The sequence below is a fragment of the Streptomyces sp. NPDC048352 genome (assembly GCF_040651895.1).
Lineage (GTDB): Bacteria > Actinomycetota > Actinomycetes > Streptomycetales > Streptomycetaceae > Streptomyces.
Window position 1 is genome coordinate 141731 of record NZ_JBEZKZ010000001.1, and the last position, 56679, is coordinate 198409.

Annotated in this window: 52 protein-coding genes and 4 pseudogenes (2 of these 56 only partly in view); 33 read left to right on the forward strand and 23 right to left on the reverse strand. The window is 71.6% G+C overall.

The window, feature by feature from the left end:
- From AB0D45_RS00670 to AB0D45_RS00680, 3 genes are all read left to right on the forward strand, one after another.
- On the forward strand, positions 1–469 hold the final stretch of the coding sequence (locus tag AB0D45_RS00670) for an MFS transporter (RefSeq protein WP_362454589.1). 722 nt of this gene lie to the left of the window's left edge; 469 of the gene's 1191 nt are visible here — the last part of the coding sequence; its start codon lies off the left edge, out of view; the stop codon is at positions 467–469.
- A gap of 70 nt (positions 470–539) precedes the next feature.
- Positions 540–1739: a low specificity L-threonine aldolase gene (locus tag AB0D45_RS00675; protein ID WP_362454591.1), complete on the forward strand. Its 1200-nt coding sequence runs from the start codon at positions 540–542 to the stop codon at positions 1737–1739.
- A gap of 148 nt (positions 1740–1887) precedes the next feature.
- Positions 1888–2169: a hypothetical protein gene (locus tag AB0D45_RS00680; protein WP_362454593.1), complete on the forward strand. Its 282-nt coding sequence runs from the start codon at positions 1888–1890 to the stop codon at positions 2167–2169.
- Positions 2170–2285: 116 nt separating this feature from the next.
- Here AB0D45_RS00680 and AB0D45_RS00685 read toward each other — a convergent pair.
- Both AB0D45_RS00685 and AB0D45_RS00690 read right to left on the reverse strand, forming a co-directional pair.
- Positions 2286–2968 (reverse strand): annotated as a pseudogene (locus tag AB0D45_RS00685) (aminoglycoside phosphotransferase family protein).
- A 191-nt stretch (positions 2969–3159) separates the two neighbouring features.
- Complete coding sequence (locus AB0D45_RS00690) at positions 3160–3753, reverse strand: MBL fold metallo-hydrolase (RefSeq protein ID WP_362454595.1); 594 nt, start codon at positions 3751–3753, stop codon at positions 3160–3162.
- A 93-nt stretch (positions 3754–3846) separates the two neighbouring features.
- On the opposite strand from AB0D45_RS00690, the gene AB0D45_RS00695 reads away from it, so the two are divergent.
- From AB0D45_RS00695 to AB0D45_RS00720, 6 genes are all read left to right on the forward strand, one after another.
- Positions 3847–4791 carry a helix-turn-helix domain-containing protein gene (locus AB0D45_RS00695; protein WP_362454749.1) on the forward strand — a complete coding sequence of 315 codons (945 nt, stop codon included), beginning with the start codon at positions 3847–3849 and terminating at the stop codon, positions 4789–4791.
- Positions 4792–4961: 170 nt separating this feature from the next.
- Positions 4962–5495 carry a hypothetical protein gene (locus tag AB0D45_RS00700; protein WP_362454597.1) on the forward strand — a complete coding sequence of 178 codons (534 nt, stop codon included), beginning with the start codon at positions 4962–4964 and terminating at the stop codon, positions 5493–5495.
- Positions 5496–5607: 112 nt separating this feature from the next.
- Complete coding sequence (locus tag AB0D45_RS00705) at positions 5608–6003, forward strand: hypothetical protein (protein WP_362454599.1); 396 nt, start codon at positions 5608–5610, stop codon at positions 6001–6003.
- 164 nt (positions 6004–6167) lie between these two features.
- Entirely contained in the window at positions 6168–6632 is a 465-nt protein-coding gene (locus AB0D45_RS00710; protein ID WP_362454601.1) for a DUF2199 domain-containing protein, read from the forward strand.
- Positions 6632–7294 (forward strand): hypothetical protein, encoded by a 663-nt coding sequence (locus AB0D45_RS00715; RefSeq protein ID WP_362454603.1) that lies wholly within the window; start codon positions 6632–6634, stop codon positions 7292–7294. The genes AB0D45_RS00710 and AB0D45_RS00715 overlap by 1 nt, the downstream gene beginning before the upstream one ends.
- 614 nt (positions 7295–7908) lie before the next feature.
- Positions 7909–9744 carry a hypothetical protein gene (locus AB0D45_RS00720; protein WP_362454605.1) on the forward strand — a complete coding sequence of 612 codons (1836 nt, stop codon included), beginning with the start codon at positions 7909–7911 and terminating at the stop codon, positions 9742–9744.
- 181 nt (positions 9745–9925) lie between these two features.
- Here the strand turns inward: AB0D45_RS00720 and AB0D45_RS00725 are convergent, their stop codons facing one another.
- On the reverse strand, positions 9926–10231 hold the full coding sequence (locus tag AB0D45_RS00725; protein ID WP_362454606.1) for a hypothetical protein: 306 nt from the start codon (positions 10229–10231) through the stop codon (positions 9926–9928).
- A 175-nt stretch (positions 10232–10406) separates the two neighbouring features.
- Complete coding sequence (rph, locus tag AB0D45_RS00730) at positions 10407–13031, reverse strand: rifamycin-inactivating phosphotransferase (protein ID WP_362454608.1); 2625 nt, start codon at positions 13029–13031, stop codon at positions 10407–10409.
- 546 nt (positions 13032–13577) lie between these two features.
- Between rph and AB0D45_RS00735 the strand changes: the two genes are divergently transcribed.
- Complete coding sequence (locus AB0D45_RS00735; RefSeq protein ID WP_362454610.1) at positions 13578–13835, forward strand: hypothetical protein; 258 nt, start codon at positions 13578–13580, stop codon at positions 13833–13835.
- A gap of 66 nt (positions 13836–13901) precedes the next feature.
- Here the strand turns inward: AB0D45_RS00735 and AB0D45_RS00740 are convergent, their stop codons facing one another.
- Positions 13902–14339: a hypothetical protein gene (locus AB0D45_RS00740; RefSeq protein WP_362454612.1), complete on the reverse strand. Its 438-nt coding sequence runs from the start codon at positions 14337–14339 to the stop codon at positions 13902–13904.
- A gap of 178 nt (positions 14340–14517) precedes the next feature.
- A complete protein-coding gene (locus AB0D45_RS00745) occupies positions 14518–15129 on the reverse strand; it encodes an ABATE domain-containing protein (RefSeq protein ID WP_362454614.1) in 612 nt (203 codons plus the stop codon).
- 104 nt (positions 15130–15233) lie between these two features.
- Between AB0D45_RS00745 and AB0D45_RS00750 the strand changes: the two genes are divergently transcribed.
- The gene (locus AB0D45_RS00750) at positions 15234–16082 is read left to right on the forward strand and encodes an SDR family NAD(P)-dependent oxidoreductase (RefSeq protein ID WP_362454616.1); all 849 of its coding nucleotides are present in this window, start codon (positions 15234–15236) and stop codon (positions 16080–16082) included.
- A 35-nt stretch (positions 16083–16117) separates the two neighbouring features.
- Here AB0D45_RS00750 and AB0D45_RS00755 read toward each other — a convergent pair whose 3' ends face one another.
- The 5 genes and pseudogenes from AB0D45_RS00755 to AB0D45_RS00775 form a co-directional block, all read right to left on the reverse strand.
- Positions 16118–16582 carry a hypothetical protein gene (locus tag AB0D45_RS00755; RefSeq protein ID WP_361606520.1) on the reverse strand — a complete coding sequence of 155 codons (465 nt, stop codon included), beginning with the start codon at positions 16580–16582 and terminating at the stop codon, positions 16118–16120.
- A gap of 150 nt (positions 16583–16732) precedes the next feature.
- Positions 16733–17242, reverse strand: a complete 510-nt coding sequence (locus tag AB0D45_RS00760) for a hypothetical protein (protein WP_362454617.1) — start codon at positions 17240–17242, stop codon at positions 16733–16735.
- A gap of 174 nt (positions 17243–17416) precedes the next feature.
- Complete coding sequence (locus tag AB0D45_RS00765; protein WP_362454751.1) at positions 17417–18328, reverse strand: endonuclease/exonuclease/phosphatase family protein; 912 nt, start codon at positions 18326–18328, stop codon at positions 17417–17419.
- A 167-nt stretch (positions 18329–18495) separates the two neighbouring features.
- Positions 18496–18858, reverse strand: a pseudogene (locus AB0D45_RS00770) (ATP-binding protein); the annotation flags it as partial.
- A 1-nt stretch (position 18859) separates the two neighbouring features.
- Positions 18860–19373: pseudogene (locus tag AB0D45_RS00775) on the reverse strand (response regulator transcription factor); the annotation flags it as partial.
- A 606-nt stretch (positions 19374–19979) separates the two neighbouring features.
- On the opposite strand from AB0D45_RS00775, the gene AB0D45_RS00780 reads away from it, so the two are divergent.
- The 5 genes from AB0D45_RS00780 to AB0D45_RS00800 are packed head-to-tail and all read left to right on the forward strand — an operon-like array spanning position 19980 to position 24217.
- Positions 19980–21470 carry an ATP-binding protein gene (locus AB0D45_RS00780; RefSeq protein WP_362454619.1) on the forward strand — a complete coding sequence of 497 codons (1491 nt, stop codon included), beginning with the start codon at positions 19980–19982 and terminating at the stop codon, positions 21468–21470.
- 3 nt (positions 21471–21473) lie between these two features.
- Positions 21474–21881 (forward strand): roadblock/LC7 domain-containing protein, encoded by a 408-nt coding sequence (locus AB0D45_RS00785; RefSeq protein ID WP_361606490.1) that lies wholly within the window; start codon positions 21474–21476, stop codon positions 21879–21881.
- Positions 21878–22237 carry a DUF742 domain-containing protein gene (locus AB0D45_RS00790; protein ID WP_361606487.1) on the forward strand — a complete coding sequence of 120 codons (360 nt, stop codon included), beginning with the start codon at positions 21878–21880 and terminating at the stop codon, positions 22235–22237. The genes AB0D45_RS00785 and AB0D45_RS00790 overlap by 4 nt, the downstream gene beginning before the upstream one ends.
- Positions 22218–22838, forward strand: coding sequence for an ATP/GTP-binding protein (locus AB0D45_RS00795; protein WP_361606484.1), 621 nt, complete (start codon positions 22218–22220; stop codon positions 22836–22838). The genes AB0D45_RS00790 and AB0D45_RS00795 overlap by 20 nt, the downstream gene beginning before the upstream one ends.
- A complete protein-coding gene (locus AB0D45_RS00800; RefSeq protein ID WP_362454621.1) occupies positions 22835–24217 on the forward strand; it encodes a cytochrome P450 in 1383 nt (460 codons plus the stop codon). Before AB0D45_RS00795 ends, AB0D45_RS00800 begins: the two co-directional genes overlap by 4 nt.
- Before the next feature lie 57 nt (positions 24218–24274).
- On the opposite strand, the gene AB0D45_RS00805 is transcribed toward AB0D45_RS00800, so the two are convergent.
- From AB0D45_RS00805 to AB0D45_RS00815, 3 genes are all read right to left on the reverse strand, one after another.
- On the reverse strand, positions 24275–25372 hold the full coding sequence (locus tag AB0D45_RS00805; RefSeq protein ID WP_362454623.1) for a hypothetical protein: 1098 nt from the start codon (positions 25370–25372) through the stop codon (positions 24275–24277).
- Positions 25369–26220: a methyltransferase domain-containing protein gene (locus AB0D45_RS00810; RefSeq protein WP_362454625.1), complete on the reverse strand. Its 852-nt coding sequence runs from the start codon at positions 26218–26220 to the stop codon at positions 25369–25371. The genes AB0D45_RS00805 and AB0D45_RS00810 overlap by 4 nt, the downstream gene beginning before the upstream one ends.
- 552 nt (positions 26221–26772) lie before the next feature.
- A complete protein-coding gene (locus AB0D45_RS00815; RefSeq protein WP_362454626.1) occupies positions 26773–27642 on the reverse strand; it encodes an MBL fold metallo-hydrolase in 870 nt (289 codons plus the stop codon).
- Between the two features lie 275 nt (positions 27643–27917).
- On the opposite strand from AB0D45_RS00815, the gene AB0D45_RS00820 reads away from it, so the two are divergent.
- The 7 genes from AB0D45_RS00820 (at position 27918) to AB0D45_RS00850 (ending at position 38276) form a co-directional block, all read left to right on the forward strand.
- Positions 27918–28205 (forward strand): hypothetical protein, encoded by a 288-nt coding sequence (locus tag AB0D45_RS00820; RefSeq protein ID WP_362454628.1) that lies wholly within the window; start codon positions 27918–27920, stop codon positions 28203–28205.
- A 147-nt stretch (positions 28206–28352) separates the two neighbouring features.
- Positions 28353–28580: a DUF5133 domain-containing protein gene (locus AB0D45_RS00825; protein WP_361611663.1), complete on the forward strand. Its 228-nt coding sequence runs from the start codon at positions 28353–28355 to the stop codon at positions 28578–28580.
- 689 nt (positions 28581–29269) lie between these two features.
- On the forward strand, positions 29270–29923 hold the full coding sequence (locus tag AB0D45_RS00830; RefSeq protein WP_362454630.1) for a hypothetical protein: 654 nt from the start codon (positions 29270–29272) through the stop codon (positions 29921–29923).
- Between the two features lie 221 nt (positions 29924–30144).
- The gene (locus AB0D45_RS00835; RefSeq protein ID WP_362454753.1) at positions 30145–32328 is read left to right on the forward strand and encodes a discoidin domain-containing protein; all 2184 of its coding nucleotides are present in this window, start codon (positions 30145–30147) and stop codon (positions 32326–32328) included.
- A gap of 72 nt (positions 32329–32400) precedes the next feature.
- The gene (locus AB0D45_RS00840) at positions 32401–34569 is read left to right on the forward strand and encodes a discoidin domain-containing protein (RefSeq protein ID WP_362454632.1); all 2169 of its coding nucleotides are present in this window, start codon (positions 32401–32403) and stop codon (positions 34567–34569) included.
- Positions 34570–34626: 57 nt separating this feature from the next.
- A complete protein-coding gene (locus AB0D45_RS00845) occupies positions 34627–35709 on the forward strand; it encodes a DUF1996 domain-containing protein (protein WP_362454634.1) in 1083 nt (360 codons plus the stop codon).
- A 134-nt stretch (positions 35710–35843) separates the two neighbouring features.
- Complete coding sequence (locus AB0D45_RS00850; protein ID WP_362454635.1) at positions 35844–38276, forward strand: glycoside hydrolase family 3 C-terminal domain-containing protein; 2433 nt, start codon at positions 35844–35846, stop codon at positions 38274–38276.
- A 51-nt stretch (positions 38277–38327) separates the two neighbouring features.
- On the opposite strand, the gene AB0D45_RS00855 is transcribed toward AB0D45_RS00850, so the two are convergent.
- Entirely contained in the window at positions 38328–39635 is a 1308-nt protein-coding gene (locus AB0D45_RS00855; RefSeq protein WP_362454637.1) for an ROK family protein, read from the reverse strand.
- Between the two features lie 186 nt (positions 39636–39821).
- Between AB0D45_RS00855 and AB0D45_RS00860 the strand changes: the two genes are divergently transcribed.
- From AB0D45_RS00860 to AB0D45_RS00875, 4 genes are read left to right on the forward strand one after another with little or no spacing between them, the layout of a single operon-like run.
- Complete coding sequence (locus AB0D45_RS00860; protein ID WP_362454639.1) at positions 39822–41138, forward strand: sugar ABC transporter substrate-binding protein; 1317 nt, start codon at positions 39822–39824, stop codon at positions 41136–41138.
- 14 nt (positions 41139–41152) lie between these two features.
- Entirely contained in the window at positions 41153–42148 is a 996-nt protein-coding gene (locus AB0D45_RS00865; protein ID WP_362454641.1) for a sugar ABC transporter permease, read from the forward strand.
- Positions 42149–42176: 28 nt separating this feature from the next.
- Positions 42177–43016, forward strand: a complete 840-nt coding sequence (locus AB0D45_RS00870; protein ID WP_362454643.1) for a carbohydrate ABC transporter permease — start codon at positions 42177–42179, stop codon at positions 43014–43016.
- Positions 43017–43068: 52 nt separating this feature from the next.
- Entirely contained in the window at positions 43069–44424 is a 1356-nt protein-coding gene (locus AB0D45_RS00875; protein WP_362454645.1) for a GH1 family beta-glucosidase, read from the forward strand.
- 66 nt (positions 44425–44490) lie between these two features.
- On the opposite strand, the gene AB0D45_RS00880 is transcribed toward AB0D45_RS00875, so the two are convergent.
- Entirely contained in the window at positions 44491–45513 is a 1023-nt protein-coding gene (locus AB0D45_RS00880) for a LacI family DNA-binding transcriptional regulator (protein WP_362454647.1), read from the reverse strand.
- 234 nt (positions 45514–45747) lie between these two features.
- Here AB0D45_RS00880 and AB0D45_RS00885 point away from each other — a divergent pair.
- Positions 45748–46361 (forward strand): annotated as a pseudogene (locus tag AB0D45_RS00885) (RDD family protein).
- Positions 46362–46397: 36 nt separating this feature from the next.
- On the opposite strand, the gene AB0D45_RS00890 reads toward AB0D45_RS00885, so the two are convergent.
- Entirely contained in the window at positions 46398–47006 is a 609-nt protein-coding gene (locus AB0D45_RS00890; RefSeq protein ID WP_362454649.1) for a flavin reductase family protein, read from the reverse strand.
- A 76-nt stretch (positions 47007–47082) separates the two neighbouring features.
- On the opposite strand from AB0D45_RS00890, the gene AB0D45_RS00895 reads away from it, so the two are divergent.
- Positions 47083–47379: a DUF3253 domain-containing protein gene (locus AB0D45_RS00895; RefSeq protein WP_361609604.1), complete on the forward strand. Its 297-nt coding sequence runs from the start codon at positions 47083–47085 to the stop codon at positions 47377–47379.
- Between the two features lie 34 nt (positions 47380–47413).
- Here AB0D45_RS00895 and AB0D45_RS00900 read toward each other — a convergent pair whose 3' ends face one another.
- The 5 genes from AB0D45_RS00900 to AB0D45_RS00920 form a co-directional block, all read right to left on the reverse strand.
- The gene (locus AB0D45_RS00900) at positions 47414–47824 is read right to left on the reverse strand and encodes a TraR/DksA C4-type zinc finger protein (protein WP_362454650.1); all 411 of its coding nucleotides are present in this window, start codon (positions 47822–47824) and stop codon (positions 47414–47416) included.
- 153 nt (positions 47825–47977) lie between these two features.
- On the reverse strand, positions 47978–49720 hold the full coding sequence (locus tag AB0D45_RS00905) for a bifunctional metallophosphatase/5'-nucleotidase (protein WP_362454652.1): 1743 nt from the start codon (positions 49718–49720) through the stop codon (positions 47978–47980).
- Positions 49721–49954: 234 nt separating this feature from the next.
- Complete coding sequence (locus AB0D45_RS00910; protein ID WP_362454654.1) at positions 49955–50806, reverse strand: alpha/beta hydrolase; 852 nt, start codon at positions 50804–50806, stop codon at positions 49955–49957.
- Positions 50803–51315 carry a MarR family transcriptional regulator gene (locus tag AB0D45_RS00915; RefSeq protein WP_362454656.1) on the reverse strand — a complete coding sequence of 171 codons (513 nt, stop codon included), beginning with the start codon at positions 51313–51315 and terminating at the stop codon, positions 50803–50805. Before AB0D45_RS00915 ends, AB0D45_RS00910 begins: the two co-directional genes overlap by 4 nt.
- A gap of 255 nt (positions 51316–51570) precedes the next feature.
- Positions 51571–52185 (reverse strand): TetR/AcrR family transcriptional regulator, encoded by a 615-nt coding sequence (locus AB0D45_RS00920; protein WP_362454658.1) that lies wholly within the window; start codon positions 52183–52185, stop codon positions 51571–51573.
- A gap of 153 nt (positions 52186–52338) precedes the next feature.
- Here AB0D45_RS00920 and AB0D45_RS00925 point away from each other — a divergent pair, with 153 nt between their 5' ends.
- The 3 genes from AB0D45_RS00925 (at position 52339) to AB0D45_RS00935 (ending at position 54488) form a co-directional block, all read left to right on the forward strand.
- A complete protein-coding gene (locus AB0D45_RS00925; protein WP_362454660.1) occupies positions 52339–53307 on the forward strand; it encodes an oxidoreductase in 969 nt (322 codons plus the stop codon).
- 132 nt (positions 53308–53439) lie between these two features.
- Positions 53440–54084, forward strand: a complete 645-nt coding sequence (locus AB0D45_RS00930) for a dihydrofolate reductase family protein (protein WP_362454662.1) — start codon at positions 53440–53442, stop codon at positions 54082–54084.
- 107 nt (positions 54085–54191) lie between these two features.
- Positions 54192–54488 (forward strand): hypothetical protein, encoded by a 297-nt coding sequence (locus AB0D45_RS00935; protein WP_362454664.1) that lies wholly within the window; start codon positions 54192–54194, stop codon positions 54486–54488.
- 133 nt (positions 54489–54621) lie between these two features.
- Here AB0D45_RS00935 and AB0D45_RS00940 read toward each other — a convergent pair whose 3' ends face one another.
- Positions 54622–54843 carry a chaplin gene (locus AB0D45_RS00940; protein ID WP_361605847.1) on the reverse strand — a complete coding sequence of 74 codons (222 nt, stop codon included), beginning with the start codon at positions 54841–54843 and terminating at the stop codon, positions 54622–54624.
- 510 nt (positions 54844–55353) lie between these two features.
- Here AB0D45_RS00940 and AB0D45_RS00945 point away from each other — a divergent pair.
- Positions 55354–56679: the 5' portion of a histidine kinase gene (locus AB0D45_RS00945; protein ID WP_362454666.1), read on the forward strand. Its footprint extends 255 nt past the window's final position; only the first 1326 of its 1581 coding nucleotides appear in the window; the start codon lies at positions 55354–55356; its stop codon lies off the right edge, out of view.

The following is a 56679-nucleotide window of genomic DNA, read 5'->3' on the forward strand; positions in this document are numbered from 1 at the left end:
GATCCTGGACACCGTGCTGGTGCTGTTGTTCCAGGTCACGGTGAGCAGGGGCGCGGCGACCCCGGCGGGAGCGGCACGTATGCTGCGCTGGGCGGGGTGGGCGCTGGGGGCGTCCTGCCTGGTCTTCGCGGTGAGCGGGGGGCACGGCGCGCTCCTGGACAGTGCGGCCCTGCTGGGCGGCGCGCTGGTGCTCGTCCTCGGCGAGCTGTACCAGGCGTCGGCGAGCAGGGGCCTGTCCTTCGGGCTCGCCCCGGCGGCCCGGCAGGGGGAGTACCAGGCGGTGTTCTCCCTGGGGCGGGGGCTCCAGCAGTTCGCCGGGCCGTGGTTGATGACCTCGCTGGTCGTCGGCGCGGCGGCGACCGGCTGGCTGGTCCTCGCGGCGCTCTTCGTCTTGCTCGGGTTCGCCGCGCCTCCCTTGGTGCGCGGCCTGGAGAAGGCCCGCACCCGGACGGAGCCCGCGCCGGCCTGAGCGGGCCGGCCCGCGTCCGTCCGGACCAGATGTGTCACACCCCTACGACCGAGACAAGTAAGCGAGCACCATGACCGTTCAGCGACGACACGACCCGGACGAGCGCGGCTTCGCCAGCGACAACTACGCGGGCGCGCACCCCGAGATCCTCGCGGCGATAGCCCTGGCCAACGGCGGCCACCAAGTCAGCTACGGCGCCGACGTCTACACCGAGCGCCTCCAGGAAGTGGTGCGCGGCCACTTCGGCCCCACCGCGCGCACGTACCCGGTCTTCAACGGCACCGGCGCGAACGTGGTCGCGCTCCAGACCATGCTCGACCGCTGGGACGCCGTGGTCTGCGCCGAGTCGGCCCACATCAACGTCGACGAGGGCGGGGCGCCCGAGAAGGTCGCCGGGATCAAGCTCCTGACGGTGCCGGCCTGGGACGGCAAGCTCACCCCCGAGCTGATCGACCGTCAGGCGTGGGGCTTCGAGGACGAGCACCGGGCCCGGCCCAAGGTCGTCTCGATCGCCCAGTCCACCGAGCTCGGCACCTGCTACACGCCGGACGAGATCCGTGCGATCTGCGACCACGCGCACGACCTCGGCATGCTCGTCTACCTGGACGGCGCCCGGCTCGCCAATGCCGCCGCCACCCTCGGCGTGTCCCTGCGCGAGATGACCACCGACGCCGGTGTTGACGTCCTCTCGCTCGGCGGCACCAAGAACGGGCTGCTCTTCGGCGAGGCGGTGATCGTGCTCAACGAGGACGCGGTGCGCGGTATGGCCCACCTGCGCAAGACGAGCATGCAGCTGGGCTCCAAGATGCGTTTCATGTCGGTGCAGTTCGAGGCGCTGCTCGGCGGCGACCTCTGGCTGCGCTCGGCGGCCCGCTCCAACGCGATGACCCAGCGGCTGTACGAGGCGGTGCGCGGACTGCCGGGCCTGGAGATCTCCCGCCCGGTGCAGGCCAACCAGATCTTCGCCGTCCTGCCGGCGGCCGTCACCGAGCGCCTCCAGAAGCGTTTCCGCTTCTACACCTGGGACGAGCAGGCCGGCGAGGTCCGCTGGATGACGTCCTTCGACACCACCGAGGACGACGTGGACGCGTTCGCGGCGGCGATCGCGGAGGAGCTGGCGGCGGAGCGGGGCGAGGAGCCGGCGGGCGCGCTGACCACGGCCGAGCGTGAGGAACTGGTGCAACTGCGCCGCAGGGTCCGTGAGATGGAAGAGACGATCGAAGTGCTGGGGAGAGCGCCCGCCTTCTCCGCGAACCGCACGACGAAGTAGCCGACGGCGAAGCCCGGGGGCGGGCGAGCGCCCTGGCCCCCGGGCAGGAGAAGCGAAAGCCAGGCCCCCCGCGGACCTGGACCGTGACGGTGCTGGTCGCCGCGGTAAACGAGTGGCTTTGAGACACCCTGGCTGCGACCATGCAGCAGTGAACGCAGAGCTCCCGGACGGATGGACGATCGAGCGGGTCCGTTCGGTGTCGGGCGATGGTCAGGCGGAGTTGCTGTCGCTGGAACGGCTCGTCGTTGTCGAACAGGTCGGCTCCGCCGACTACGACGTCCTCCAGCCTGACGTCATCCTGTCCTTTCATGGCCTGTGCCTCGCCCGAGCTGATGGCGAATGGTTCATGGGGGAGCTCGACGCCGACGGCTCACTCGTCTGCTGGGCATCCTATGGCTCTGAACTGGGCGAAGCCATCCGCGGGTTGTGAGCTGCGCGTGGCGTCCTGATCGCTTACACCGCAGGCCGTAGTGCCCTGGAGGTGGCACTGATCAGGTGCCTGCCCTGGTGCGGGCCGGCCGGTCCAGTGGCCCGAGGGCGCAGTCGTCAGGAGTCGAGTAGTGCTCGGGCGATCGCTGTCTGCTCGGGCTGCAGTGTGACGGCGCCGTCCTCGATGTCCCAGAGGCAGTTCTGCAGCACGCGGCCGAGCGTCCATCCGGCGGCGCGCTCTCGGTCCAGTCCGATCACTTCTGTCATGAGGTGGAAGCGATGGCGTATGGCCCGTGACACGTCCGCGGCGGTGATGACGTCGTCCCACCGGTTGCGCAACGCGGGCAGCAGTTCGAAGGCCGGGTCGCCGGCGAGGGGTTTGGGGTCGATGGCGAGCCACGGAGCCCGTCCCGCGACCTGCGAGGACGGAAGAGGCGCGAGGACGTTGCCGTAGTGCAGATCCCAGTGCAGCAGCCGGTCCCCGGGCTCGTCCAGCAGCTCCCGCACCGCAGCCGCACACGTCGCCAGCAGCCGGCGCTCGGAGGGGTCCGCCAGAGAGCGGGAGTAGGTGGGAACCCGGTCGATCATGGCGCGGGCGATGTCGGACAGCAGCCGCAGGCCGGCGGGAGCCGGAAGGCCCCGTGCGCGGGCGGTCCGTCCAGTCGCAGGCTCCAACGGTCCAAGAACTCCTCGGCCAAAGCCGGCAGGGCAGCAGTCCATGCCCGCCAAGCCTCGCCGTCCTGCGAGGCGGCCAGGGCTGCCGGCACCTGGACCCGGGACTGAGACCGGCTGAAGGACACGACGCTCCTGAAGGGCAACGGTGCGGGGATACCAGCCTGCCTGACCGTCCTCGTCGTGACCGTCGGCCCGCCGCCATGCGATCGTACGGCGTCCTCCGCCCCGCCCGCTCTGCGTCTCACCGAGGAACAGCCCGCCGCCGCGCGACAGCGCGGCGGGCGGAAGTCCGCGGCTCGCAGGGTGGGCAGTGCGCCTAGCGGGGCGCGGTGTCGTCGGCCCTGAACGGGGCGCCGTGGCCGGGCACGATCAGGTCCGCGGCGGCCAGCACCCGGAGCCGGGAGGTACGCAGCACCTCACGGTCAGGGGCTACCGGGTCGTCCGCCGGACCCTGCGCGTGCCACCACAGGTCACCGGCGAAGGCCACGACGCCGGAGTCCGTGCCGGCGAGCAGTGTGATGTCCTCGGCGCTGTGCCCCGGGGTGCGGATCAGCCGGAGCGACGGGGTGAGTTCGTAGCCCTCCGCGTCCCGGTTCTTCCACTGGTCGCCCAGGTACTCCACCTTGTGGTCGTGCACCCGGGCCCGTCGGAACAGGCCCACGTTCATGGTGTTGTCGGGGTGGTGGTGACTGAGCACCACGTCGGTGATGTCCTCGGGACCCAGCCCCAACTCCGCGAGCGGGAAAAGGATGTCGTCGTGGCTCGCCACCATGCCGGGGTCGAAGATCACGTGCCGTCCCGCGTCGTGCACGTAGGAGACGGTGGCGGCGACTCCGGGGCCGGTGGAGCCGACGTATCCGGTGGTCAGGACCTTGTATGCGGCGCTGCGGCCGATCGGTGCGTCTGTCATGCCCCCATCCTCGCCGAGCAGTCGATCATCCACGAGTGGCACAGCTGCCGCTGATCGCAGGATTGCTGCCACACTGTACGCGTGCCTCCCTTCATGACCGTCGCCGCTTACACCCCGCCCGGAGTCGGCATGCTCGCCGTCGGCATCGTCACCGAGGTCTTCGGCCCGCACGGGGAGGCACTGGACGGGTTCGACTTCGCGCTGTGCACCGACCGGCCCGGGCCGGTCCCCACCGACCTCGGCGTGCCGCTCACCATCACGCACGGTCTGGAGCGGCTCGCCTCGGCCGATCTGGTGATCGCCCTGCCGTGGGCCGGCTTCCGCACACCACCCGCCCCCGCCGTGCTCGGTGCGCTGTCGGCGGCGCACGAGCGCGGTGCGCTGGTCGCGGCCCACTGCGTCGGCGCCTTCGCGCTCGCCGCCGCCGGACTGCTCGACGGGCGGCGGGCCACGACCCACTGGCGGTTCGCCGAACTGCTCGCCCAGCGCCACCCCGAGGTCACCGTCGAATCCGACGCCCTCTACATCGACGAAGGACGCATCATCACGGGCGCGGGAGCCGCCGCGGGCTTCGACCTCTGCCTGCACCTGCTGCGGCGGGAACACGGAGCCGCGATGGCCAACGCCGTGGCCCGGGACGTCGTACTGCCCTCCCACCGCGATGGCGGGCAGGCTCAGTACCTGGCCGCCCCCGTCCCCGAGGACTGCCGCGACGAGCGTCTCGCCGAGGTGCTCGCGTGGGCCCGCGGGAACCTCCATCAGCCGCTTCCCGTCGCAGAACTGGCCCGGCGGGCCATGATGAGCAAACGCACCTTCGCCCGCCGCTTCACCGCGGCGACCGGCACCACGCCCCACGCCTGGCTGCGCAGCCTGCGTCTGGGCACCGCCGAGGAACTCCTGGAGACCACGGACCTGCCAGTGGAAGAGATCGCCCGTCGCGTCGGATACGGAAGCGCGGCCGTGTTGCGCGATCAGTTCGTACGCCGCCGGGGAGTGCCGCCCCGCTCGTACCGCCGCTCCTTCACGAACACGCCATGACGGACCCAGCCCGGTCAGGCCCTTGGCGTCATGGTGCGCGTAGGTGGTGGTCGATCCGGTGATGGCGATGAGCGCCGTCACCGGGACTTTTGGCGCACCACCCTTGCCGGCGCGCTTCCTCGTCCGCGCCGCCTCGTTGTCCTGGGCACGCGACCAACGGAGGCACACTCATGCTCAGTACATCGCCCGCCCGTCGGCTCGTGGCGGTACTGGTGGCTGCCTTCGTCACCGCGGCTGCCACGGGGATGAGCCCCGCACACGCGGCGGAGCGCTGCAAGGTGTCGTCCAAGACCGTCGACAACCCTGCCTACAGCGGGCCTTGGCCCGACAACTGGAGCTTCACCGTCAAGGCCTGCGTCTCGGAATCCGGGGCGAACGTCCGGCACTGGGCGACGATCAGCTGGGACCTGCCGGCAGCCTCTACCCAACCCGGCCTCATCTTCCACCCCACCGGCACGAACGCCGAAGTCACCGCGATGGTCACCGGTGGCGGCCTCGCCGTCACCAGGCGCACCGATCTGGCCGAGCGGCTGAACAAGGCGAAGGACGGATCCATCACGCCGGCCTCCTACTCCTCCCACTGGCCCGGGCGGTACCGCGTCTACACCGACGTGATTCTCTTCCTCGACTGGAACGGTGACGGGAAGGGCCCCCAAAAGCTCCACTTCGCCCCCTCCCCCGCCCTTCCCGGCTCGGCGCGATAACCGGGACCCACATCAGCTCGGGCCACGCGCTTCGACTCCGCTGGAGCAGCATCCCGGCTGATTGCGGTGGTCTTATTCGCCGGCAGTGGGCGTCGGACCGCTCCGGTTCGGTATGACCGTCGACGAAGTGGTCGAGGCGGCAGAGATGTACGGACGGACGCAGGTCAGCGATTGTGCACGGGGCTACCCGCTCTTCTCGCCGACTTGGAGGATCGAAGTCCACCGTCGTGAGGTGGCTTCCTCTGCGCATGCTGTCGCGGCCTACGTGAGCCAATTCGACGGATTGCCGCTGGTCGGGAGGGACCTGTCGGACCTGGAAAAGGACCTGATCGCGTATGCGGAGGCGATGGACGTGCACCTTCGCTACACGCCGGAGGGCTACGCAGGACCGAATGACCCCGGGGTCCTCTTGCGCGGGCAACTGGTAGGGCAGGTCCTCCGCTCGCGTCCGCTGTTCATGGTGACTCGCGACGGCGCGAATACTGAATGGGATTCGATCCCCCTCTGACGAGCACTAAGTCAAGGGCAGGTCTCCATGCCCTGACGGGATGTGGCGGAGAGCGGGTGGCCCACCCGAGGGTGGTACCGGAGCCCGTCACTAGGCTTCGGCCCATGACCAGTGATCTCGGGTTCGCCTGCACGTGTTGCGGTGCCCACCACTCCGAGCTGCCGATGAATTACACGGCCGAGGCCCCGGCCGGGTGGGATTCGGCCTTCGCCGACGCCGACGACTGCTTGCTCTCGTCGGACCAGTGTGTGGTCCGCGGGCAGCACTATTTCGTGAAGGGCCTGATCGAGATACCGGTCATCGGCAGCCGCGAGGTGTTCTCCTGGGGTGTCTGGGTCTCACTCAGCCGCGAGCGCTTCTCGAGGGCCGTGGACCTGTGGGACAGCGTCGGCCGCGAGGCCGAGGAGCCGTACTTCGGGTGGCTCACCACCGACCTGCCGGTGTACGAGGCCACGACCCTGAACCTGAAGACTCGTGTCCACACCCGCCCGGTCGGTGAGCGTCCCTTCGTGGAGCTCGAGCCCACCGACCACCCTCTCGCCGTCGAACAGCGCACGGGGATCAGCCTGGACCGCGTACGGGAGATCGCGGCCGCCGTGCTCCACGCCGGCGACGGCGAGCAGGAGTGATGGCTGACAGCCCGGTGTCGTCCATCCCGGTCGGACCCGCCGGTCTGAGTCGCAGAGCCCAGCGGTTTGTCGAGGTAGAGGGCATCCGCGTCCACCGGCAGGACATCCTGCGACACCGCGAGGCGTGGATCGGGCAGGGGATCCCCGCCGCGGAGATCAACCGGGTAGCCGCCTTCCAGGGCCGCTGGGGCGGTCTCGTCCTGCCGCCGGCCCCGTTCTACCAGGGCGGTCCGCGCATCCTGAGCGCCGACTGCCCGAAGCTGATGTCCCCCGAAGGCTGGTCGTTCCCGGCAGGGGACTGCCGGGTGTCGATGGCCTACGGATTTGCGATCGGTCCCGACGGGGCGTTCGGGATCGATGCCCACCGCTATACGCCCCTGCATGCCGGCACGGACGGATGGGTGGAATCCCTGGCGTTGGCCGCCCATGCCCGTCGCTGGGCCAGGACCGTCACGAGGATCACGGGCGAAGCCGTCGAGTCACTGGATCTCGGCGGATTCGAGCCGGTTCCCGAAGTGCTGGGCGTGACCGACACCTGGTGGCGGGGCAAGGACTCGCTCATCGCCCTGTACCGGGGCGAGGCCGTGGGTCTTGATGCCCCGCAGTGCCTCGAAGCACACGTCTACGGCGGCCTGGACGAGTGGGGCCTCCAGGGCGGCTGACTCGTGGGAGCCGGACCTGAGCGTGGTACGGGTGGACGACTTGATGCTCAGGGAAGGCGCTGCGGCGGGTGCGGAGCCAGGAGCATGTGACGACCACCAGCGGGGACCCGCGCGGTCCGCACGACCCCATGGGAACCATGCGCACCGACGACTGCCCCTGCTGGAGCCCCAGCCATCGGCACTTCCGTCGCGCACCCTGAACTCGGCCATCCGCCGGCCCGGCGTCGCGGTCCTCGACGAAACGCAGCACCTCGGCCGCGGCCGGCCCCTCCCCCATCGCGACGCTGGAGCGGCGGATAGCCGGCGTGCCGATCGTGGTCATCTGCCTCGACGAACGCCAGGCCACCCGGCCCGACGCAGGTTGCACCACCGCGGACATCCGCCGAATCGAGATCGAGTACAGCGACCCTGCCACGCTACCCGGATGTTTCACGTGCATCCGACGAGCCGAGGAATGCGCAACCGTCCAGGCACCCGGCGCATTCGGGCTGGCCTGAATCCGTGCGTGATGCACCGCACAGCGGTTCTCCTCGCCCCAACGCTTAGCCTGAGCGCGTTCAAAACATGTCGGGGTGGGCCGGGCGAGATGCGCCCGGGAACATGAGGGGAAATCCGTGAAGTTCAAGCGCATGGCCGTTGTGGCCGCCGCTGCGGTGGTCGGCCCGACCGTACTGGCCGCCACGCCCGCAATGGCGCAGGAAAAGGCCGCCGTCACCGTGCCGGACGCTGCACCCAAGGACGAGGCAGCGGGCACGGGGGCGCCCGACCAGTCGAAGCCGTCAGCAGACCGGCAGGCCGCTCCGAAGGCCCCCGCGGCGAACACCGGACAAACGAACGCCGCTGGCACCCGCGCCGTCACGGCGGGGCCCAAGGTCTCGACGCAGAACGTTCCGAAGAGCTTCGCGCCCGGCGGAAGCCCGACGCAGCTCACGGTGACCGTCGACAACCGGGGCGGCACCGCCCTCGCCTCCTACGTACCGGCCGTCGGTATCTCGCAGTACGACGGGATCGTGAAGCCCGAGCACATCAAGGCCGAGCGCCGCCTGGCGAACGGGACCTGGCAGCCCGTCGCCCTTCGCCTCGACCGCGGCCAGACCGTGTACGAGGTCGAACTGGGAGAGCGCACCGTCGCCCAGGACGAGGTGTACACGGTCGACGTGCGCATCGCGTTCACGGTGAACACCCCGGCCGCCCCACTCGAGCTCTACGTGGGTGGTGAGGGTCGCGGCCAGGACGGCAACTCCGTGACCTCGCGCTACACGTGGTTCGACAGCGTGGTCGGGAAGGCCGGCGAAACGGGCGGCGGCGAGGAGACCCCCGCCTTCACCGGCCCGAAGCTCGGCCTGCAGGGACTCCCGCGGGACGGCTTCCAGGCGGGGTCGGACTGGCGCGAGTTCTCGATGCGCGTCGACAACACCGGCCACGAGGCCATCGACGACTACCAGCTGGACCTGACCCTCTGGGTGGAGAACGGATTCCTCAAGCAGGGCGACACCGAGCTGGAGGTGTACGCCCCCGACCGCACCGGCAGCTGGAGCTGGCAGCCGGTCCTCTCGGACGGTTCGGAGGAGGTGTGGACCCACGAGGTGGCCTCCGTCGACATCAAGAAGAACGAGGCCTTCGACCTCAAGCTCCGCATGAGGTTCGACAGGAACACCCAGCCGCACGAGATCTCCCTGCGCACCTCGGGCCAGAACGGCTGGGGTGAGGGATCGGTCCACTCGCAGGACGCCAGCCACAGCTCGTTCATCGCACACGGCCACCCGGATCACGTGTTCACGGAAGGCCCTCAGCTCAGCGTCGCCGGTTTCCCGCAGGACGGCTTCACGGCCGGCGGCGGCTGGCACACGCTGACCGCCCGGGTCGACAACACGGGCAAGAAGGCCCTGAGGCAGTTCGACGCCAGCCTGCGCATGTACCGCCCTGACGCGGCCCGGTGGACTCCCTCCCAGGTCACGGCCGAGGTCTACGCCAAGGACGCGAACGGCACATGGAGCTGGCAGCCGCTGAAGACGGGGGACGGTGGGGAAACCCTGCTCGGCATCGGGTTCGGCAGCCGGCCCGTGGCCGCCGGTGAGGTCTACGAGGTCCAGTTCCGCCTCCGCTTCGCCGCCGACACCCCGTCGGGCGAGATCGTCTTCCAGATGGGCGGCTCCGAGCCAGAGGGTTCTCCGGACGAAACCATCGAGTCCGAATCCCCCGAGTACCGGACGAAGATCAGCTCGAAGACCGGCACCGGCACCGGCACGGGCACGGAAGGCAACACCCCGAAGCCAAACGGCGGCTCCACGCCGGCAGACGGCAGCAACGGCACCGGAACGGGCGGCGAGCTCGCCGAGACCGGCGCCGATGCCGCCACCGCCTGGGCACTCGGCGGCGGGGGCGCGGTCCTCGCGCTCGGCGCAGCCCTCGTCGCGGGTACCGGTCGCCACCGCCGCAGGACCGTGTAGTCAGCGCACCGTGCCGCCGGGCCTGGAGTCGTCCTGCGAACCCCTTTGCCGTCAACGCCCGCGAAAGCAGCATGGGACGGGCGTGGTCTAAAGGCGCCAGCGGTTCGGTCACCGCGGGACGAACGACCGGCCTGTCAGCAGGCCGCGCCGGGCACCGTTCGTCCTTCGGCGCGGGGCGGGCTCAGGGGGTGGTGTTGCGGTTTTCGCGGGCGGTGAGTTGGCCTTGGACGTACGCGTCGCTGTCCGGGGTGTAGGGGCCGCCGTGGTCGTAGAGGAGGTCCGTGATGCGCTGCCACTCCGCCACCTCCGCGCGGGTGCCCGCGTCGGCGGCCGACGGGTCGTCGCCCGCGGTCTCCTCCAGGGCTTCCAGCGCTTCGGCGGCCTGGTGGTGCGTCATCCCCGTGGCCCGGCGGCGCACGCGGTCGACGGCGGCGTGCTCCTCGGGGGTCGGCTCGTGCGCTTCGCCCAGCGTGGTGTCCTGCGTCATCGGTGGTGCGCCTTCCGTTCTCGGTCCGGCCGGGCCGGTCCGCCCCGGCCCGCTTGCCCCTCTCCCCGGTACCCCGTGACGCTCCTTTCATTTCCGGGCCTGGGGCTGCCGACCGGAGCCCCCGCCGTCGCGGGATGGGCACCGGCACCGGGTGGCGTGGCGCGGGGGCCGAGGGTCAGTCCAGGATCTCGACGTACCCGTCGGTTCCGTGGACGCGGATCCGCTGTCCGTCCCGGATCAGGCGGGTGGCCCGTTCGACGCCCACGACAGCCGGCAGGCCGTACTCCCGCGCGATCACCGCGCCATGCGTCATCAGGCCGCCCACCTCCGTCACCATGCCCGCGATGCCGACGAACAGAGGTGACCAGCTGGGGTCCGTGAAGACCGTGACCAGGATGTCGCCGGCCTCGAGATCGGCCTCGGACATGTCGAGGATGACCCGGGCCCGTCCCTCGACGGTCCCTGCGGAAACGGGCAGGCCTACGAGGGCTCCGGCCGGCACGTCGTCGCGCCGGTACGCCCCGGTGAGGGCCTCACCGTCCGATGTGAGGACGCGGGGCGGTGTGAGCGCCTGGTACGACCGGAACGCGTCCTTGCGCTGCCGGATGAGCCGCTCGTCCGCCCGGTGCGAGCGTACGACGTCGTGCAGCTCCTGGAACGTGAGGTAGAAGGCGTCCTCCCTCTCGGGGAGCACGCCGGCCTGCACGAGCCGCTCGGCCTCCTCCATCAGCGCCTGCTTGTAGACGAAGGAGCGGCTGACGATGGCGTACTTCGGGTACTCCCGGTAGCCGATGAAGGTTCTGACCCGGTCGATCATCCGCTTGGTCTCGTCAGCCTTCCGGTCCCCGTCCGGCAGTGCCCGCAGGCGCGACAGGACTTCCTGTTCCTTCTCCTGTGCCCTCCGCAGCCCTTGCTCGAAGCGCCGTGCGGCGGCGCCCGGCTCGAAGTTCCTGACGTTGTCGAGGATCACGGGCAGGAGCGTGGCGGGGCGCTCGCGCCAACGCGGTCGCGTGATGTCGATCTCGCCGACGCAGCGCATGCCGTACCGGGTGAGGTAGCCCTCGATGGCGTCACGTGCTTCGGACCCGCCCGCGAGCTTCGCCAGCTCGTCCAGGAAGCCGTCGTCGTCGTCCTCGACGCCCTGCAGGAACGCCACCACCTCCGGTCGCGGGCGGACCACGTCCGCGACGTCGAGCAGTGCCAGTCCCATCTCCGACGTGACGTTGCCGGGGGCGGACAGCGTCAGCGTGTCGGCCGCGTTCTTCTCGCCGAGCCACTCCAGCAGGTTGTCGTTCAGCCACCAGGTGGCTTCCATGCCCGCCATGATGGCCTGGAGGCTCTGGGGATCGCTGAGAAGCCGCTTGTGCTCCTGGAAGGCCTCCAGCAGGAAGTCGAACAACGCCGGTCCGCTCTTCGTGCGGATGTCCCGCTCCAGGGCGGCGAGGGACTGCCGGCTGCGCTCGACCAGCTCGGTGACGACGGCCGGATCGGTCTCGAGCGGGGCGGGCGCACCACCGGCCGGCGGGCCGCCGGGAGCCGCATCGGGGAGCTCGGGCAGCGGCGGGAGGAAGCCGTCGCGGTCGAGGACGGTCTCCAGGGCATCCCTGACCAGCGGATCGCCTCTGCCGATGATGTCCAGGAGGCCGGCGCGGCTCGCGGGCGAGGCCAGGCGCGGGGTGACGTCGACGAACAGCCTCCCGCCGGCCTCGTGCATCGGCGCCATGGCGGTCAGCTGCCACATGGAGAGCCCCAGGGGCTTCATGGGGTCGGTCATCATCTGCTGGTGGCCGACGGAGACGTAGACGCGGTTCTCCTGGTCGCCGCTCCCGGGATCGGGGACGGGGACGGGGAAGAGGGTCGTGATCGGCCGGCTCTGGACGATCTGGAAGTCGTCGTCGACCAGGCACCATTCGATGTCCTGCGGGCGGCCGAAGTGCGCTTCGATCCGCCGCCCGAGCCGGACGAGCCGCACGACCTGTGCGTCCGTCAACGCCGGCTGCTCCTGCCGCTGTGCGTCGATCGCCACCTCCTGCGTACCGCCGGCCGGCAGGGCGTGGACGGCACGCTGCTTGGCGGCGATCGTCTTGGCGACGACGTGGCCGTCCCGCACCCTGAAGACGTCGGGGTTCACCAGGCCGGACACCAGGGCCTCGCCGAGGCCGAAGCCGGCGTCCACGGTGGCGACCTTCCTGTCGCCCGTGACGGGGTCGGCCGTGAACAGGACACCGGCCGCGTGCGGGAAGACCATCCGCTGTACGACCACGGCCATCCGGACGGAGCGGTGGTCGATGCCGTTGCTCTGGCGATACGTCACGGCCCGCTCGGTGAACAGCGAGGCCCAGCACCGGCTGACGTGCCGCAGGACTGCCGTCGGCCCCACGACGTTCAGGTACGTGTCCTGCTGGCCGGCGAAGGAGGCGGTCGGCAGGTCCTCCGCCGTCGCGCTGGACCGGACGGCGTAGGCGGCGCCCTCGCCGAACCGGGTGAGTGCGTCGGTGATCGACGCGGCGACATCGTCCGGTACGGGGATCCCCTCGATGGCCCGGCGAACCTCCCCGCTGAGGGTGCGGACGGCCTCCCGGTCGCCCGGATCCACGCGCGACAACCGGTCGATCCCGTCCTCGACCGCCGGTGCTCCTGCCAGGACCCGCCGGAAGGCGTCCGTGGTCACGCAGAAGCCCTCCGGTACGCGGATGCCGTCGATCCGCGACAGCCCGCCCAGGTGGGCGGCCTTGCCTCCGACGACGGCTACCTGCGTCGCCTCGGCCTCTTGCAGATCCAGCACGTACTGTTCGATCATCGCGATCCCTCCGAGACTGCTGTGCTCGTGCGGTGCACCGACGTGCGGCCGGGCTGCTGTGCTCCGAGCGCCTGTGGTCGCACGTCCCCGGCCGGCCCTCTCACTGGCCCGGCAAGGCCGTTCACCCCGTACATCGACAACGACAAAACGCGCACTCCAGGCCTCATTCTTCGCAGTTCATGGCTTCGGCCGATGATTCTGCGCTGTGACGGGGGTCTTGCGGCAAGCCCCCCAGTGCGCTATAGCTTGAGAGTGGCAAGGAGAGTGCTCTCCTTGCCCTTGTTTTTTGCGGGCCTGTTTCCCCGGCGAATTCGACGCCTCACCGCGCCGCGTCATCCGACCCCGCACGAAGTCCTGCCCTGCTCTGGCCGGCTTCCAGGCGCGAGCGCTGCACGCACATGGCACCGCCGACATAGGTGCTCCGCGGCGCTGCTGGTGGGAATCGGCTCGCCCTGGCGAAGTGCCCACAGGCCGGGCGCGGTTGCGACCCGGGCGATTGTAGGCTTGTGATCATGCCCAGGCCGGCGAAGTGGAGGACCAGCCGTGATGCCCCCATGCTGTGCGATCTGCGGCGCCTCCCTCAGGGACCACGACTACACGGCCTTCACGCTCGTGCACTTCCGTGCGATAGAGCCCCCGCTCGACCGTGAGGGGCATCCCGAGAACGCCCGCTGGTTCTGCCAGGACCACGTCCGGTACACCACGGGCAAGACCCACATGAGCGCCATCCTGGCCATGGTCCACATACGGGCGGCGATCCGACGCAACGCCCAGAACCCCTGGCCGCTCACCAGCATGCCCTGAGGGGAGTGGTTGACCGTCGGGGGCCGGGATGGCCGGCTGCTGGACGGGGCGTCGTGCGGAACGTGGTCAGGGCTCCGGGGTGAACAGGGCGGTCAGTGCGTCTGCGGCGCGGATTCGGTCGGCTTCCGCTGCGGCCACGCGGCGGCGGACGGCGTCGGCGGCCCGGGGGTCTTCGGCGATGTCGGGTTCGACCACCGCCCAGCCGGGCTGTCCGTCCGGGGACGGCACCTTGATGATCTTCAAGTCCGTTCGGCCGGTCATCAGCACCGCGAGAAGCGCCAGGTACTCGCGCTGGAGGTTCGGAGGGAAGCTGCCGCCGTCGGGGCCGGCGAAGACGGCCGGATGTCCGTCCGAGAGCATGCCGCAGGTGTCCCGGACAGCAGCGATGACCGCTTCGAACTCGGCGCGTCCACACCTCGAGGCCAGCGCCTGCAGGTAGGTGTCCAGTACGTCACCGGCGTCGGCGGGTAAGCCTGCGGGGAAGTGGTCAGATGCGTCGTTCACCGGATCCCCCTCACACGCGTCCGGGCAAACCCCTGCGCCCGACCGCTCCCCACCGCACTCTATGCCCCTCGGCCTGCGCCCGTGGCCTGATCCGTTCAGGTATCCGACGCGGCTGTGGTCCGGGCCGGGCTGGACCGGGCCTTCCCCGGTCGCTCCGCCCGCGTCGCGCGTGCCGGCCTCACGCCTCGGGCGGTGCTTCACCCTCCCGGCGCTGCCGCCGGCGGTAGTTGCGCATGGACACCTGGGAGCCGCAGCCGGTACTGCAGTAAAGCCCCGCCCCGTTGCGGGTGCGGTCGAAGAAGCCGAAATGGCACGGGGGGTTGCGGCACGCCTTGACGCGTCCCCAGTCGCCGGACTGCGCGAAGGTCGTCACCGCGGCCAGAACCGTCCCCAACACCCGCGGCACCCCTGCCTGCGGCGACGCCAGCTCGACACCATCGGCCGTGACCACCGTCGCAAGGGGGTAGAGCGCACCTGCGCGCCGCAGGTGCTGTTCGGCGCGCCGGAGCGGCTCGCCCAGGCTCTCCTCATCGCCCGAGTGCGCGAGCAGCAGGGTCACCAGGGCGTCACGCAGCTCGCGTGCGGCCGCGGCGTCGGCATCGGTCGCCACCGCTTCTCCGCCGAACTCGTCGTGCTCCGCGAGCCACGCCGCGAACGAGTGCCCGTCCTCGAACAGCTCTCGCCGACCGCTTCCGTCCGCGCGCGTGTTGACGAAAGCGAGCACGGTCTCCACCACCGGCATGACGGTGCGAGGGCTGGGTTTCGAAGATCCGGCTGCAGCACTGCTCATGCCGTCATCGTACATCAGTGAGAAGAGCCGCTAAGTCGACTAATGGGCAACGGGGTAGGGGACTTTGCTTGACTCGTTATGAGCTAAGCGCTTACGGTCGCAACATGAACGGAACAGTGAACCAGCAGACCAGTCCCCGCACATGGCTCATCACCGGCGCGACCTCCGGCATCGGCCGCGAACTGACCCTCCAGGCACTGGAGAACGGCGACGTCGTCTCGGCGATCGCCCGCGACACCTCTCCCCTGGAAGAACTGACCGAAGCGCACGGCGACCGCCTGCTCCCCACCCGGGCGGACGTGCGTGACGAGCAGGCCGTCCGGGAAGCGGTGGAACGCACGCTCTCGCGGTTCGGCCGCATCGACGTGGTGGCCAACAACGCCGGCTACGGGCTCTTCGGAGCCGTCGAGGAAGCGTCCGACACGCAGGCCCGCGCCGTGTTCGACACCAACGTCTTCGGCGTGCTCAACGTGCTCCGCGCGACGCTGCCGGTACTCCGCTCCCAGCGATCCGGACACATCCTCCAGGGCTCGTCGGTCTACGGGCAGTCCGCCCACCCCGGGGTGGGGCTGCTGGCCGCGACCAAGTACGCGGTCGAGGGACTGTCGGACGCGCTCGTGGCCGAGGTCGCACCGCTCGGCATCCATGTCACGCTCATCCAGCCCGGAATGACCGCCACCCCCTTCCTGTCCAACCTCGACGTCGCCGCCGGCCTCGACGACTACGACCGGACCGTCCGCGAGGTCCAGAAGAGCATCGGAGAACTGCCCCCGTCCGCGTTCTCCTCCGCAGCCCGGATCGCAGAAGGCATCCGCACCGCGGTCGACAGCCGCAACCCCCCGCTGCGCCTGGCTCTCGGCACCTCCAGCGCCACCGGCATGCGCACCGCCCTGGAGGCCCGCACGGCGGACCTGGACAACTGGAACGGGGTGACCGACGCCGTCGACAGGTGATCGCAGGTCGCGCAGGGCCTCGGCCTGGCTCGGAGTCAGCGATCTCTCACCAGCGCTTGCGCAGGCTGCACGTGCGGGCACTGCGCATCGGCGGTCATCACCGGCACCCGCATGCGGCGCAGGAGGTCACGCGTCGTCCGCAGACCCAACGTACTGCGCCAGGAAACCCCCGGGTGACGGGAGCGCAGGTGCGACAGCGCACGTGTTCCGAGGCCGGTCGACAGGAAGCGTTCGTCGATCACGATGCCCGTGATGACCGCGTCTGCGCAGTCCCGGCACAGCCGGTAGTGGACCCGGCCGACGACCTTGCGGACATGGACCAGCAGGAGGCATTCCTCGCCCGGACCCGGGTCACCGGGGATGTGCGTGGACAGGAACTCGACTTCCCGGTAGGCGAGGAACCGCCGGCGCAGGCGGCCGACGAGTCTTCCCCCGCGTCCGTGCCTGGCCCGGCGGCCGGGCGACGGCGGATCACCGGCCGGCGCCGGGCTGGACGGCATGCTCACGGGACGCTCCTGGTGTCCGGACATGCAAGAGCGTGTGCCCGCCCTCACACCATCGACACCCCCTGATCGGGGCATCCCGGCACGACGGCCCGGCCTCCCCCTGCGCGGGAGGCCGGGCCGTCGGAGCATGCCCTGGGGTTGGGCTCAGGGGTTGTCGACCGAGCCCGGGTCGATCAGTGCGCCGATGTGGGTGATGGTCCCGTCCGGGGCGAGCGACACGTCGACGATGACGGGCTGGATCGGGTGCGGCGGGACGATCGGGATGACCGGGTCCGGCGGCCAGACGTTGTAGAAGCGCGGGTGGAAGGTCAGCGGGGTGACCGGGCCAGGCGGCCACGCGACCACGTTGGTGTCACTGCCGACGAAGCGGTAGAGGCCGCCGCTGACCTGGCCGACGCCCGTGGTGCGCAGCAAGGTGCTCGTCACCCGGGCCGTGCCCCCGCCCCCCTGCGCCGTTTCGGTGGCGACCCGGATGCTGATGCTCCCGGTGACGTCGATCGGCTCCGAGCCGAACGTGCGGAAGGTGCCGCTGAGGGGCAGCACAACGGTCCGTCGGTCATCGGCCGCGGCAGGGGGTGAGGCGACGGACAGAGTCAGGCCCAGCATGGCCAGGACGAGGCCTGCCTTCCTGGCGGTGCGCAAGAGACCGCGCATGGACGCTCCCATCAGTGAGGCGGGACTACGCGTGCACGGCTTCCCGCAGACGGATCTCCAGCCTGTCCAGCCGTCCGGCACACGTCGAGCCGGACCGGTCCGGATGAGCGGGACTTCGCTCGACCGGCCCACGACCGGTGCCCCATCAGCACCGGGTCCGTGCCGAAGGGGGGTTCACCAGCTGGTCCCGGCCGCCACCGGCAGATGATCGCTTGCGGTCTCCGGAAGCACCCGGGAGCTCTTCGGCTCCACGCCCCTGACCAGGATCTGGTCGATCCGCACCATCGGGAACGACGCCGGCCAGCTGAAGCCGAAGCCGTCACCGGCCTGCTTCTGGGCCGAGCGCAGCTGCGAGGTGAGGCCGGCGAACGTGCGGTCGTCCGTGGTGCCGTTCATGTCGCCGAGCACCACCATCCGCTCGCCGCGATCGGCGGCGACGGCCTCGGTGAGCTTCGCCGCGCCGCTGTCCCGCGAGTCCGTCCAGAAGCCGCCCCTGGGCATCACGCGCACCGATCCCAGGTGCACCACGTACACCGCGAGCGGCCCTCGGTCCGTGGCCACCGTGGCGCGCAGCGCACGGGCCGGCTCGACGGGCACGTCCTCGGGCCGTCGCTGTCGCGCCAGGGGGCCGGCGTCGCCGCGCAGCACGTCGACCGCCCGGATGTCCGACAGGGGCAGCTTGCTCCACAGCCCGACCGTGCCCTCGACCGCGTGGTGCGGATACGTTTTCGCGAGCTCCTTCTCGTACGTGCCGCGGGCCTGGTCGGTCAGCTCCTCCAGCGCCAGCAGTTCCGCACCGGAGGCGGCGAGGGCGCGTGCGGTGCCGGCCGGGTCGGGGTTCTCGGCGCCTACGTTGTGACTGGCCACGGTGAGCTCGGCGCCCGCTCGGGACTTGTCGGTGAGCAGCCCGCCGAAGAGGCTCACCCACACCACGGCCGGCAGGAGCAGCGCCACCACGGCCGTGGCGGACCGTCGCCACAGCGCGGCGGCGAGCAGCAGCGGGACGAACACGCCGCACCACGGCAGGAGGGTCTCCACCAGTGAGCCGAGGCCGCCGAAGTCCGGGATCTCGGAGTGCAGTGCCATGAGCAGGCCGAGGAGCACTGCAAGCGTCGCGAGCAGGATGCCGCGCTTCCACGGGCCCGGGCCGGCGAGGGCGCGGACAGCCCTGCGGATTCGCGGGCTCAGGCCCTTGCCGTCGGGGCGGGCGCCGCTCTGCTGCGCGGCGTCGGTGACTTCTCGTACTGCTCGGCTCACTGGTCAGGCGTCCTGTTGCTGGAAGGTACCGGTGCCGCGGGCAGTTCGACGGCGATACGGAGCCCGCCGTCCGGGCGCGGGGTGATGGTGAGGGTGCCGTCGTGCACCTCGGTGATCCGCTGGACGATGGCGAGTCCGAGGCCGACGCCCGAGTGGTCGCTGTGCGTGCGCTCGGTGGCGCGCTGGAACGGTTCGGTGAGCCTGGCGACCACCTGTGAGGAGAGGTTCCCGCCGGTGTTCTCGACCGTGAGCAACACGCTCTCGGGGCCCACGCTGGTCTCGACCCACGGGGAGCCGTCCTCGGGGAGGTTGTGGACGATCGCATTGTGCACGAGGTTCGCCGTCAGCTGGAGCAGCAGGGAGCTCCTCGGCGCTGACGACCCCGCCCTCGGCGGCGACGAGGACTTCGAGCACCGCGAACTGTTTTCTGGTCAGCGCGACGTGCAGGCCGTCGCGGTGGACGGAAGGGATCGAGCCGAAGGCCCGCGATCTCCCGCACCGGCGGCCTGTTGTGCGCCGGCCGCCGGTCGAGCGCCCTGAGCCTGAGCACGAGCTCCTGGAGGTCGAACGGCTTCGTCAGATAGTCGTCGGCGCCGAGTCCGAACCCGCTGGCCTTGTCGTCGAGCCGGTCGGCGGCGGTGAGCATGAGGATCGGCATGCCGCTGCCGGAGGCCACGATGCTCTTGGCGACCTCGTCCCCGCTGGGTCCGGGGATGTCCCGGTCCAGGACGGCGATGTCGTACGGATTGACGCCCAGCAGCTCCAGAGCGGTGTCGCCGTCGCCCGCGATGACCGCCGCGATCGCTGCCAGGCGCAGCCCGTCACGGATGGCCTCCGCCATATACGGCTCGTCCTCGACGATCAGCACGCGCATGGTTCGAGGTTACGAGCCGCCGCATGTCGTGGCGTATCGAGAAACCGCGAGGGCTGCGGTGGAGGAGCGCGGGGCGACCTCGGGCATCCGGCCCGTAGGCCGGGACCCGGGGGATCAGGTGTCCGGGCGCCGGGCGGGGCGCCTCCCGCCGGAAGGCCGGGCACGCTGCCCTCGCGGGGGGGCGGCCCAGCGCTGAGACCGCGCGCTCCGATCACGCCGCGCCCCGTGCCGAGCTCCGCGAAAGATGTTCTTAGCGTACTTCCGTTGCGGCCGCCACTTCCCAACAAGGGGACGTGGCCGAAATTCGGCGGGAAATTCGTTCGAATTCATGAGTCCGTAGCGCTCCGGCAAGCCGCCGACCTCCCCCGACGCCGCCCCTCTCCGTGGACGGCCTTCGGCGACGCCCGAATTCCGTCCTGGCGGTGGCGCGTAATCGGTCCTCCGGTCCGATGAACCTCAAAGAAAGCGGCCTTACGGGCAGTTGGCCGTAGTTATGCTCCCGCCCACTGGTCAGGAGATCCCACTTTCGATGGTTCGAGGATGCTGATGGCGCCAGAAAACACTCCACCCGAAGCCGCACACACGGAGGCGGCGACAAGCCGGATGATGCCCGGGGTCGCAGCCGTGGCCGCCGTGTGCGTCGTGGGGGCCCTCGCTTCCTCCTCGGAGCCGGTGCGCACCGTCTGGATCGCCGCGGGGGCCGTGTGCACCGTGCTGGCCTTCGTCGAAGTGGTGCGTCGCGGCCGCGCGCTCACCGCCCGGCGCGTCCAGGTCGCGGCGCTCGAGCACGTCCTCGCCCGGCAGGAAACCGAGCTGGTACGCCTGTGCGAGGTGGTGCTGACCGAGGCGATCGAGCGGCTGCGCAAGGGCGAGCTGCCCGAGGAGATCCTGACCTCCCTGGGCGGGCGCGGGGGGCACGGAAACCGCTGGGGCGACGACGCCTCCCTCACCCCGCGGTTCAGAACCGCCCTGCAGACCGTGCTGGCCCGGGTCATCGACGCCGTCGACAACGAGGAGAGCCTGCGCGACTCCGCACAGCGGGCCTTCGTGAACATCGCCCGCCGCGTGCAGGCGATCGTTCACCAGCAGGCGCACGAGATGCGCGAGATGGAGGACCGGCACGGCCGCAACCCGGACGTGTTCGGCGACCTCCTCCGCCTCGACCACGGCACCGCCCTGATCGGTCGGCTCGCCGACTCCATTTCCGTCCTCGGCGGGGCGCGTCCCGGCCGCCAGTGGAGCCGGGCCGTCACGCTCTACAGCGTGCTGCGCGGTGCGATGTCACGGATCATCGACTACCAGCGGGTGGAGCTCCACTCGGTCACCGAGGTCGCCGTCGTGGGCCCCGTCGTGGAGCCGTTGATCCACACCCTGGCGGAGCTGCTCGACAACGCCACGCGGTACTCGCCGCCGCACACCCGGGTCCACCTCACGGCCGTCGAGGTGCAGTCGGGCATCGCCGTGGAGATCGAGGACGGCGGTCTGAGCATGAGCGAGGAGGCCCGCCGGCGCGCCGAGACGATGCTGGCGCAGGCGCAGACCGGCATCGACCTCAACGACCTCGGCGAGACACCGAGGCTCGGCCTCGCGGTGGTCGGCCGGCTGGCGCAGGCGTACGGATTCCAGGTGTCCCTGCGCTCGTCCGCGTACGGCGGCGTCCGGGCCGTGGTCATCGTCCCGCAGCACCTGATCACGACGGCGTCCGCGGCGACCGGTCTCGCCCACGGCATCGGTTCCTCCTCGGGCCCCCGGGCCGTCACTCCCGCGTCGCGCGAGCACCCGGCCGGCCGTCTCTCCGCCGGCGTGTCCGCACCACGGTCGGCGCCGGCACCCGCACCCGCACCGGACTTGGCCGCCAGGCCGGCGCCCGACGCCGGCCGGCCGGCCGACGAGCGCACGGCGAACGGGCTGCCGCAGCGGCGGCGCAAGGACCGTGCCGCCGCCTCCGCCATCCGGCCACCGGTGGAGCAGCCATCGGCGGAGGACCCGGGCCCCGGCATGTGGCTGGAGGCCTTCCACAGCGGACTGTCCGGCGCGCCCGGCCAACCCACCCAGGACGCCCAGGATGCGTCGGATACAGCGACCAAAGGGGCGTGAACGATGATGACCCAGCGAAGCAGCATGGACTGGATGCTCAAGGACCTGGCCGTCGGAGTGCCGCAGGTCCGGCACGTGATCGTCCTCTCCGCGGACGGCCTCTGCGTGGCGCAGTACGGAGCCGAGACCGACACGGCCGACCGTCTTGCGGCGGCCTGCGCGGGCCTGCAGAGCCTCGCCGGAGCGGTGGCGGCGGAACTGCCCCGCTCGGAGGGCAGAATGCGCCTGGTCGTGATCGAGATGGACGGCGGGTTCTTCTACCTGATGGCCGCCGGTGACGGCTCCTACCTGGCGGTCCTCGCCGACGAGGGCGTCGACGCCGGCCTGATGGGTGCACAGATGCGGAACCTGGTGACCCGGATGGGGGACCACCTGAGCAGTCCGCCCCGGCACGACGGGCAGCCGGCGTGAGTGAGCCCCCCACCAGCTGGGAGGACGGCAGTCCCGAGCGGCTCTACGTCATCACCGGCGGACGCAGCGGACCCTCCACCACCGTCCCCCTCGACCTCGTGACCCTGGTCGTGGCCAAGGCGCCCGTGAGACCCGGGATGCAGCCCGAGCAGGCGGCCATCCTGCGGATGTGCCGGGCACCGCTGTCGGTGGCCGAGATCGCCGCGTACGCGGGCCTGCCCGTGAGTGCCGTGACTGTGCTGATCGGGGACCTGATCGCGGGCCGGTTCGTGTACGTCCGCCCGCCCGTCCCCGCCGCCCAGCTCCCCGACCTAGCTCTGATCGAGGCAGTGATCGATGGACTTCAGAAGCTCTGAGCCGCCTGCCGGGCCGCGGCAGGCGGACATACTCCCGCAGACCGCCGCGGCCGCCGTCAAAGTCGTCATCGTCGGCGGTTTCGGCGTTGGCAAGACGACGATGGTCGGCGCGGTCAGTGAGATCAAGCCGCTGACGACCGAGGAGACGATGACCAAGGCGGGCGTCGGCGTCGACGACACCCGGGGCGTGGCGCGCAAGACGACCACGACCGTGGCCATGGACTTCGGCCGCATCAGCATCAACGACGAGCTGGTGCTGTACCTGTTCGGGACACCCGGTCAGGAGCGGTTCTGGTTCCTGTGGCGCGGTCTGTTCGAGGGCGCGCTGGGGGCGGTCGTGCTCGTCGACACCCGGCGGCTGGAGATCAGCTTCGACGTCATCGGCCGCCTGGAGGAGCGCGGCGTCCCCTTCGTCGTGGCCGTCAATTCCTTCCCCGGCGCCCCCGAGCATCCGCTGGAGGAGCTCCGCGAGGCCCTCGACCTGCCCCCCGACGTACCGATCCTCGTCTGCGACGCCAGACGACGGGACTCGTCCCGCGATGTCCTGCTGACCCTCATGCGCTACCTGTACTCCCAGGCAGCAACCCAGGAGGCAATGTGACCACCCACCCGACCCCGCCGCCGGAGTGCCCCGCCCACGCGGCGCGCGCCCAGGGCGGCCTGTACCGCCTCCACGGACCGGAGGCCCAGGCCGACCCCCTGGGGCTGTACGAGAAGCTGCGGGCCGAGTACGGGGCGGTGGCCCCCGTGCTGGTCAGCGGGGACCTGCCGGCCTGGCTGGTCCTCGGCCACCGGGAGAACCTGGACGTGGCGCGCACCCCGTCGCGCTTCGCCCGCGACCCCCGCGGCTGGCGCGACATGCGCGAGGGGCGGGTGCCGGCGGACACCCCGCTCGGCCCCATGGTCTCCTGGGTACCGGTGTGCAACTTCACCGACGGGCCCGTCCAGGAGCGGCTGCGCGGAGCCGTGGTGGAGTCCCTGGAACGCTTCGACAAGCGCGGCATCCGCCGTTACGTGACACGGTTCGCCAACCAGCTCGTCGACCGGATCGCCGGCGACGGGTACGCCGACCTCGTGTCCGCCTTCTCCGACCAGCTCCCCATGCTGGTGATGACGCAGCTCGTCGGGGCGCCCGACGAACACGGGCCCAGACTGGTCAACGCGGCACGCGACATGCTCCAGGGAACCGAGACGGCGCTCCAGAGCGACCGCTACGTCACCCAGACGCTGGAGCAGCTGGTCGTCGAACGCAAGGAAAAACCTGCCCACGACCTCGCCTCCTGGCTGATCGAACACCCGGCGGCCCTGACCGACACCGAGGTGCTGATGCACCTGCGCGTCGTGCTGATCGCGGCGTACGAGACCACCGCCAACCTGATCGCCAACACCCTGCGGACCGTACTGACCGACCCGCGGTTCCGGGCGAGTCTCTCGGGAGGGCAGATGACCCTGCCCGACGCGCTGGAGCAGGTGCTGTGGGACGACCCGCCGATCAACACGGTCATCGGGCGCTGGGCCACCGGGGACACCGAACTCGCCGGCCAGCAGATCAAGGCCGGCGACATGCTCCTGCTCGGCCTGGCCGCGGGCAACGCCGACCCGCAGATCCGCCCCGACCGCAGCGTCTCCGTCTTCGGCAACCGCTCCCACCTGGCGTTCAGCAGCGGAGCACACGAGTGTCCGGGCCAGGACATCGGCCGGGCCATCGCCGACACCGGGATCGAAGTCCTGCTCGACCGGCTGCCGGACCTCCAGCTGGCCGTCGGCGCGAGCGAGCTCCAGTGGCGCGGCACCCTCATGTCGCGCCATCTGCTGTCCCTGCCGGTGCGGTTCACCCCGCGTTCGGTGTCCTCCGCGCAACCGGGCCCCGAGCAGGCGTACGAGGTCCCGCCGGTCCCGCCGCAGCAGCCCGCGGTGCCCGCGGCCGCCCGCTCCCGGCGCCGCGCCGGCTGGTGGCGGCGGCTGTTCGGGCTCCGCTGAGCCGACGGTGCGAGACGGAGCCCCCGGCCGGCGCGGCCGGGGGCTCCGGCGCACCGCTCAGTTCCGCAGCCACTGCCACCAGGCGGCGAGGGCCGGCAGGTCAGGGGGTTCGGTCGCGGCGTCGCTGGGCGCATCGGCGAACCGGACCGGGAACCGGGCCTCCTCGACCGGGAGCCCGTACCGGTTGCGGGGGCTCGCGTACCGGGGCGCCCGGCTCTGCCACGCGATGCAGCCGGCCACGTAGTGGTCCAGAGCCCGCAGGCAGGAGCGGAGCTCCGCGTCCGCTCCCTGCGCCAGCCGGGCCCGCAGCCGGATGTAGAGGACCATCACCCGGTCCCGCAGGGCCACCGCGAGCGGGACGGCCTCGGCGGGTGAGCAGTTCTCCTGATGGGCGAAGACGTTGACGAGGTTGATCTCCTTCGGCTCCAGGTGGTCGTCCTTGTCGTAGGAGAACAGGTCGTTGTCGGCACTGACGATGAATTGCGCCGCGTCCGTCAACGCGGTCAGGGCGGGGTCGTAGAGCAGTTCCACGGGCGGCCGGGCCCCGCGTACGACGTCGGACCACGTCATCGAGAAGCGGGTGCCGTTCGCCAGCGGCCCCATGGCGACGAAGTCGTTCAGCCCCGGCATGCTCCCGGCCTCGGCGCGGGCGGCCCGCCAGGCCGCACCGAGCAGCCAGTCCCGCGTCCCCTCCGTGAACCTGCGCAGTTCGAACGCGGACAGCGTGGCGTGGGTACGGACCACCAGGTCCACCAGCGAGCGGGTCATGGGACCCTCGGGAAGCACGGACGCCCCGGGGTTCTCGATGGTCCGCAGCAGCCGTACGCCGTGCTCGACGACGGCGCCCGCCCCCACCTCTTCGGAGCCGGAGTCCTGCCAGTCGTCGACGGCGTTGGCCCAGTAGTTCCACTCGGTGAACAGCAGCAGGGCCTCCACGTCCCCGTCGGGGATGATGCGGCAGGAGAAGTCGGCGCTGCGGGTGGCGAGACCCCACGCGCGCTCGACCGGGTCCGGGTAGAGGCCGAAGGCGTCGACCCACTCGACCGCCCGCTCCTCGACCTGCTTGGCCTGCGGATGGAGGAGGTCGCGCTGCAGGGGACAGAAGAAGGCGGGGAGTTGCGCACCGAGGAGCGAGGGGCGCGGCGGGGCGGTCATCGGCCGCCCCCGGCCCGGAAGCGCATCAGGCGCGTCTCCACCGCGTGTTCACGCCAGATGCGGAAGAACCTGCTGTGCGTGATCGTCGACTGCTCCAGGCGTGCGGTGCTCCAGGCGCCGGGTTCGCCGCCCGCCCGGAGCCGGTCGAGTTCGGCGGTGTTCCATGCCATGGACTGCACCCAGAACTCGGCCACCCGGTCGGTCACGTCCTCGTCGTGCGTCAGCTCGAAGCCGGACGCCTCGGCCGCGGCCAGGTATTCGTCGCGCGTCCCCAGCCGCGTTCTGTAGTAGCCGTCCATGAACTCGCGGTGTCCGGGGCGGCACAGGAAGTGCTCCTGGATGCCGAACCATCCGCCGGGCCTGAGGGCCTTGGCGACCACGTCGAAGAGGCGGGCCCGGTCGGTGTAGCCGCTGCTCTCGTTGGCGTACGCGGCATCGTACGCGTGGGTGACGTCCAGGTCGTGGACGTCCATCTGGAGGAGGTCCACGAGCTCCTCGACCCCTGCCTGCCGGGTGAAGCGCCGGACGATCGGGATGTGGTCCGCCGCGACGGTGAGACCGGTGACCGCAGCCCCGTGCTCCTGCGCCCAGTACAGCGAGGTGCCGCCCAGGCCGCAGCCGATGTCGAGGAGCGTGCGGGGTGGTTCCTCGTACGCGCCCCAGGAACGGGCCGCGTGCTCGACTATGCGTTCCTGGGCGTCGAGCAGGTGCTGCTTGAGCGTGCTCTGCGAGACGGCCGTGTGGGGCGGGAGCCGGTCGGGGAACAGCCCCACGTGGAAGTGCACGCCGGGACCGGGACCGTACTTCTGGAGGATCTCCTGTGTCTTGCGGCTGTAGTAGAGCCGCACCTGGTCGTCCTCGGCCGAGCCCCGACCACTGCTTAAGAACGCTCCACGTGGTGTAACGCGCATGTGATGTCCGCCCTTTCGTGGCGTAGGGCTGGTCCCGGGGACGCGACATCACCGCACTCTCACCGCGTCCCGAACCGGCACACTGTTGAAGCACGGATCATCGTGGCACTTCGCGCGTCCCACGTCAGCCCGGTGGACCGGTACGGATCATCCGGGGGCGGGGCACATGAGTTCTGCCCGACCTGGGGGGATGGGGGATCGGTCCGGCCGGTGATCGCATCGTGCGACGGCCGAACAGGCGCGCGCCGGGTGGGGCGCCGCCGGCGGGAGGCGCAGCATGGTCGCAACGGAAGCGCGGCACCGGGTGTGCATCGGCGCAGGGCGGGCACGAGGGGTGCCATGACGTTGATGCTGCTCCTGCTGCTGCCTCTCGGCCTGGCCCTCGTTCTGCTCGCGACGAGGGAACCACACGGCCGGGGCCGCCACCGCCAGAACCGATGAGCCCCGCGGCCTGGTTTCACTCGACTGGCGCCCCAGCCGGCCGTGCTCTCACCAGCGGACGGCGGTGAAGTCGACCGGTCGGGGCTGCAACTGGCGGGTGCGCGCTGCCAGACCTGTCAGCCGCCGGGACATGTCGTCGGCGGAGAGATGGCGGCGGTCGCCGTGGCCCGGCAGGACCCATTCGAAGCGGATCCGTCCGGCTGTCCTGGCCAGAGAGGCGGCCAGCTCCGCGATCGAGTACCAGATCACGCTTTCCGGGACTTCCAGGTCAGCGGTGGTGCGTGACCAGTAGAAGCTGTCCCCGCTGAAGCAGTACCGGTCATCTGCCAGGTAGAGCACGCTGCCGGGTGTGTGACCGGGCAGCGGATGAGCGGCGACCCCCTCACCGATCTCCACGGGCTCGAGACCCCGGATCACCTGGTCCGCGTCCGGGGCGGCGTCGAGGTCGCCCTCGTGAATCCACAGTCGGGCGCCGAAATGGTCCGCGTAGCGGCGGCCGTGTGCGGCGTGGTCGCGGTGGGTGAGCAGCACATCGGTGACCGGACCCCATGCCGCGTAACGCTCGGCCAGTCCACCGCTCCAGCGCGGCGTGTCGATCATCATCGCCGTGCCGGAGGGCCGCAAGAGCACGTAGGAGTTGGCTCCGGCGGTGTGCCGGGAGTTGTGCCCGCACAACAGGACACCGCTGTCCAAGGCCATCGGAAAGGGATCGAGCCGCCGGTCGGCATGCCCGGAGGTGGGGCGGATCGAGCGCGTGGGGCAGGCGAAGACGGCTGCGTGTAAGCGCCGCGTCTCCCCTTCGTCGCGGGGCGCGCGCATGATCTGCGACCTTCCGCCGACCTCACCGATCAGATCGGGCGCGAGCTGCCGTGCGACATCGCAGTTGAAGCAACGGTCGTCAACGAACCAGCCGTCCATGGCGGGTCTCCTTCCCGGGGAACGAACGGCCCTCGATCAGGGACGCCTTCCAGGGATACCCCGGCCGGCACGGGAATCGGTAGGACCTCCCGGCCTTGTACTTCCGGGCCCGACCCGCTCTCTTCGAGCCCCCTCGGCGGTCGGTCATGTTTCCGTGAACCGCTGTCCACCCTCTCCGGCGGCGGACGTCAGCGCCTCAAGTTCGCCCCCACCCCTCCGCTACGACCTTGCCGTCTCCCCAGCGACGTAGGGACGCGCATGTAGTCGGTGTATCCGTGGTGCACTACCGCCGTGCCCGCGTCCTCGCGGAGGCCGAACGCTTCGAGCAGGCCCTGGCCGAGGCGGAGGCTGCCGTCGCCGCGCACGAGAGAGGCGGAGAACAGGGCGAGATACCGCGCGCCGAAGCGGTCCGGATCGCAGCCCTCATCGAGGGCAACGGCCTCGCCCGCTTCAAGGACGCGGTGGCCCGCCTGACCACGGCAGTCGCCCGCTGCCGCGCGGCCGGCCTCCCGGAAGCAACCCACATCCTCGACGCCCTCCGCGAGGACTACACGAAGCGGTAGCGCCCACCCCGGTCGCCGCCTCCACCGCGGCGAACAACGGGGCCGCCGCTTCCCGCGGCGCAGGCGTACGTCTGAGGGGATTGCGGCGCGGGAAGGGGGGTACCCGGGCGACACTTGGTTGATCTTTGTGGAGGAAGGGGCGCGTTCATGCTCATGGCTCACCCGGCAGTGCTTCCCGGTCTCGTCGACCGCTACTGGGCTCTGGCCGTCCTGGCGGAAGGCGACGGAGCTGAGGGCGTGCAGGCCGAGATCGAGGACGTCGCGCGGGCGTTGTGCGTGGCGACCGGGACGACCGACGTGCACGCGGCGCTGATCGCCGCCCGGCATCACCTGCCGGGCGCCGAGACCTTCGACGATTCCGTCCTGGCCTCCTGAGCTCACCGTCGAGTGCGGAGCCTGGCAGGGTGCGACCCTCGGCCTCACCCTGCCCTTCTCTCCTCCGCGTGGAAGGACCGGACTTCCTGCGCACCCCAGATCTCGCGGCACGTGTCGTGCTGTCGACGGTTGTGCGCAGCCGGAGCAGTTCCTTGGCACGGGGCTCCGTACCGTCGCTTGCCGCCGCGTCCCCTTCTCTCCTGCCCGCTTCGTTGTCGGAGCACTCTTCAGCACACACCCCGCCCCGGGCGGGGATGTCCCGGCCTGGCCCGGCCGCGCTCGGACGCCGATGCCCGTCCTTGCGGCCTCCGGTTGCGTTACCGTCCGCCCTGCCCCCACCCGATCTGTCGAGGCCTCCGCCCGTGTGGTCAGGCACCGGCCGGAGCACCCGCGCGCTGCCCGGAGGGAGCGGGGGCGGCGGCATGGGTGAGCAGACGACCGCCGTGCCTCGCCCGCCGGCGTGCCGATGATCTCGGAGCCGTCCCGCACCGGGCCCCGTGCGACGTACGCACCGCGTGCCGCCGGTACGGCGTGGTGCCTCACCGACGGACACCCATGTCGTCCCGGGTCGGACGGTGCTGCGGCACGTTCGCGCACGATGGTGTGCCCCCTCGTCCGGTGGGGTTCCGTCCCGCGCTCCGGGCCGGTCACGGCCGAGGGAAATACCGCATTCCGGCTATAAGTTCTCCATGGGACATGAACGGCTTGCCTTCGACGGCTGGATCGCCGGCGTGGGTACCGGTTCCGGTACGCGCGTGGTCATCGGGCACTGGCTCCGCTCTCCGTTCGGAACGTTCAGCGATGTGATGCTGGAGCGGGCCGACGGGCACCGCGTCCTGTTCGCCCCCACCCCGCCGACGGCCCGGTGCATCGCCGGCGTCTACCACTTCGACGAGGTCCGCACCGGGCCGGTGACCGTCCGCGTCAGCGGCACGGTGTGGGAGGTCGCGGCGGACTCGCTCGCCCTGCGCTTCACCGTAGGCCGGCGTGGTCCACTGGGCATGGCGCTCCGGGCCGTCCCCCGCTCTCTCGCCCGCAGGCCGAGCTGGGCCGCCCTCGCCGCGCTGCCCGCCCGCGCGCTGCCCGGCGTACGGACCCGCGGCAGCTCGCGGCCCGGCCACCGGCAGTGGTACGCGGCCTGCGATCTGTTCCCGATCACCCACGCCGTGGCCTCCCTGGAGGGAACCGACCTCGGTCCGCTGGCCCCGGTCCTCCCGCCCGTCCGGTTCGGCTTCGCCTCCGCCCCTGCCGCACCGTCCCTGGTGCGGGTCGTCTCCACCATCGAGCGCCCTGTTCACCCCGCCGACGGCCGGCTCGGCGGAACGGACGCTCCGGGGAGCTGACGGCCGACGCCGCCGAGGCCACCGGTGAGGCCGTCGCCCACTCCCCCGCCCCTGCCGGCCCGCGCACTCGGGCCGCGCCTGGCGCCTCGACTTAATGAAAGCTGAAAGAAAAGTCATGTCGCGAGGCTTGACCCGGCCGCCGAGGGGAGGGCAGGGTTCCGGAGAGCGCTCTCCCCACACCCCAACTCCCCTCCGTAGGAGCCGTCTTGTTGACTCTCGGTATGTCGGTGGCGGCGTCGCCGCCCACCCGCACCGTCCGCCGCGCCGTGGCCGGTGCGGCCGTCGGCGCCCTGCTGGCCGGCCTTCTGACTCTCGCTCCGCACGCCTCCGCGGCCGCCGACCCGGTGCTGCTGTCGCAGGGGAAGCCGGTGACCGCCTCCAGCCAGGAGCACTACGGCACCCCCGCCAAGGACGCGGTCGACGGCGACAACGGGACGCGCTGGTCCAGCGCGGCCTCCGACCAGCAGTGGCTCCAGGTCGACCTCGGGGCGTCGGCGGCGATCGGCGCGGTGGAACTGCGCTGGGAAGCCGCCTACGCCAAGGCCTACCGCATCGAACTGTCGGCCAACGGCACCGACTGGAGCACCGCCTACTCCACCACCGACGGACACGGCGGAACCGAGACGCTGAACATCACCGGGACCGCCCGCTACGTCCGTATGCAGGGCGTCTCCCGGGCCACCGGCTACGGCTACTCGCTGTGGGAGTTCAAGGTGTTCGGTACCGCGGGAGGCGACGGCGGCGGACCGACCCTGCCGGGCGGCGGCGACCTCGGCCCGAACGTGCACGTCATCGACCCCGGCACCCCCGGCATCCAGGACAAGCTCGACCAGGTCTTCCGCGAGCAGGAGTCGGCGCAGTTCGGCAGCGGCCGGCACGCCTTCCTCTTCAAGCCGGGCACCTACGACAACATCAACGCCCAGATCGGCTTCTACACCCAGATCGCCGGCCTCGGCCTGAAGCCGGACGACACCACCTTCAACGGCGACGTGACCGTGGACGCCGGCTGGTTCGGCGGCAACGCCACCCAGAACTTCTGGCGCTCCGCGGAGAACCTCGCCGTCAAGCCCGTCAACGGCACGAACCGCTGGGCGGTGTCCCAGGCGGCGTCCTTCCGCCGGATGCACGTCAAGGGCGGCCTCAACCTCGCCCCCGCCGGGTACGGCTGGGCCAGTGGCGGCTACATCGCCGACAGCAAGATCGACGGCACGGTCGGCCCGTACTCGCAGCAGCAGTGGTACACCCGCGACAGCAGCATCGGCGGCTGGACCAACAGCGTGTGGAACATGACCTTCTCCGGCGTCGAGGGCGCGCCCGCCAACACGTTCCCCGAGCCCCGGTACACCACCCTCGACACCACCCCGGTCTCGCGCGAGAAGCCCTTCCTCTACCTGGACGGCAACGAGTACAAGGTCTTCGCACCGGCCAAGCGCACCAACGCCCGCGGCACCACCTGGGCCAACGGCACGCCCCAGGGCGAGTCCGTGCCGCTGGACAGGTTCTACGTGGTCAAGCCCGGAGCCACCGCCGCCACCATCAACAGCGCGCTCGCCCAGGGCCTGCACCTGCTGTTCACGCCCGGCATCTACCACGTCGACCGGAGCATCGACGTCAACCGGCCCGGCACCATCGTGCTCGGCCTGGGCCTGGCCACCATCATCCCGGACAACGGGGTGACCGCCATGAAGGTCGCCGACGTGGACGGGGTCAAGCTCGCCGGCTTCCTCATCGACGCCGGCCCCGTCAACTCCCCGACGCTCCTGGAGGTCGGCCCGGCCGGCGCCTCCGCTGACCACGCCGCGAACCCGACGACCGTCCAGGACGTCTACATCCGCGTCGGCGGCGCTGGCGCCGGCAAGGCGACGACCAGCATGGTCATCAACAGCGACGACACCATCGTCGACCACACCTGGGTGTGGCGCGCCGACCACGGGGAGGGCGTGGGCTGGGAGACCAACCGCGCCGACTACGGCGTGCGGGTGACGGGCGACGACGTCCTGGCCACCGGCCTGTTCGTCGAGCACTTCAACAAGTACGACGTGGAGTGGTACGGCGAGCGCGGAAAGACGGTCTTCTACCAGAACGAGAAGGCGTACGACGCCCCCGACCAGGCGGCGATCCAGAACGGCTCCACCAAGGGCTACGCCGCCTACCGGGTGGACGACTCGGTGACCACCCACGAAGCGTGGGGCCTGGGCAGCTACTGCTACTACAACGTCGACCCGAACATCCGCCAGGACCACGGGTTCAAGGCTCCGGTCAAGCCGGGAGTGAAGTTCCACAGCCTCCTGACGGTGTCGCTCGGCGGCAACGGCCACTACGAGCACGTCATCAACGACACCGGGGCCTCCACGGTCCCCGCCGGCACCTCGACCGTGCCGTCCACCGTCGTGTCCTACCCCTGACCGGGCCCCGCGCAGGCCGGCCGCGCAGGCCGTCCCGTATCCGCCCCCCTCCCGATCGTGCCAGGAGCAGACGTGCCCAGACCTTCTTCCCCCACCCCGGTCCGCCGCCGGAGCGGCGTTCCCCTGCTCGTGCTCGGCGCACTGGCGGCGTCGTCCCTCACGCTGGCCGCCCCGCCCGCCCGGGCCGCGGAGGCCCTGCTCTCCCAGGGCAAGCCGGCCACCGCCTCCTCCCAGGAGGGCGACGGCTACGCCGCCTCCGCCGCCGTCGACGGAAACCTCACCGGCACCCGCTGGGCCAGCCAGTGGAGCGACCCGCAGTGGCTCCAGGTCGACCTCGGCAAGAAGTCCGACCTCTCCCGCGTGGTGCTGACGTGGGAAGGGGCGTACGGCAAGAGCTACCAGATCCAGGCGTCCGACAACGGCACCGACTGGCGGACCCTGAAGACCGTGACCGGCGGGGACGGCGGCAGCGACGAGGTCGCCGTCTCCGGCTCGGGCCGCTACGTGCGCATGCTGGGAACCGAGCGCTCCGGCGGCTACGGCTACTCCCTGTGGGAGTTCCAGGTCTACGGCAGCGCCGACGGCACCCCCTCCCCCGGCACGGGGGCGGTCAAGGTGACCGGCACCGCGGGCAACTGGCAGCTCCAGGCCGGCGGACAGCCCTACACCGTCAAGGGCTTCACCTGGGGGCCCGCCGCCGCCGACGCCCCCCGCTACATGCCCGACCTGAAGTCCATGGGCGTCAACACCGTCCGCACCTGGGGCACCGATGCCTCCACCAAGCCGCTCCTGGACAGCGCCGCCGCCAACGGCATCCGCGTGATCAACGGCTTCTGGCTCCAGCCCGGCGGCGGCCCCGGCTCCGGAGGCTGCGTCGACTACGTGACGGACACGACGTACAAGACCACCTCGCTCAACGAGTTCGCCAAGTGGGTGGACACCTACAAGAGCCACCCCGGCACGCTGATGTGGAACGTGGGCAACGAGTCGGTCCTCGGCCTGCAGAACTGCTACAGCGGCACCGAGTTGGAGAACCAGCGCAACGCCTACACGGGCTTCGTCAACGACGTCGCCCGGAAGATCCACTCGATCGACCCGGACCACCCGGTGACCTCCACCGACGCCTGGACGGGCACCTGGCCCTACTACAAGCGCAACGCCCCCGACCTCGACCTGTACTCGATGAACTCCTACGGGAACATCTGCAAGGTCCGCCAGGACTGGGAGCAGGGCGGATACACCAAGCCCTACATCATCACCGAGACCGGTCCGGTCGGGGAGTGGGAGGTCGCCGACGACGCCAACGGCATCCCCGACGAGCCCACCGACGTCCAGAAGCGCGACGGGTACACCAGTGCGTGGAACTGCGTCACCGGCCACCGGGGCGTCGCCCTGGGCGCGACGATGTTCCACTACGGCACCGAGCACGACTTCGGGGGCGTCTGGTACAACGTGCTCTCCGGCGGGCTGAAGAGACTGTCGTACTACGCGGTCAAGCAGGCCTACGCCGGCTCCACCGCGGGGGACAACACGCCGCCCGTGATCACCGACATGGCCGTCTCCCCGGCTTCGGCCGCGCCGGCGGGCGGTGAGTTCACCGTGCGCGCCGCCGTGCGGGACCCGGACGGGGACCCGCTGACCTACCGGATCTTCCTCAGCGGGAACTACGCCAACGGCGACAAGGGCCTGGTCGAGGCCAGGTGGCGGTCCACGGGCAACGGCACCTTCGCCGTCACCGCACCGGAGAAGCTCGGCGTGTGGAAGGTGTACGTCCAGGCGGAGGACGGCCGCGGCAACGCCGGCATCGAGACCAGGTCGGTGAAGGTCGTCGCCCCGCCGGTGGCCGGCCCGAACCTCGCCCTGAACAAGCCGACCGCCGCCTCCTCCTTCCAGGCGTCCTACGGCGACTGCCCGTGCGAGCCGGCCAAGGCCACGGACGGCAACAGCGGGACGCGCTGGGCCAGCGACTGGAGCGACCCGCAGTGGATCCAGGTCGACCTCGGCGCCGCGACCGCCTTCCGCAAGCTCCAGCTGGAATGGGACCCGGCCTACGCCAGGTCCTACGAGGTCCAGGTCTCCGACAACGGCACCAGTTGGCGCACCGTGCACACCACGGCCTCCGGCAACGGTGACATCGACACGATCGACCTCACGGCGACCGCACGGTACGTGCGCCTGCAGCTGACGGCGCGGGGCACCGGCTGGGGCTACTCGCTCCACGAGTTCGGCATCTACGGCTGACGGACCTGCGCCCCGCACCCCCACCCCTCCCCCTCCCACAACGGGCTGGAGATCCCCATGAGATGGCGCTCGAAGCAACTTCCCGCACTCCTCCTCGGCAGCGCACTGGTCGCAAGCGTCCTGGGCATCGGCACGATGGCCACGGCGGCCGACCCCGGGGCCGCGCAGGCCGCCCCGTCGGCCGCCCACGCCGGGCACATGAGTGCCGAATCCACTCAGGCGTCGGGCGACGACGCGGACGGCGACGGCTACATACCCGCCGTTCCGCAGGTCACCGGCGTGACCCCGTCCAGCGCGACGCCTCCGCCGCGCTACTTCCACGAGTTCCAGGCCAACTGTTCGGTCACGCACACCGCCCCCGACGACCCGATCGTCTACCCCGGGCAGGCGGGACGGTCCCACGACCACACCTTCATGGGCAACACGAGCACGAACGCGGCCAGCACCACCGCGAGCCTCTACGGAGGCAGCACCACGTGCAAGGCGCCCGCCGACGCCTCGGCGTACTGGATGCCCTCGCTGTACAAGGGCGACCAGAAGATCCTGCCGGTGGGACCGCAGGTCATCTACTACAAGACCGGCGTCACCGACTACACCAGCGTGCGCCCGTTCCCCAAGGGCCTGCGGTTCGTCGTCGGCAACCCGTTGCAGACCGCGCAGCAGTTCCGTGCGCACAAGGGCTTCGTCGAGGGCTGGGAATGCGGTGACAGCTTCTTCAACGTCGACATCCCGGCGAGCTGCCCGAACCGGCCCGACGTCCAGCTCAACCTGCGGATGCAGGCGCCCAGTTGCTGGAACGGCCTGTACCTGGACACGCCCGACCACCAGAGCCACATGGCGTACCCGGTCGTCAAGCCCGGCACCAACGACAACATGTGCCCGGCATCCCACCCGGTCGCCCTGCCGATGATCGAGTTCAAGATGGCGTGGCCGGTCAACGGCGACATGAGCCAGGTCCACCTGGCCAGCGGCCGCGGCTACTCCTTCCACTACGACTTCTTCAACGCGTGGGAGGAACGCACCCTCCGGGCGATGGTCGACCACTGCATCGTGGGCGGCCTCCAGTGCGACCCGCGGGGCTACGACCAGTCGCACCCGGAGCAGGGTGCCGTCCTGAACGCGGAATACCGGCTGCCCTGACCCGGCCGGTTTCCGCGGGGCCCGGCCCTCCCACGGCGGTGGGGCGGCCGGGCCCTCTCCTTCCCGGGACGCACGCGCGGCCCGGGCCGAACACGCCCACCCGCCGGCGCGCGGGTGACGAGCATGGGGTGGCCATGACGGAAGCACGGCTCTACAGCCTCCTCGACGAGCTGACCACGGAGCAGAAGGTGCGGCTGCTCACCGGCGCCACGACATGGCGCACGGCGGGCGAACCCGCCATCGGGCTGAAGGAGATGGTCACGTCCGACGGCCCGGCCGGCGTCCGCGGGCAGGCCTGGGACGAGCGCGAACCGTCGGCCCTCCTGCCCTCCGCCTCCGCGCTGGCGGCCCTGTGGGACGAGGACCTGCTGGAGGAGGTGGGCGGCCTGCTGGCCGCGGAGGCCGCCGCGAAGGGCGTGGACGTCGTCCTGGCGCCCACCCTGAACCTGCACCGGTCTCCTCTCGGGGGCCGGCACTTCGAGTGCTTCTCCGAGGACCCCGAACTGACCGGCCGTGCCGGCGCGGCCCTGATCCGCGGGATCCAGGCGGGCGGAGTGGCGGCCACGGCCAAGCACTACGTGGCCAACGACTCCGAGACGGACCGGCTCACCGTGGACGTACGGATGTCCGAACGCGTCCTGCGCGAGGTCTACCTCGCCCCGTTCGAGGCGGCCGTGGACGCCGGGGTGTGGCTGGTGATGGCCGGATACAACGCCGTCGACGGCGCGACCATGACCGCCAGCCCCCTGCTGCGGGAACCCCTCAGGACGGAGTGGGGTTTCGACGGTGTCGTGCTGTCCGACTGGGGTGCGGTGCGCTCCACGGTGGAGCCCGCCCGCGCCGGGCTGGACCTGGCCATGCCCGGACCGGACGGCCCCTGGGGCGCCGCGCTGCTCCGGGCGGTGGGCGAGGGCCTGGTCGAGGAGGAGGCCGTCGACGAGAAGGTGCTGCGGCTGCTGCGGCTGGCCGGCCGCGTCGGCGCGCTCGGCGCGTCCGGGCCCCGGGCCGCGACCGCCGTGCGACCGCAGCGGGTACGGGCCCTCCTGCGCCGCGCCGTCAGCGCGAGCTGCGTCCTGCTGCGCAACCGCGACGTGCTGCCGCTCGATCCCGCGGCCCTCGCGACCGTCGCGCTCATCGGCGTCCACGCCGCCGCACCCCGCGCGCAGGGCGGGGGCAGCGCGGGGGTCTTCCCGCCCGGGGTCGTCACGCCGCTGGCGGGCATCCGGGACCGGCTGGGCGGCCGCGTCCGGGTCGTGTACGCGCCCGGCCCGTCGCTGGGAGTCCCGCCCGCCCCCCTGGGGACCGACGGGTGCAGCGATCCGCGGTCGGGAGAGCCCGGCGTGCTGCTGCGCGTCCTGGACGCCGCCGGAGGGGAGCTGTACGCGCAGCACCGCCTCTCGGGCCGCCAGCTCGAGCCGGAACTGCCCGCGGGAGCGCACACCGTGGAGATCAGCGCACGGCTGCGGCCGCGGCAGGCCGGGGAGTGGACGTTCGGGGTCGCGGGCTTCGGCCGGATGGAGCTCAGCATGGACGGGCGGGCGATCATCGCCGGCGACTTCCCGTGCGAGACCGACGACCCGGCCGTCGTCCACGTGAACCCGCCCGTGCGGACGGCCCGGCTGCTCCTGCCCGCGCACCGGCCCGTCCACGTGGTCGCCACGCGCGAACTGGTCCCCGGCTCCGGCCGGGCCACGGTGGTCACCGCGGGCCCGCCGGAACCCGATGCGCGCCGCGCGCTGGAAGCCGCGGTGGAGGCCGCCCGCCGGGCGGACGCCGCGATCGTGGTCGTCGGTACGGGCGAGCACGACGAGAGCGAGGGCCACGACCGCGCCGGCCTGCGCCTCGGGGGCCGTCAGGACGAGCTCGTCCGGGCGGTGGCCGCCGTCAACGCGCGGACCGTCGCCGTGGTCAACAGCGGCGGGCCGGTCGAGATGCCCTGGCGGGAGGAGGTGGGCGCCCTGCTGCTGACGTGGTTCCCGGGGCAGGAGGCGGGGGACGGGCTCGCCGACGTCCTGTTCGGCACGGCCGAGCCGGGGGGCCGGCTTCCCACCACGTGGCCGGCGACCCTCGCGGACGCTCCCGTCACCCGTACCCGGCCGGTCGGAGGAGTCCTCGAGTACGCCGAGGGGCTGCACGTCGGCCATCGTGCGTGGCTGCGGGCCGGACGGGAGCCCGCCTACTGGTTCGGCCACGGCCTCGGTTACACCACCTGGGCGTACGGGGAGGTGACGGCTCCCGCGCGCGCCGTGGCCGGGGAGCCGTTCCGTGTCGGGGTGCGGGTGACCAACACCGGCTCGCGCCGGGGCCGGGAAGTGGTCCAGGTGTACCTCGCGCGGCCGCACTCCGCGGTGGAGCGGCCCACGCGATGGTTCGCCGGCTACGCCGCGGTGGAGGCGCCGGCCGGGGAGTCGGTCACGGCCGTCGTGACGGTACCGGCCCGCGCCCTGCGGCACTGGTCCCCCGGGGAACGCGCCTGGTGCGTGGAGCCCGGCACCTTCCGGCTCGTGGTGGGCCGGTCCGCCGGAGACCCGCTGTGGACGGGGGCCATCGACGTCAGCGTGCCCTGACACCGCCCCGGGCGCGCCGGGCCGGCGGCGCGCCCGCGCGGGCAGGAGGGGTCACTGGGCCGCGCGCTCCCGCAGGGTCGCCTGCCACGCGGGGGCGGGCTCCTGCGGCCGGGCCGCCTCACGGCGTCCGCCGCGGGCGAAGAAACCGGCGAGCGGCAGGATCGCGGCCCCGACCGTCACGGCGTCGGGGCCCAGGGCGCCCAGCTCGATCCGCACGTGCGCGGCCGGGTAGGCCAGGGCGTAGGAAAGGGCGTGGCCGCGCACGGCGTCGAGGAACGCGGGTCCCAGCTGCAGTCCCGCCCAGCCGCCCACGAGGATGCGCTCGGGCTGGAAGAGATTGATCAGGTCGGAGAAACCGGCGCCGAGGTACTCGGCGGTCTCCTCCAGGACGGCCAGGGCCGTGGCGTCGGGTTCCGGGCCGCCCTCCCCGGGGTAGGCGGCGGCGATCATCGCGGTCAGCGAGGTCTCCTCGTCCGCGTCCGCCGGCGGCCGGCCGCCGGCCTCCCGCCAGCGTTCGAGGAGCGCTTCCGCTCCCGCGTAGGCCTCCAGGCAGCCCTGGGCGCCGCACCGGCAGCGGCGGCCCCGCACGCGCACCGTGAGGTGGCCCCACTCGATGGCGCGCCCGGGCCCCACCTCGTCGGCGACGACGCAGGCGCCGACACCCGACCCGAAGAGGACCACCGCCGCACTCTGCGCGCCGCGCCCGGCGCCGAACCACATCTCCGCCTGACCGAGCGTCTTGGCTCCGTTGTCGATGGAGTACGGCACGCTCGCGGGGACGATCGCCGACTCGCGCAGCAGTCGTTCCAGGGGCACGGCGCTCCAGCCGATGGTCTGGCCGTGGACGACCGCGCCGCCGGCGTCGCGGGCGACGATGCCCGGCACACCGATGCCCACGCCGAGCAGGCGTTCGGCCGGGATGCCGGCCTGCGCCAGCACCGCGGGGATCCCCTCGCGCAGGTGGTCCAGCACGATGCCGACGTCGTAGCGGTCGACCCGGCGCGGCCCCTCGGTCACGAGCGGCCTCTCGATGCGGGCGAGTTCGGTCAGCGCCAGGTCGAAGAGCTCGATCCGCACCCGCGTCTCGCCGACGTCGACGCCGACCATGTACCCGCTGTCGGCGCGGATGCGCAGCAGCGTGCGGGGCCGGCCGCCGGCCGAGTCGACGCTGCCGGCCTCCTCCACCAGGCCTTCGGCGACCAGCTCGGCGACCACGTTGCTGACCGAGCCCGAGCTGAGCCCGGTGGCGGGTCCGAGCGAGAAGCGGCTCTGGGGCCCGTCGAAATACAGCCGTTGCAGAACGGCAGTCCGGTTCTCGCGCCGCAGGTCATGAACCGTTCGGCCACTGCGTACTCGCACCCGTGCCCCCTCAACTTGGACTTCCTGGTGGCAACTTACATGTGTTCGGGGCCTTGACGCGACCTTCGCTTGAGGTTTAACTCACATCCTAAATTAAGCCATGGGGGCTGGTCGCGGTCCGAAGGCGGGGCGTCGCCACCCCACCCCCGGGTTTCACCGCCACTTCCTCGAAAGGCCCCTGGAGCCATGCGCAGAATCCGAGCCGCAGCCGTCGGTGCCGTCACTCTCCCGCTCGTTCTCACCGCGGCTGCCTGCGGCGGGGGGTCGTCCGGCCACGGCGGATCGAACGAGCAGCCCAAGTCCCTCACCTACTGGGCCTCCAACCAGGGCGCCAGTATCGAGGTCGACAAGAAGGTCCTCCAGCCCGAACTCGACAAGTTCGAGAAGGAGACCGGCATCAAGGTGAAGCTGGAGGTCGTCCCGTGGGCGGACCTCCTCAACCGGATCCTGACGGCGACGACCTCCGGCCAGGGACCCGACGTCCTGAACATCGGCAACACCTGGAGCGCCTCCCTCCAGTCCAGCGGCGCCCTGCTGCCGTGGAACGCCGAGAACTTCGAGGCGATCGGCGGCAAGGACCGCTTCGTCCCGTCCGCTCTGGGCTCCACCGGCGTCCGGGGACAGGACCCGGCCGCCGTCCCGCTGTACTCCATGGCCTACGCCCTCTACTACAACAAGAGCATGTTCAAGAACGCCGGCATCGAGAAGCCCCCGGCGACCTGGGACGAGCTGGTGGAGACCGGCAAGAAGCTGTCCAAGGACGGCAAGTGGGCCCTGGGGGCCGAAGGTTCGAACCTGTCCAACAACATCCACCAGGTCTTCGTCCTCGGCAAGCAGCACGGCGCCGACTTCTTCACCGCCGACGGCAAGGCGGACTTCACCTCCGACGGAGCGGTCGCCGCGGTGAAGCAGTACGTCGACCTGATGGGCAAGGACAAGATCGTCGCTCCGGGCAACGCCGAGTACGCGCAGAACCAGTCCCTGAGCGACTTCGCCAACGGCAACACGGCCATGGTGCTGTGGCAGACCGCCTCCGCCACGTTCCAGGCCCAGGGCATGACCGAGGACGAATGGGGCGTCGCCCCGGCGCCCGTCCCCTCCGGGGCGCCGGGCCAGGGCACCGCCACCAACTCCATGGTCGCCGGCATCAACCTGGCGGTGTTCAAGAACACCAGGAACATCGACGGCGCGAAGAAGTTCGTGAAGTTCATGACCAGCGACGGGGAGCAGACCATCCTCAACACGGCCTACGGCTCCATCCCCCCGGTCAAGGCCGCCCAGCAGGACCCCGCGTTCAACACCCCGGCCCTCGCCGTCCTGCGGGACACCCTCGCCACCAGCGCCACCGCCCTGCCCCAGGTCCCGGAGGAGTCCCAGTTCGAGACGGTGGTCGGCACCGCCGTCAAGGAGCTCTTCGCCGAGGCCGCGGCCGGCCGGCCCGCCACCACCGAGTCGGTCAGGGCGAAGCTCGAGAAGGCCCAGCAGCAGATGCCCAAGAAGTGAGCACGGACACCACCATGACCACCACCGCTGCCCCCACCACCGGCGAGCGGGCCGGCCGCACCACCCGGCCCGGAGCGGCGCCCCGCCGGCGCCGCTCCGGGCGGCTGCGCCGCGTCGGGCTTCCCTACCTGCTGCTGCTGCCCGCCCTGGTCCTCGAACTGCTCGTGCACCTGGTCCCCATGCTGATCGGCATCGTCGTCAGCTTCAAGGAACTCACCCAGTTCTACCTGCGCGACTGGGGAACCGCGCCCTGGGCCGGCACCGACAACTACAGGCTCACGATCGACTTCGACGCCCCCGTCGGCGAAGCACTCCTGAAGTCGTTCCTCACCACCTGCCAGTTCACCCTGCTGTCGGTCGCCCTGTGCTGGCTGCTCGGCACCGCCGCCGCGATCTTCATGCAGGAGACCTTCCGCGGCCGGGGACTGCTGCGCACCGTCTTCCTCGTCCCCTACGCGCTGCCCGTCTACGCCGCGGTCATCACCTGGGCGTTCATGTTCCAGCGCGACAACGGGCTCGTCAACCACGTGCTCCACGACCAGCTCGGCCTGACCGACAGCCCCGCGTTCTGGCTCATCGGCGACAACAGCTTCGTCACCCTGCTGGTGGTCTCGGTGTGGAAGGGCTGGCCCTTCGCCTTCCTCATCATGATGGCCGGACTGCAGAACATCCCCAGGGAGATGTACGAGGCCGCCGCTCTGGACGGGGCCGGAGTGTGGCAGCAGATCCGCCGCATCACCCTGCCGTCACTGCGCCCCGTCAACCAGGTCCTCGTCCTCGTCCTCTTCCTGTGGACGTTCAACGACTTCAACACGCCGTTCGTGCTGTTCGGCAAGTCGGCGCCCCAGGCGGCGGACCTGATCTCCATCCACATCTACCAGTCCTCCTTCCAGACCTGGAACTTCGGCACGGGCTCGGCGATGTCGGTCCTGCTGCTGCTCTTCCTGCTCGTGGTCACGGGCCTGTACCTCCTGTTCACCTCCCGCGGAAGGCAGGCCGCCGATGCCTAGGCGATCCCGGCGGACCCCCCGTTCGCCCATGGCGGCCCCGCAGTCCTTCCTGTGGAGCAGGAGGATCTTCCTGACGCTCCTGACGGCGTTCGTACTGCTGCCCGTGTACGTGATGGTGTCCAGCTCGCTCAAGCCGCTCCGGGACGTGTCGGGGAAGTTCCAGTGGATTGCCTCGGGCCTCACCGTGCGCCCGTACATCGACATCTGGCGCACCGTGCCGCTGGCCGACTACTTCACGAACTCCCTCATCGTGGCGGGCTCCGCGACGGCGTGCTCGGTCGTCATCGCCGTCTTCGCCGCCTACGCCGTCAGCCGCTACTCCTTCCGCGGCAAGCGGGTCTTCACGGTGACGGTGCTGTCCACCCAGATGTTCCCGGGCATCCTCTTCCTGCTGCCCCTCTTCCTCATCTACGTGAACATCGGCAACGCCACCGGCATCGCCCTGTTCGGGTCCCGGGCGGGCCTCATCCTGACCTACCTGACCTTCTCGCTGCCGTTCTCGATCTGGATGCTGATCGGCTACTTCGACTCCGTCCCCCGCGACCTGGACGAAGCGGCGAAGGTCGACGGCTGCGGACCGCTGGGCGCGCTCCTGCGGATCATCGTGCCCGCCGCGACGCCCGGCATCGTCGCGGTCGCCGTGTACGCCTTCATGACCGCCTGGGGCGAGGTCCTCTTCGCCTCCGTCATGACCAACGACACCACCCGCACGCTGGCCGTCGGGCTGCAGGGGTACTCGACGCAGAACGACGTCTACTGGAACCAGATCATGGCCGCCTCGCTCGTCGTGAGCGTGCCCGTCGTCGCCGGCTTCCTGCTGCTCCAGCGCTACCTCGTCACGGGCCTGACCGCGGGCGCCGTCAAGTAGTCCCGTCGCGCCCGCCCGTCCTTGCCCCGACCCCACCTCCGAGAGGCTTCCCGTGTCCGAACCCATCGACCTCGCCGCGTTCCCGCACGACTTCGCCTGGGGCACCGCCACGTCCGCGTACCAGATCGAGGGAGCGGTCGCCGAAGACGGCCGCGGGCCCTCGATCTGGGACACCTTCTCCCACACGCCCGGCAAGACCGACAACGGCGACCACGGCGACGTGGCCTGCGACCACTACCACCGGTGGCCGCAGGACATCTCCCTGATGAAGCGGCTCAACACCAACGCCTACCGCATGTCGCTCGCATGGCCCCGCGTCCTGCCGGCCGGCAGCGGAGCCGTCAGCGCCGTCGGCCTGGACTTCTACGACCGCGTCATCGACGGCCTCCTCGATGCCGGGATCACCCCGAACGTCACCGTCTACCACTGGGACCTGCCCCAAGCCCTCCAGGACCGCGGGGGCTGGACCGAACGCGACACCGCCGAACACCTCGCCGCCTACGCGTCGGTCGTCGCCGAGCGCCTCGGCGACCGGGTGACCCACTGGGCCACCCTCAACGAGCCCCTGTGCTCCGGCTGGATCGGCCACCTCGAAGGCCGGATGGCGCCCGGCCTCACCGACCTGACCGCCGCCGTCCGGGCCTCCTACCACCTCCTGCTCGGCCACGGACTGGCCGCGCAGGCCATCCGCGCCGCGGCGCCCGGAGCACAGGTCGGCCTGGTGACCAACCACTCCACCGTCGAGCCGGCGGGCACCCGGCCCGAGGACCTCGCCGCCGCCACCCGCATGGACGGCCACACCAACCGGTGGTGGCTCGACCCCGTCTACGGCCGCGGGTTCCCCGCCGACATGCGCGAGCTCTACGCCGTCGACCTCCCCGAGCGGCCCGGCGACCTCGACACCATGGCCACGCCGCTGGACTGGCACGGCCTGAACTACTACTTCCCCGCCACCGTCACCGACGACCCCGACGGGCCCGTGCCGCACGCCCGGGAGGTGCGGCTCGCCGACGTCCCGCGTACCGGCATGGACTGGCAGATCGACGCCGACGGCCTCGAAGCACTCCTGATGCGCCTCACCGACGAGTACGGCGTGCGCAGGCTGTACGTCACGGAGAACGGATCCGCCTTCCCCGACACCGTGGGACCCGACGGCAGCGTCGACGACCCCGCCCGTACCCGGTACCTCGAACAGCACCTGGCGGCGTGTGCGCGCGCCGTCCGCAAGGGCGCGCCCCTCGCCGGCTACTACGCCTGGTCGCTGCTGGACAACTTCGAATGGGCCTACGGCTACGACAAGCGCTTCGGCCTGGTCCACGTCGACTACGCCACCCAGAAGCGCACCGTCAAGACCAGCGGCCGCCGGTACGCCGACATCATCCGCAGCCACCGGCAGCTGTGGTCCTGACGCGCGCGAGCGGCATCCGCCGAGGCGCCCCGGCAGCGGACACGGGCCCGCATGCCGGGGCCCGGGTCAGGCGGACTCGCGGACCACCAGCTCCGGCTGGAAGATCAGTACGCCGGAGTCCGCGGCCGGCGCCGCTTGGACCGCGTCGGCCAACAGCTTCGCCATCGCGGAGGCCATCTCCTCCACCGGCTGACGGACGGTCGTGAGCGGTGGCCGGCACGTCACGGCGATGCTCGAGTCGTCGAAGCCCACGACCGCCACGTCCTCGGGGACCCGCTTCCCCTTCTCCCGGAGGAGCTGGCAGGCACCCTGGGCCATCAGATCGTTCGCGACGAAGACGCCGTCGATGCCGGCGTCCTCCGCCAGCAGGCGGGCCATCGCCCTGACACCGCTGTCGAGGGTGAAGGCCCCCTCGGCGACCGGCGGATCGACCTGGCCGGCCTCGGCGAGGGCCTCGCGGAACCCGGCGAGCCGCTCCCGGCCGGCCGACAGGTCCTGCGGGGCGCAGATGGAGGCGATACGGCGACAGCCGCGCGCCAGCAGGTGACCGACGGCCAGCCGCGCGCCCGCGCGGTTGTCCAGGTCGACGTAGCTGACCGGCATCGGCCGGGAAGGCCGCGCGAACAGGACCGTCGGAATGCGGGAGGAGAGCAGGAGCCCGGGCAGCGGATCGTCGCCCTGGACCGACACCACCAGCGCTCCGTCGACACTGCCCTGCCGTACGTAGTCGACGACCTGGCTGCGGGCCGCCTCCGATTCGGCGAACAGCAGCACCGGATGCATGGCGCGTGCCCGCAGGTGCCCCAGGGCGCCGGTGACGATGCGGCCGAAGAACGGATCGGCGAACACCCGCGCCGCGAAGCCGTCCCCCGCGCCGGAGATGACGAGGGCCACGGTCTCCGCGCGCCGCGTCACCAGGGAGCGCGCCGCCCGGTTCGGGGCGTACCCGGTGCGCGCGATCGCATGACGGACCAGTTCCTGGATGTCGGGATCCACGTTGCGCACCCCGTTCACCACTCGAGACACGGTGGCCCGCGAGACTCCGGCGGCCCGCGCGACGTCCTCCAGCGTGGGGGCGTGTCTCTTCATGTGCGCACATTAACGCACCTACCCCTGAACGCGTTCAAAGGACGGGCGCGGTCAGGGCCGCTCCGTACGCATGCGCCGGACCGCCTCCCCCTTCGAGACGGATTGGACAAGTGGCCGATGGGCCGCCCACGATGACCCGTCAACATCATGACTTCGGGGGCGGGACCGGTCACGTGGTGCGTTGCTCCGCTCCGTCCGCATCGTCCCCGTTTCCGACACCGGAGAGACTTCACCATGAGCTTCGGCGACCCGACCAACCCCTACGCCCAGCAGTCCCCGCAGGGTCAGCCCGGCTTCCCCCAGCAGGCACCGCAGGGCGTGCCTCCGCAGTTCGGCCACGCCCAGCCGCCCCCGCCGTACGGCTACGCGCAGCCGGCCCCGCTGGGCGCGCCCCACGGCGCCTACGCCGCTCCCGGCATGCCGGGCGGGATGCCCCTGCCTGCCCACTGGGGCCTGCGCGTCGGTGCGCACGCGCTCGACGTGCTGATCATCACCGGCCCGATGTACGCCCTCGGCTTCATCGACCTGTTCAACGCCCCCGACCCGGCCACGGCCCAGCCCGGCGTCTTCTTCGCCATCGGCCTCCTGTACGCGGCTGCCATGGGCTTCTTCCAGCTCTTCAGGGAGGGCTCGACCGGGCAGACGATCGGGCGGTGGGCATCAGCCTGCGCCGCGAGGCCGACGGCACCACCCTCGGTTTCGGCAAGGCCTTCGTCCGCAAGCTGGCCCACGTCCTCGACGGTCTCCCCTGCCAGATCGGCTGGCTGTGGCCGCTGTGGGACGCCAAGAGGCAGACGTTCGCCGACAAGGTGTGCGGGACCGTCGTCATCCGCGTGCCCAAGGGCTGAGGCCACGCCCACGGCCTGGTCACCCCGCCGGAGCGCTCAGCTCGACGGGGACCAGTCGGCGTAGCGGATGCGGCGCAGGTCCCGGACCTCGCCGAGCGTGCCCCACTCGTCCTTGCCCAGCCGCGTGAGGGGCCGCAGCCGGGTGACCTCCGGATGGTCCTGGTCCAGAACGGCGTCGTCGACGGCGAAGTGCACCACCCGCCCGAAGACCACGGTCGAGTCACCGAGCAGAAGGGTGCTGTGCAGCTCGCATTCGAGGGCCACCGGGGAGCCGGCCACGCGCGGAGCCTTCACCCGCACGCCCGGTTCGCGCTCGACGCCCACGGCGTCGAACTCGCTCACCTCGGGCGGGAAGTCCGTGGCGGTCTCGTTGATCTTCTCGAGGAGCGCTTCGGGGGCGAGGTTCACCACGAACTGCCCGGTCGCCTCGACGTTGCGCAGCGAGTCCTTCCGGCCGACCGACGTGAACTGCACGATGGGCGGCGTGAGCGACGAGATGGTGAAGAAGGAATGGGGGGCGAGGTTGTCGACGCCCTCGGCGGAAACGGTCGACACCCACGCGATCGGCCGGGGCACGACGGTCGACGTCAGCAGGTGGTAGACCGCGGTCCGGTCCAGCAGGGCCGGGTCGTATTCAGTGCGCATAGCCGCAATCATCAGGCACCTGTGGTGCGCGTCCGGCGGCAGGGCCTGTGATCCGGCGCGGTGCGACACTGGCCGGGTGGGCGACATCGAGCGGGAGACGGGCCGGCGCCTGGAGCGGGCCATCCTGGAGTTGCTGGAACGGCGCGATCCGCAGGCGACGATCTGCCCCTCCGACGCGGCGCGGGCCGTGTACGGAGGGGACGACGAGGGGTGGCGAGCGCTGATGGAACCGGCCCGCCTCGCCGCTCGGCGGCTGGTCACGGCGGGGGAAGTGGAGATCACCCAGGGCGGTCGCCCGGTCGATCCGGGGCAGGCCCGTGGCCCGATCCGCATCCGCCGTGTGCGTCGCCCGGGACCGGCACCGCACGCGTGAGGTGTCCGGCCGGTGCCGTGGCGGTGCCCGGGCGTCAGGCGGGGCGTGGCCGTCGGGGGCCGGATCCGGCGCAGCGGACGCAGGTGGTCGCCGCCGGTCTCACCTCCAGGCGTTCGGGGGGAATCGCCTGGCCGCACAGGTCGCACTGTCCGTACGCGCCCCGTTCGAGCCGTTCCAGTGCCCGGTCCAGCTCTTCCAGGTGCTCGTGCTCCTGCGCCATCAGCGCAGCCACGTGGGCCCGCTCGAAGGCGGTGCTGGCTCCTTCGGGGTCGTGCTCGTCGTCCACCGCCACCAGGGCGTTCGCCGCCACGATCGCTTCGAAGTCACGGCTCAGCGCGGCCGTCCGCGCGAGGGTGTCGGCGCGGTCGGCCGCGAGGCGTGCGCGGACGTCCGCGAGGGTCGACGGACCGCGCTCGTCGGGGTCGCGCCGGGATGCATCGCCCATGTCTGCGACAACGCCGCATCGCGGCCGCCGATTCCTCCCGGCCGCAGCGGCCGCGGGAGGCGAGCGCGGGGGGCAGGTGCCGGCGCCCGCCCGGTGCCTTCGTGTCGTGGAAGGGGCACCGGGCGGGCGCGGTCGTGGTGGGCGTCGTCGTGGTCAGCGGGTGACGAAGGTGATCCTGCCGGGCGCCGGCGGAGCGGCCGGACGGGCGGCGGAGGTGGTGGCTTGCAGGTAGTGGACGAGTGCCTCCAGGTCGGTGGTGTCGCCGCCTTGCCGGGCAGTGATCTCACCGAACACGGTGAATCCGTTGCCGCCGTTGGCGAGGAACTCGTTGAGCACCACCTTGTACGTCGCACCCGGGTCGACGGGCTGTCCGCCGACCCGGACGGTGTCGGCCAGGAGCCGGTCCGCGCCGCTACGGCTCATGTCGACGGAGTAGCTCAGTTCCCTGGACAGTTGCAGGAAGCGCGGGCTGGCCTCGTTCGCGCCGGTGAACTGCTGGCGCAGTGCCGTGAGGAGCTGCTCACCGGTGACGGGCAGCACCCACAGGGGAGTCTCGAAGGGCTGGACACGGTAGGCGTCGGCGTACGTCACCTCCCCTCCTTCCCGGTGGACGAGGTCGGCGCGCATGCCGCCCGGGTTCAGCAGCGCCAGCTGCGCCCCGTGGGGCCGGCCCGCCGCGACCTGTGCGTCCGCGATGAGGCTGCCCAGCGGGGTCTCGGGCAGCGTCGAGCCGCGACCGGGGATGTCGGCGGAGATGTGGCCGACGACGCGCTCGGCGGTGTCCTTGGACCGGGACTGCCAGGTCTCGATGAGCCGGGACATGGCGGGCTGGCGGGCCGTGGTGACGGGAACGGGCCGGTGCGTGGCTCGGACCGTGTCGCGGACGACGTCTCCCCTCGGGTCGAGGGAGAAGCGCAGGTCGGTGAAGGAGCGGCCGAAGGAGTCGGCTTGGGTGACCAGCCTCGGCCGGTTGTCGGGGCCGGTCACGGTGCACTCGTACGAGGCGTGGGAGTGACCGCTGACGATCAGGTCGACGGCGGGAGCCGCCTGCCGCGCGATGTCCTTGATCCTTCCCTCCAGCCGCGCGCCGGGGCCGCCCTCGTCGCAGGCGGCGCCGGCCCGGCCGTCGACGGCCTCGCCCTCGTGGATGAGGAGGACCTGGGCGTGCACGCCCTGCCGGGTCAGTTCACGCGAGTAGCGGGCGATGGTGGGGACCTCGTCGTGGAACTGCACGTCGCGGACCATGGAGGCGTTGATCACGCTCGGGGCGTCCTTGGTGACCAGGCCGATGAACCCGATCCGCTGCCCGCTCGGCAGGGTCTTGACCGTGTAGGGCCGCAGGAGGGGTGTGGTGCTGCCCCGTTCGGTGACGTTCGCCGCCAGGTAGGCGAATCCCGCCCCGTCGTACGGGCCGCCCGGCGCGCAGCCGTCCTCCGGGTGGCAGCCGCCTTCAGCGATCCGCCGCAGTTCGCGCGGGCCTTCGTCGAACTCGTGGTTGCCGACCGAGGAGGCGCTCAGCCCCAGGTGCTCGAGCGCGTCGACGGCCGGTTCGTCGTGGAAGATCGCGGACGTGAGCGGGCTGCCGCCGATCATGTCGCCGGCGGCCACGGTGAGGCTGTTGGCCTGTCCCAGCCGGGCCGCGTCCAGCAGGGTCGCCATCTGGGCGAGTCCCCCCGCTTGGACGGCCGGGCCGCGATGCGTGATGCGGCCGGCGGCGCCGTCCACCGGCATCAGGTTGCCGTGCAGGTCGTTGAGGGCCAGGAGCTGTACGGGAGTTCCGGACTCCTGATGGGGGACGGCGTGTGCGCTGCCCGCACGGCCGAAGGCCGGCCCGGCGGCCAAGAGGGACAGCAGGGCGAGCGCGGGCACGCCGCGCCGCATAAAGGAATGGACCATGACGGACTTTGTAGGGCAGCGCGGGCGGCCTGTCCCCGAGCCACACCGAATGCCGGACCGGCGGACCATCACAGAAACGATCACGCAGTACCCGTCGGACCAGTCGCGGTCGGACCGCCCTCGCAGTGACACGGACCGTACGGACACCGCGCCCGGCCCCGGCTGGGGGCAGGCCGGGCGGGCCGGCGGCGCGTCGGAGGTGGAGCCGGTCGCTGAAGTTGCTTGCTGGCAGGCTCAGTTGGAGCCCGTCGCGGAAGCGAGGAAGGAGGCGACTTCGGGGTTGAAGAGTTCCGTGCTCTCCAGGTTGACCATGTGTGCCGCCGAGGCGAACCGCCGGCGCCTGGCATCGGGAACGGTTCGGGCGATGGCCCGGGCGTTCGCCGAGATGTCACTGCTGTCGAGTTCTCCGTCGAGGACCAGGGTGGGGACGGCGATGGCGGCCAGCCGGTCCGCTGCACCGACTTCCCTCGGTGTCCCCGCGCCGAGGCCACGGGCGTGCCGCACGACATTGGCGTACGCCGACGCACGCAACCGCTCGCGCAGTCCGCCTTCGACCTGGGACGGTTCGCGGTGGGGGCCGTCCACCCACATCCGCAGGAAGTGCTCCACGAACCGCTGTGCGCCGTCGTCCGGGTCGCCCACCGCGGCCATCTGCTGTGCGGTGTGGTGCGCGACGTAGGGGTCGGTGAAGGGGCGGCCGCTCACCCCGGGCGAGGCGAGGACCAGTGCCGACACGGAAAGCGGACGGGCTATCGCCGTATCGACGGCGGTCCGGGCGCCGAGGGAAAGGCCCACCAGCGTGGCACGGGCGACGTCGAGGCGGGTGAGCAGGGCGTGCAGATCGTCGTGGTGGGCGTAGTCCCGAGTGACGGTGGAGGAACGTCCGTGACCGCGGGCGTCGTAGCGGATGACGCGGAAGCCCAGGCCCGCGAGCCAGGTGAACTGCTCGTCCCACATGTGCAGGTCGAGCATGCCGCCGTGGAGCAGGACGACGGGGGGTCCTTCGCCGGCCGACTCGTAGAAGAGCTCGCCCGCCTCGACGGGTACGGTGCCGGCCGTGACCGGGCTCGTCCGGGGATGCGTCATGGTGCGTCCTCTCCTCGATCCGCGGGGTGCGGCGGGGTGTCCTGTGCGAGGTTCCTGAACTCCTCGCCGAGGCGCCGGAGTACGTGCAGGGCCGTCATGACGTCACCGGCGGAGAGGTCGAAAAGCCGGCGCCGCAGCTCGGCTTCCTCGGCTTCCTGGATGCCCCTGATGGTGGCTTCCCCTTCCGGGGTGAGCCGGATCAGGCGCGAGCGCCGGTGCTCCGGGTTCGGGGTGCTCTCCGCCAGCCCCAGGGCTGTCGCGTCGTTCACCAGACGCTGGACCGGCTGCCGGTCCAGGCCGAGGAGGCGGGCCAGTTGAGGCACCGTTCGGGGTCCGGCCCTGCGCAACTCGTCCATCACCGCGTGCTGCCCGGCCGTCATCCCCGTGCCCACCAGCTCCCGCTCCACGGCACGCACGACCGTACGGTGCAGCGGCCACAGGCTGCGGATCACTTCGTAGAGCAGGGGGCCCGCGAGGTGGTCCGGCCCGGTGCGCTCGACGCCACTCATGGTGTCATCATGACACCTTCAGTGTCGTCGTGGCCACGTTCTGTTCCACCCCGTATCCCCAGGGTCCGCCGCGGAGTTCGCGGGGTCGACCCCAGGGGCGGCGGGCGTGCCACGTCGAAGCACCCCGCCCGGTACGGCAGCCGACTGAGGGAGCCGGTGTGGACGTCAATGGAAAGGCGCATTCCCCCCTGGCAGGTGACCGATTCCGCCGTGCCGGCGGCGACCTGCCCCGGCGGACGGAGGCGCCGGGCTGGGTCAGGGCGACCGGAGGACGCCGGCGTGCGCGGCGGCGAGGGCGACGGCCACGGCCCGGTCGGCGGTCGCTTCGTCGACCGGCTCACCGGTGAACGCGAGGCGGAACCAGATCGGCGCGACGAGGGCCTTGAGGAGCTCGGCCGGGTCCGTCCCCGCCAGCAGTTCACCGCGTTCGACGGCGCGGGTGACGACGGGTTCCGCCTGGCGGAAGCGGTCCTCGAAGAGCGCGCGCTTGATCTCGGCCAGCCGGGGCGTGCGCACGGCGTCCGAGAGGGCGGTGGTGAGCAGGGCCCGGCCCGCGTCCGTGGTCATGGTCGCGACGAGCGAGCGGGCCAGGGCGCGCAGGTCGCTCTCCGCCGCCCCGGTGTCGGGGATCGGGATGTCCGCGGCGAAGTGGCCGGTCAGGGCGTCGGCGACCAGCTCGTCGGAGGTCTTCCAGTTCCGGTAGATCGTGGTCTTGTGCACGCCGGCCCGCTGGGCGACGGCATCGACGGTCAGTGCGGCGTACCCGGCCGCGGTGAGCTCGGAGATGGTCGCCGCCAGTACGGCGGCGCGCATCCTGGGCCCGCGCCCGACAGCGGGGCCGCGGTCCGAGGACGACTCGACGGACTTCATTGCAACTCCTAGTTGCGTTATTGCCGGTGCATGCGACAGCATCAGGGTAATGCAACTGGCGGTTGCGATACGGGTGGGCTGTGCCCTACGCCGGTCAGGGCCGGGACCCGGAACCCGGCCCGCCACCGCCCCCACCCGTCGATGGAGGTTCCCATGACCCCTGCACCCCAGGCCCCCGCCCACACCGCGCCGGGCGAGCGCTGGACGCCCGACACCATCCCGGACCAGTCCGGGCGCCTCGCCGTGGTCACCGGCGCCAACAGCGGTATCGGCTACGCCACTGCCCGCGCACTCGCCCGCCGCGGTGCCCACGTCGTCCTGGCCTGCCGCAGCGAGGAGCGCGGGCGCACGGCGGTGGAGCGCCTGCGGACCGAGATACCGGGGGCCCGGGCCGAACTGCGTCTGCTCGACCTCGCCGACCTGGAGTCCGTCCGCCGCTTCGCCGGGGACTGGAGCCACGACCACGACCGTCTCGATCTGCTGGTCAACAACGCCGGCATCGCGATGGTGCCCTTCTCCCGGACCGCCGACGGCTTCGAGTCCCAGTTCGGCGTCAACCACCTCGGCACGTTCGCGCTCACCGGCCTGCTCCTGCCGCACTTGTTGCGCGCCCCCGACCCGCGCGTGGTCACGGTCAGCAGTGAGGGCCAGCGGTTCGCCCGGTTCGACCTGGGCAACCTCGACGCCGAGCGCGGCTACCGGGCCTTGTTCGCCTACCTCCAGTCGAAGCGGGCGAACCTCTACTTCGCCGTGGAACTGCAGCGCAGGGCCGACGCCGCCGGGCTGGGACTGCGCAGCATGGCCGTGGCTCCCGGACTCACCCGTTCCAACGTCCTCACCGGCGGCGCCAACACCGCCCGGGGCCGCACGTACCGCGCCTTCACGCGCCTGCTGCTGCGCAGCGCCTTCCGGCCCACCCCGGAGGGCGCCAAGACCTCCCTGTACGCCGCGACCGTACCCGGCCTGCCCGGAGGGAGCTACGTCGTACCCGACGGGCCGCTCCAACTCCGGGGCGAACCCGTCCCGCGCGGCCGGGAGCGCGCCCTCCACGACCTCACCACCGCCCGCCGGCTCTGGACCCTCTCGGAACGGCTGACCGGGGTGCGCTACCCGTTGCCCTGACCCTTCCGGGCCCGCGATGCCCGCGCAGTTGCGGGGAACGGGTGAAACCGGACTCCGCCGCGCCGATGAGTTCGCACGCTCGCGGGGGTCTGTCCCTATGACAGGAGTCGACCGAGCAAACGGGAGCACGTCATGGGCCTGATCCACATCGAGATGTTCGCGACCCTCGACCTCGTCGGGCAGGCACCCGGCGGGCCTGACGAGGACCCGATCGGGTTCCCCTTCGGCGGCTGGCAGGCCCCCTTGCTGGACGAGGTCGCCGGGGCGCAGGTCGGTGCCGCGTACCAGGGCACGGACGCCCTGCTGCTCGGCCGGCGGACGTACGACATCTTCGCCGCCTACTGGCCCCACCAGGAGGGCGGCGAGGACAACGAGATCGCCACGCTGTTCAACAGCGTGCCCAAGTACGTGGCCTCGCGCGGCACGCCCGACCTCTCCTGGGCCGGGTCCGCACAGCTCGGACCGGACCTGGCCGCAGGGGTGCGGGAGATCCGTGACCGCCACGAGAACGTGAAGGTCGTCGGGAGCCTGAACCTCGTGCAGACCCTCCTGCGCGAGAAGCTCTTCGACCGTCTCGACCTGTGGGTGCACCCGGTCGTGCTCGGGGTCGGGAAGAAGGTCTTCGACGACGGCGCGGTGCCCACGAACCTCACGCTCCTCTCGCCTCCGGCGGCCGGCCCCAAGGGCACCGTGTTCCTGCGCTACGGCCTGGCTGCCGGGACCCCCGCCACGGGGGACATGAGCGCACCCGACCGCGGCTTGGGAAGCGAGCGCTGAGAGCCGCTCAGCGCAGGCGTGGAGCGCGGATCCGTCGGAGACTCTTCCCATGGCCGTAACCGTGACCCGCTTCGCCGCGCCGACCGCCAGTCCTGGTCTACTCCGGCGTGCACGCCTGGGAAGGCCCGCAGGTCACGCGGGACAAGATCGAGGCCTGGCTGTCGGCCCTGGACACGCTGCGCGAGCGCTACGGCGCCGAAGTCTTCGTGCACCCCGGCCACGGACCCGCGGGGGATGCCGCCCGCTACGAGGAGATCCGCCGCTACCTGGAGGACTTCCTCGACGTCACCGCCGCCGCCACGAACCGGGAGCAGGCCACGGCGGAGATGGTCCGCCGCTACCCCAAGCACGGCCAGGCCGACTTCCTGCTGCCGCTCAGCGTCGACTTCCACGTCCCGGCCTGACCCGGCCCTGTCGCCGAGGCCGGGGCCGGGGGTGGTCACCCGGAGGATCGGCGCCGGCGGCGGACGACGCCCGGCGGCCCCGCTCGCGCCGTAGGAGGCCGGCCGAGCGGGGCCGCCGGGAACTCGGGAGCGGTCAGGCGTTGACGCAGGTGTTGCCGAAGGCCGGGTTGAGCAGGCCGATGATGTCGACCGTGTTCCCGCAGGCGTTGACCGGCACGTGAACCGGTACCTGGATCACGTTGCCGGAGACCACGCCGGGCGAGTTCAGGGCCGCGGCCTGCGCACCGGCGTCGGCGGCGGCGCCACCGGCGCCACCGGCGACCGCGACACCCGCGGCGAGAACGGCAAACGTGATCTTGAACTTGGAGAACACGAAAAGCTCCTAGGAACAGGGGAGACGGATCCTCGCCGGAAGGCCAGGCGTGATCCTTAACGCCCGCACTCCCGGAAAGTCACGCTGCCGACGACGGCCGTCCGGGCGGCGCCCCCTCCCCCGCGCCCCGGCCCCCACCCCCGGCCCCTGCTCGGCGTCCGCCCTCGGATTGCCGCAGTAGGGTGGACACGCGGGGTGCGGTTGTTGGCCAACATGGCCGCGACGGACGACCGTGCCCCGCCCGGCCGGTCGCCGTCGGTCCGGGCCCTCGCGGCCGGATTCTCCTGCGGCTCCGTGGCAGTCCGTACGTCGCCGGGGCTCTGCCCAAAGACATAGCCCGGATCGGTCCAGAGGCCGACGCCCGCCCACCCGACGGGATCGATACTGGGCGATGTGTCGCTCATCAGCCGTTTCCGTCAGTGTGCCCCTCCCATGGCGGACGGTCCGGCGCGTCCGGGCGGAGTCGGTCGGGCCGTCTGCGAGACCGCCGGTGTGACGGTCGCCGCGCTCTGTCTCTTCGTGGTCTCCCTGCGGTTGGGGGATCTGCCGCACGCCGGGTTCCAACTGTGCGCGATCGCGGCCGCCGCCGCTCTCTTCCCCCTGCGGCGGCGCCGGCCCGGCGCCGTGCTCCTGGTCCTCGCCGTCCTCACCGGCGCCGCCCCCGTCGTCGGCCCGGTCACGGCGGCCTCCTCGTACGCGGTGGCGACCGGTACGGTGCGCCCGCGTCGGCACGCCCGCCTGCTCGGCGCCGCGAGCCTGCTGATCACGGCGTCGGCGGCCGCGAGCGGACCCTCGCTCGGCCCCGGTTCGGTCACCCGCGCGCTGGAGCTGGCCTTGGTGCTGGCGGTGACGGCAGTGGTCGTACCCGGCCTGGTCGGAACCGTGTACGGGCAGCAGGCCCGGCTGCTGCTGGCGCTGCGCGAACGCGGTGACGCGGCCGAGCGGGCCCGGCGGTTCGCCGACAGCGAGGCCCGCACCCACGAGCGGTCCAGGATCGCCGCCGAGATGCACGACCTGTTGGGTCACCGGCTCAGCCTCATCTCGCTGCACGCCGGCGGCCTGGAGCTCGCCCTCGGCGCGTGCGACCCGGAGCTGCGCGAGGAGGCTGCACTGGTGCGGCACACCACCGGGGACGCGATGCGCGAACTGCGGCAGGCGCTCGGGGTCCTCGGCCCGCTCGGCCGGGACACCGGGCCGGACGTGCTCACCGACGCCACCGGCACCCGGGCCGACGTCGAGGCGCTGGTGGCGGAATCCCGGGACGGCGGGATCGCCGTCCGGCTGGAGTGGAGCGGCCCCGACCTCGACGCCCGCCCGCCGCAGGTACGGCGGGCGGTGCACCGCGTGGTGCGGGAGACCCTGACGAACGTGCACCGGTACGCGCCGGCCTCCCACGTCCTCGTCCGGGTCGAGCACGGCGAGAGTACGGTGCGTCTGACCGTCCGCAACGGCGCGTCCGCCGCCTCCGCCGGGGCGCCGGACGGGGTCGGTACCGGGCGTGGCCTGCCGGGCCTGCGCGAACGGGTCCAGCTGCTCGGCGGCGTCTTCGAGGCCGGTGCGCTGCCGTCCGGCGGTTTCCTGGTGTCGGCGGCCGTCCCGGCGGAACCGGAGGACGCCGTCGCGAGGAACGCGTCCGCAGGCGGCGTGGCAGCCACTCCACCCGAGGCGTTCGACGGCTCCGTGGGGGCGCTGGGGCGCGGCCCGCGGACGGTCAGGGCCGTGACGTCCGGTCTCGGCGCGGCGGCGCTGTGGGTGTTGATGGCGCTCTCGGTCACGATGGTCTACAGCCAGCCGAGGGGTGTGGTCCCGCCCCCGACG

Excerpts from the sequence above, each read along its gene's own strand:
- AB0D45_RS00675 (WP_362454591.1), top strand. The coding sequence starts at position 540 with ATGACCGTTCAGCGACGACACGACCCGGACGAGCGCGGCTTCGCCAGC.
- AB0D45_RS00690 (WP_362454595.1), bottom strand. The coding sequence starts at position 3,753 with ATGACAGACGCACCGATCGGCCGCAGCGCCGCATACAAGGTCCTGACC.
- AB0D45_RS00695 (WP_362454749.1), top strand. The coding sequence starts at position 3,847 with ATGACCGTCGCCGCTTACACCCCGCCCGGAGTCGGCATGCTCGCCGTC.
- AB0D45_RS00700 (WP_362454597.1), top strand. The coding sequence starts at position 4,962 with ATGCTCAGTACATCGCCCGCCCGTCGGCTCGTGGCGGTACTGGTGGCT.
- AB0D45_RS00705 (WP_362454599.1), top strand. The coding sequence starts at position 5,608 with ATGACCGTCGACGAAGTGGTCGAGGCGGCAGAGATGTACGGACGGACG.
- AB0D45_RS00710 (WP_362454601.1), top strand. The coding sequence starts at position 6,168 with ATGAATTACACGGCCGAGGCCCCGGCCGGGTGGGATTCGGCCTTCGCC.
- AB0D45_RS00715 (WP_362454603.1), top strand. The coding sequence starts at position 6,632 with ATGGCTGACAGCCCGGTGTCGTCCATCCCGGTCGGACCCGCCGGTCTG.
- AB0D45_RS00725 (WP_362454606.1), bottom strand. The coding sequence starts at position 10,231 with ATGACGCAGGACACCACGCTGGGCGAAGCGCACGAGCCGACCCCCGAG.
- rph (WP_362454608.1), bottom strand. The coding sequence starts at position 13,031 with ATGATCGAACAGTACGTGCTGGATCTGCAAGAGGCCGAGGCGACGCAG.
- AB0D45_RS00735 (WP_362454610.1), top strand. The coding sequence starts at position 13,578 with ATGCCCCCATGCTGTGCGATCTGCGGCGCCTCCCTCAGGGACCACGAC.
- AB0D45_RS00745 (WP_362454614.1), bottom strand. The coding sequence starts at position 15,129 with ATGAGCAGTGCTGCAGCCGGATCTTCGAAACCCAGCCCTCGCACCGTC.
- AB0D45_RS00750 (WP_362454616.1), top strand. The coding sequence starts at position 15,234 with ATGAACGGAACAGTGAACCAGCAGACCAGTCCCCGCACATGGCTCATC.
- AB0D45_RS00755 (WP_361606520.1), bottom strand. The coding sequence starts at position 16,582 with ATGCCGTCCAGCCCGGCGCCGGCCGGTGATCCGCCGTCGCCCGGCCGC.
- AB0D45_RS00760 (WP_362454617.1), bottom strand. The coding sequence starts at position 17,242 with ATGCGCGGTCTCTTGCGCACCGCCAGGAAGGCAGGCCTCGTCCTGGCC.
- AB0D45_RS00765 (WP_362454751.1), bottom strand. The coding sequence starts at position 18,328 with ATGGCACTGCACTCCGAGATCCCGGACTTCGGCGGCCTCGGCTCACTG.
- AB0D45_RS00780 (WP_362454619.1), top strand. The coding sequence starts at position 19,980 with ATGCCCGGGGTCGCAGCCGTGGCCGCCGTGTGCGTCGTGGGGGCCCTC.
- AB0D45_RS00785 (WP_361606490.1), top strand. The coding sequence starts at position 21,474 with ATGATGACCCAGCGAAGCAGCATGGACTGGATGCTCAAGGACCTGGCC.
- AB0D45_RS00795 (WP_361606484.1), top strand. The coding sequence starts at position 22,218 with ATGGACTTCAGAAGCTCTGAGCCGCCTGCCGGGCCGCGGCAGGCGGAC.
- AB0D45_RS00805 (WP_362454623.1), bottom strand. The coding sequence starts at position 25,372 with ATGACCGCCCCGCCGCGCCCCTCGCTCCTCGGTGCGCAACTCCCCGCC.
- AB0D45_RS00815 (WP_362454626.1), bottom strand. The coding sequence starts at position 27,642 with ATGGACGGCTGGTTCGTTGACGACCGTTGCTTCAACTGCGATGTCGCA.
- AB0D45_RS00825 (WP_361611663.1), top strand. The coding sequence starts at position 28,353 with ATGCTCATGGCTCACCCGGCAGTGCTTCCCGGTCTCGTCGACCGCTAC.
- AB0D45_RS00830 (WP_362454630.1), top strand. The coding sequence starts at position 29,270 with ATGGGACATGAACGGCTTGCCTTCGACGGCTGGATCGCCGGCGTGGGT.
- AB0D45_RS00835 (WP_362454753.1), top strand. The coding sequence starts at position 30,145 with ATGTCGGTGGCGGCGTCGCCGCCCACCCGCACCGTCCGCCGCGCCGTG.
- AB0D45_RS00845 (WP_362454634.1), top strand. The coding sequence starts at position 34,627 with ATGAGATGGCGCTCGAAGCAACTTCCCGCACTCCTCCTCGGCAGCGCA.
- AB0D45_RS00850 (WP_362454635.1), top strand. The coding sequence starts at position 35,844 with ATGACGGAAGCACGGCTCTACAGCCTCCTCGACGAGCTGACCACGGAG.
- AB0D45_RS00860 (WP_362454639.1), top strand. The coding sequence starts at position 39,822 with ATGCGCAGAATCCGAGCCGCAGCCGTCGGTGCCGTCACTCTCCCGCTC.
- AB0D45_RS00865 (WP_362454641.1), top strand. The coding sequence starts at position 41,153 with ATGACCACCACCGCTGCCCCCACCACCGGCGAGCGGGCCGGCCGCACC.
- AB0D45_RS00870 (WP_362454643.1), top strand. The coding sequence starts at position 42,177 with ATGGCGGCCCCGCAGTCCTTCCTGTGGAGCAGGAGGATCTTCCTGACG.
- AB0D45_RS00880 (WP_362454647.1), bottom strand. The coding sequence starts at position 45,513 with ATGAAGAGACACGCCCCCACGCTGGAGGACGTCGCGCGGGCCGCCGGA.
- AB0D45_RS00890 (WP_362454649.1), bottom strand. The coding sequence starts at position 47,006 with ATGCGCACTGAATACGACCCGGCCCTGCTGGACCGGACCGCGGTCTAC.
- AB0D45_RS00900 (WP_362454650.1), bottom strand. The coding sequence starts at position 47,824 with ATGGGCGATGCATCCCGGCGCGACCCCGACGAGCGCGGTCCGTCGACC.
- AB0D45_RS00905 (WP_362454652.1), bottom strand. The coding sequence starts at position 49,720 with ATGGTCCATTCCTTTATGCGGCGCGGCGTGCCCGCGCTCGCCCTGCTG.
- AB0D45_RS00910 (WP_362454654.1), bottom strand. The coding sequence starts at position 50,806 with ATGACGCATCCCCGGACGAGCCCGGTCACGGCCGGCACCGTACCCGTC.
- AB0D45_RS00915 (WP_362454656.1), bottom strand. The coding sequence starts at position 51,315 with ATGAGTGGCGTCGAGCGCACCGGGCCGGACCACCTCGCGGGCCCCCTG.
- AB0D45_RS00920 (WP_362454658.1), bottom strand. The coding sequence starts at position 52,185 with ATGAAGTCCGTCGAGTCGTCCTCGGACCGCGGCCCCGCTGTCGGGCGC.
- AB0D45_RS00925 (WP_362454660.1), top strand. The coding sequence starts at position 52,339 with ATGACCCCTGCACCCCAGGCCCCCGCCCACACCGCGCCGGGCGAGCGC.
- AB0D45_RS00930 (WP_362454662.1), top strand. The coding sequence starts at position 53,440 with ATGGGCCTGATCCACATCGAGATGTTCGCGACCCTCGACCTCGTCGGG.